General features: G+C 53.3%; 43 protein-coding genes, 2 tRNA genes and 1 pseudogene. 6 read left to right on the top strand and 40 right to left on the bottom strand.

Features of this window, described 5'->3' with window-relative positions:
• Nucleotides 1–78: 78 nt before the first annotated feature.
• From HMPREF0494_RS07885 to recX, 8 genes are read right to left on the bottom strand one after another with little or no spacing between them, the layout of a single operon-like run.
• Complete coding sequence (locus tag HMPREF0494_RS07885; RefSeq protein ID WP_007124425.1) at nt 79–879, bottom strand: glycosyltransferase; 801 nt, start codon at nt 877–879, stop codon at nt 79–81.
• Between the two features lie 17 nt (nt 880–896).
• Nucleotides 897–1826, bottom strand: coding sequence for a glycosyltransferase family 2 protein (locus HMPREF0494_RS07880; RefSeq protein WP_007124424.1), 930 nt, complete (start codon nt 1824–1826; stop codon nt 897–899).
• A 29-nt stretch (nt 1827–1855) separates the two neighbouring features.
• A complete protein-coding gene (locus tag HMPREF0494_RS07875) occupies nt 1856–2467 on the bottom strand; it encodes a YveK family protein (protein ID WP_050759657.1) in 612 nt (203 codons plus the stop codon).
• Nucleotides 2457–3653: a hypothetical protein gene (locus HMPREF0494_RS07870; RefSeq protein WP_007124422.1), complete on the bottom strand. Its 1197-nt coding sequence runs from the start codon at nt 3651–3653 to the stop codon at nt 2457–2459. Before HMPREF0494_RS07870 ends, HMPREF0494_RS07875 begins: the two co-directional genes overlap by 11 nt.
• A gap of 21 nt (nt 3654–3674) precedes the next feature.
• Entirely contained in the window at nt 3675–4604 is a 930-nt protein-coding gene (locus tag HMPREF0494_RS07865) for a glycosyltransferase family 2 protein (RefSeq protein WP_007124421.1), read from the bottom strand.
• Nucleotides 4605–4624: 20 nt separating this feature from the next.
• The gene (locus HMPREF0494_RS07860; protein WP_007124420.1) at nt 4625–5386 is read right to left on the bottom strand and encodes a DUF4422 domain-containing protein; all 762 of its coding nucleotides are present in this window, start codon (nt 5384–5386) and stop codon (nt 4625–4627) included.
• A 19-nt stretch (nt 5387–5405) separates the two neighbouring features.
• Nucleotides 5406–6059, bottom strand: a complete 654-nt coding sequence (locus HMPREF0494_RS07855; protein ID WP_040458955.1) for a sugar transferase — start codon at nt 6057–6059, stop codon at nt 5406–5408.
• 55 nt (nt 6060–6114) lie between these two features.
• Complete coding sequence (gene recX, locus HMPREF0494_RS07850) at nt 6115–6915, bottom strand: recombination regulator RecX (protein ID WP_007124418.1); 801 nt, start codon at nt 6913–6915, stop codon at nt 6115–6117.
• 97 nt (nt 6916–7012) lie between these two features.
• Between recX and HMPREF0494_RS07845 the strand changes: the two genes are divergently transcribed.
• Nucleotides 7013–7228, top strand: coding sequence for a DUF1659 domain-containing protein (locus HMPREF0494_RS07845; RefSeq protein ID WP_040458954.1), 216 nt, complete (start codon nt 7013–7015; stop codon nt 7226–7228).
• A 30-nt stretch (nt 7229–7258) separates the two neighbouring features.
• On the top strand, nt 7259–7495 hold the full coding sequence (locus HMPREF0494_RS07840) for a DUF2922 domain-containing protein (RefSeq protein ID WP_007124416.1): 237 nt from the start codon (nt 7259–7261) through the stop codon (nt 7493–7495).
• A 54-nt stretch (nt 7496–7549) separates the two neighbouring features.
• On the opposite strand, the gene HMPREF0494_RS07835 is transcribed toward HMPREF0494_RS07840, so the two are convergent.
• From HMPREF0494_RS07835 to map, 9 genes are all read right to left on the bottom strand, one after another.
• Nucleotides 7550–8440, bottom strand: coding sequence for a YihY/virulence factor BrkB family protein (locus HMPREF0494_RS07835; protein ID WP_040458953.1), 891 nt, complete (start codon nt 8438–8440; stop codon nt 7550–7552).
• A 205-nt stretch (nt 8441–8645) separates the two neighbouring features.
• Nucleotides 8646–10151, bottom strand: coding sequence for a glutamate/gamma-aminobutyrate family transporter YjeM (gene yjeM / locus HMPREF0494_RS07830; protein ID WP_007124414.1), 1506 nt, complete (start codon nt 10149–10151; stop codon nt 8646–8648).
• Between the two features lie 255 nt (nt 10152–10406).
• Nucleotides 10407–11510 carry a zinc ribbon domain-containing protein gene (locus tag HMPREF0494_RS07825; protein ID WP_040458952.1) on the bottom strand — a complete coding sequence of 368 codons (1104 nt, stop codon included), beginning with the start codon at nt 11508–11510 and terminating at the stop codon, nt 10407–10409.
• A 9-nt stretch (nt 11511–11519) separates the two neighbouring features.
• A complete protein-coding gene (locus tag HMPREF0494_RS07820) occupies nt 11520–12302 on the bottom strand; it encodes a zinc ribbon domain-containing protein (protein ID WP_007124412.1) in 783 nt (260 codons plus the stop codon).
• The gene (locus HMPREF0494_RS07815; protein ID WP_007124411.1) at nt 12299–13366 is read right to left on the bottom strand and encodes a zinc ribbon domain-containing protein; all 1068 of its coding nucleotides are present in this window, start codon (nt 13364–13366) and stop codon (nt 12299–12301) included. Before HMPREF0494_RS07815 ends, HMPREF0494_RS07820 begins: the two co-directional genes overlap by 4 nt.
• A 12-nt stretch (nt 13367–13378) precedes the next feature.
• Nucleotides 13379–14533, bottom strand: a complete 1155-nt coding sequence (locus HMPREF0494_RS07810; RefSeq protein WP_007124410.1) for a zinc ribbon domain-containing protein — start codon at nt 14531–14533, stop codon at nt 13379–13381.
• 25 nt (nt 14534–14558) lie between these two features.
• Entirely contained in the window at nt 14559–15164 is a 606-nt protein-coding gene (locus HMPREF0494_RS07805) for a hypothetical protein (RefSeq protein WP_007124409.1), read from the bottom strand.
• 8 nt (nt 15165–15172) lie between these two features.
• Nucleotides 15173–15934: a zinc-ribbon domain-containing protein gene (locus HMPREF0494_RS07800; RefSeq protein WP_225430216.1), complete on the bottom strand. Its 762-nt coding sequence runs from the start codon at nt 15932–15934 to the stop codon at nt 15173–15175.
• 146 nt (nt 15935–16080) lie between these two features.
• On the bottom strand, nt 16081–16935 hold the full coding sequence (gene map / locus HMPREF0494_RS07795) for a type I methionyl aminopeptidase (protein ID WP_040458951.1): 855 nt from the start codon (nt 16933–16935) through the stop codon (nt 16081–16083).
• 109 nt (nt 16936–17044) lie between these two features.
• Between map and HMPREF0494_RS07790 the strand changes: the two genes are divergently transcribed.
• Together HMPREF0494_RS07790 and HMPREF0494_RS07785 are read left to right on the top strand one after the other, a co-directional pair.
• On the top strand, nt 17045–17500 hold the full coding sequence (locus HMPREF0494_RS07790; protein WP_007124406.1) for a flavodoxin: 456 nt from the start codon (nt 17045–17047) through the stop codon (nt 17498–17500).
• Complete coding sequence (locus HMPREF0494_RS07785) at nt 17493–17930, top strand: GtrA family protein (protein ID WP_007124405.1); 438 nt, start codon at nt 17493–17495, stop codon at nt 17928–17930. The genes HMPREF0494_RS07790 and HMPREF0494_RS07785 overlap by 8 nt, the downstream gene beginning before the upstream one ends.
• A gap of 70 nt (nt 17931–18000) precedes the next feature.
• On the opposite strand, the gene HMPREF0494_RS07780 is transcribed toward HMPREF0494_RS07785, so the two are convergent.
• From HMPREF0494_RS07780 to HMPREF0494_RS07760, 5 genes are all read right to left on the bottom strand, one after another.
• Entirely contained in the window at nt 18001–18753 is a 753-nt protein-coding gene (locus HMPREF0494_RS07780) for a Rib/alpha-like domain-containing protein (protein ID WP_007124404.1), read from the bottom strand.
• Nucleotides 18754–18864: 111 nt separating this feature from the next.
• Nucleotides 18865–19995: a non-hydrolyzing UDP-N-acetylglucosamine 2-epimerase gene (gene wecB / locus HMPREF0494_RS07775; RefSeq protein WP_040458950.1), complete on the bottom strand. Its 1131-nt coding sequence runs from the start codon at nt 19993–19995 to the stop codon at nt 18865–18867.
• Between the two features lie 246 nt (nt 19996–20241).
• A tRNA-Arg gene (locus HMPREF0494_RS07770) sits at nt 20242–20314 on the bottom strand.
• A gap of 56 nt (nt 20315–20370) precedes the next feature.
• A complete protein-coding gene (locus HMPREF0494_RS07765) occupies nt 20371–21675 on the bottom strand; it encodes a DEAD/DEAH box helicase (RefSeq protein ID WP_007124402.1) in 1305 nt (434 codons plus the stop codon).
• Between the two features lie 11 nt (nt 21676–21686).
• Nucleotides 21687–22706 (bottom strand): Gfo/Idh/MocA family protein, encoded by a 1020-nt coding sequence (locus HMPREF0494_RS07760; protein WP_007124401.1) that lies wholly within the window; start codon nt 22704–22706, stop codon nt 21687–21689.
• A gap of 165 nt (nt 22707–22871) precedes the next feature.
• On the opposite strand from HMPREF0494_RS07760, the gene HMPREF0494_RS07755 reads away from it, so the two are divergent.
• Nucleotides 22872–23231 carry a DUF4828 domain-containing protein gene (locus HMPREF0494_RS07755; RefSeq protein ID WP_003713184.1) on the top strand — a complete coding sequence of 120 codons (360 nt, stop codon included), beginning with the start codon at nt 22872–22874 and terminating at the stop codon, nt 23229–23231.
• Nucleotides 23232–23270: 39 nt separating this feature from the next.
• Here the strand turns inward: HMPREF0494_RS07755 and HMPREF0494_RS07750 are convergent, their stop codons facing one another.
• From HMPREF0494_RS07750 to HMPREF0494_RS07725, 6 genes are all read right to left on the bottom strand, one after another.
• Nucleotides 23271–23846: an LOG family protein gene (locus HMPREF0494_RS07750; protein WP_007124400.1), complete on the bottom strand. Its 576-nt coding sequence runs from the start codon at nt 23844–23846 to the stop codon at nt 23271–23273.
• Nucleotides 23836–24777, bottom strand: a complete 942-nt coding sequence (locus tag HMPREF0494_RS07745) for a lactate/malate family dehydrogenase (protein WP_007124399.1) — start codon at nt 24775–24777, stop codon at nt 23836–23838. Before HMPREF0494_RS07745 ends, HMPREF0494_RS07750 begins: the two co-directional genes overlap by 11 nt.
• Nucleotides 24778–24843: 66 nt before the next feature.
• Nucleotides 24844–26370: a glutamate--cysteine ligase gene (locus tag HMPREF0494_RS07740; RefSeq protein WP_007124398.1), complete on the bottom strand. Its 1527-nt coding sequence runs from the start codon at nt 26368–26370 to the stop codon at nt 24844–24846.
• 147 nt (nt 26371–26517) lie between these two features.
• Nucleotides 26518–26826 (bottom strand): MGMT family protein, encoded by a 309-nt coding sequence (locus tag HMPREF0494_RS07735; protein ID WP_040458949.1) that lies wholly within the window; start codon nt 26824–26826, stop codon nt 26518–26520.
• 104 nt (nt 26827–26930) lie between these two features.
• Nucleotides 26931–27662, bottom strand: coding sequence for an LrgB family protein (locus HMPREF0494_RS07730; RefSeq protein ID WP_007124396.1), 732 nt, complete (start codon nt 27660–27662; stop codon nt 26931–26933).
• Entirely contained in the window at nt 27646–28065 is a 420-nt protein-coding gene (locus HMPREF0494_RS07725) for a CidA/LrgA family protein (RefSeq protein WP_007124395.1), read from the bottom strand. The genes HMPREF0494_RS07730 and HMPREF0494_RS07725 overlap by 17 nt, the downstream gene beginning before the upstream one ends.
• 229 nt (nt 28066–28294) lie before the next feature.
• Between HMPREF0494_RS07725 and HMPREF0494_RS07720 the strand changes: the two genes are divergently transcribed.
• Nucleotides 28295–29635: an FAD-dependent oxidoreductase gene (locus HMPREF0494_RS07720; protein WP_007124394.1), complete on the top strand. Its 1341-nt coding sequence runs from the start codon at nt 28295–28297 to the stop codon at nt 29633–29635.
• Nucleotides 29636–29686: 51 nt separating this feature from the next.
• On the opposite strand, the gene HMPREF0494_RS07715 is transcribed toward HMPREF0494_RS07720, so the two are convergent.
• The 12 genes and pseudogenes from HMPREF0494_RS07715 to HMPREF0494_RS07665 form a co-directional block, all read right to left on the bottom strand.
• Nucleotides 29687–30208 carry a GNAT family N-acetyltransferase gene (locus HMPREF0494_RS07715; protein WP_007124393.1) on the bottom strand — a complete coding sequence of 174 codons (522 nt, stop codon included), beginning with the start codon at nt 30206–30208 and terminating at the stop codon, nt 29687–29689.
• A gap of 239 nt (nt 30209–30447) precedes the next feature.
• Nucleotides 30448–31373 (bottom strand): annotated as a pseudogene (locus tag HMPREF0494_RS07710) (beta-galactosidase small subunit).
• The gene (locus HMPREF0494_RS07705) at nt 31357–33306 is read right to left on the bottom strand and encodes a glycoside hydrolase family 2 TIM barrel-domain containing protein (protein ID WP_007124390.1); all 1950 of its coding nucleotides are present in this window, start codon (nt 33304–33306) and stop codon (nt 31357–31359) included. Before HMPREF0494_RS07705 ends, HMPREF0494_RS07710 begins: the two are co-directional and overlap by 17 nt.
• Before the next feature lie 249 nt (nt 33307–33555).
• Nucleotides 33556–34284, bottom strand: a complete 729-nt coding sequence (gene hemG, locus HMPREF0494_RS11735; protein ID WP_263862898.1) for a protoporphyrinogen oxidase — start codon at nt 34282–34284, stop codon at nt 33556–33558.
• 8 nt (nt 34285–34292) lie between these two features.
• Nucleotides 34293–34943: a protoporphyrinogen oxidase gene (hemG, locus tag HMPREF0494_RS11730; RefSeq protein WP_050759655.1), complete on the bottom strand. Its 651-nt coding sequence runs from the start codon at nt 34941–34943 to the stop codon at nt 34293–34295.
• Nucleotides 34944–35116: 173 nt separating this feature from the next.
• On the bottom strand, nt 35117–35290 hold the full coding sequence (locus HMPREF0494_RS11405) for a hypothetical protein (protein ID WP_169304281.1): 174 nt from the start codon (nt 35288–35290) through the stop codon (nt 35117–35119).
• Nucleotides 35291–35509: 219 nt separating this feature from the next.
• Nucleotides 35510–35594 (bottom strand) — tRNA-Leu (locus HMPREF0494_RS07690).
• A 50-nt stretch (nt 35595–35644) separates the two neighbouring features.
• Complete coding sequence (locus HMPREF0494_RS07685) at nt 35645–36094, bottom strand: SprT family protein (RefSeq protein WP_007124386.1); 450 nt, start codon at nt 36092–36094, stop codon at nt 35645–35647.
• On the bottom strand, nt 36087–38261 hold the full coding sequence (locus HMPREF0494_RS07680) for a Tex family protein (protein WP_007124385.1): 2175 nt from the start codon (nt 38259–38261) through the stop codon (nt 36087–36089). The genes HMPREF0494_RS07685 and HMPREF0494_RS07680 overlap by 8 nt, the downstream gene beginning before the upstream one ends.
• 19 nt (nt 38262–38280) lie before the next feature.
• Nucleotides 38281–39108, bottom strand: a complete 828-nt coding sequence (gene nadE, locus HMPREF0494_RS07675; protein WP_007124384.1) for an ammonia-dependent NAD(+) synthetase — start codon at nt 39106–39108, stop codon at nt 38281–38283.
• Between the two features lie 11 nt (nt 39109–39119).
• A complete protein-coding gene (locus HMPREF0494_RS07670) occupies nt 39120–40586 on the bottom strand; it encodes a nicotinate phosphoribosyltransferase (protein ID WP_007124383.1) in 1467 nt (488 codons plus the stop codon).
• A gap of 150 nt (nt 40587–40736) precedes the next feature.
• On the bottom strand, nt 40737–41438 hold the full coding sequence (locus HMPREF0494_RS07665; RefSeq protein ID WP_007124382.1) for a GntR family transcriptional regulator: 702 nt from the start codon (nt 41436–41438) through the stop codon (nt 40737–40739).
• Between the last annotated feature and the right edge of the window lie 103 nt (nt 41439–41541).

The following is a 41541-nucleotide window of genomic DNA, read 5'->3' as shown; positions in this document are numbered from 1 at the left end:
ATCTTTCGATGGGCAGCTAGTCTTGGGGAAGCACCGCAAAGATGACTGCACGTCGACGGTTGGGTCGCAATTCCTTTGTTACCATGGCTTGACGAATAAATGCTTAACCCGCTTGGCAGTATCGTGAAGCCATGGCGAAGTTCGCAGCTTTCGCTCTGCCTGGTGGTCAAGATAGTGGAAATACGGCATATAATACTTCCGTACTCCCCGCGTATTCCACTTATATACCGTCGTGTTAATTACCGGGAACTCCGCGCCGTACCGTGCAACCAGCTGACGGCCCGTCTGGACATAGCTCCAGTTCTCAGATGCCCCGTCAGAAACGTGACAAACCCGAGCCGGAACAACATAGTTTATCCGGCCAGCCAGTTCGGCACGCAGACACTCTTCAACTGCATAGAGGTGCCAGCCCTTAATATCAGAAAAGGGCTGTTGTTCCCAGGTACGCCGGTCCATTAAGAAAAAGCACTCGTCCACCGTCTGAACCGGGGTCGGCCGCTCAATCAAATCTCCTACCGCTTGGGGGACTGTTCCTTGCTTCATCGTGGTCAGGATATGGTAGGCGCCAAGATTGGCTGGAACTCCCGCGATCCCCACAATCCCACGGTTAGGTAGCTGCAAGGCCCGGTTAACAATGTCATCGAGACTCGTTTCGTCTGCAAAGCGGATGTCCGGGTGGAGAAAGATTAAGTATTTCCCAGTGGCCTTCGCCGCTGCTGCATTGTACGCCGCCCGGGCGGACTCGTATTGATGACGGTCGTTTTGAATTTTGATTAATTCATAATCAACGCCTTGTTGCGTTTGTAAATTCTGCTTGAACGCCTCGTAAACTGGTTCCTTGTTCACAATCGTAATCAGGGAAAAATCATGTTCACTCATCCTCGTTCTCCCCCCCTTTAATCAATTTTATTGCCAGGCAAGAAGGGCGCTTGTTTCCCTTCAATCCCCGCCATTCCATCCTTAAAGGCCCGATTATAAACCCTCATTGCGGGCCGGCGTTTCCCCTTAAATACCGGAGAAGATAATAGCTCAACATTTAACTTCAATTGGTGCCAGATAAAGTACAGGTTAAGCCATTTCCAGTCGGAATGCTGCTTTTTCATTAAAATTGCATTCCGGAATCCATAGTACGTTTTCCAATTGATTTCAACTAATCCATTGCTTTTCTTCGGCGTTTGGTGAACAACAACCGCCGAAGAGACATTAATGATGTTAGTCAAACTACGAACGCGCAGTGAATATTCAGTATCATCATAATAAATGAAGTACTCTTTATTGGGTAAACCGATCTTGCTTAAGATATCAACACTGATCACACAACCAACAAACGAGAAGGTATCGAGGACAAAGTTATGCCGGTATTCACTTTCGGGTACTTCTGTTTCTTTTAGCCAGCGCGGGTTGCTGATTCGCCGGCGATGGTCTGTCTGGATCGTTCCATCCTCATAACGGACCGTTCCGCAAAAAGCCCGGCAATCAGGACATTCTTCAGCAGCTTTTTCAATTTGCTCAAAGTAGTCTTGATTAAAAAAGGCATCATCATCCGAAAGCGATAAGTATTCAAATTCCTTGGCAAAACCCATCGCATACTTAATGCCATGGTAAAAGCCACCGGAGCCACCATAATTTTTGTCCATTCGTTGATAATCTACTAACGGATTATCCAGTATTCCTTCCCGCTTCAAGAGTTCGGGGGTTCCATCAGTAGAGCAGTTATCAATTAAAAAGATTTTCTGTGGTTTTCGGGTTTGCCCTAGTAAGCACCGCAAAGCTCCAATCAACTTGTCCTTACGGTTATAAGTCACAATTAACGAAGCATATTTCATAAAAGACTCCTACACTTAACTGACTGACACTAAAGCAACCGGCTCCAAGTTTCTTCAACAAAGCAGATTACTAATCCAACCATCGCACCAAGAGCTAGTCCAACGGCAACATATTTTTTAGCATGTGGCGTAGTCACCTTCTCAGCTTGGTCCTTCGTTGCCGGGGCCAGCAACCGGACTTGTCCTGCTCCTGGCTGAATCGACGGCAACTCCTTTTTCATTGCCTTAGCCATCGCGTTAACCGTTGCCACTGCGGCTGCTTTACTATCAGCTTTGGAATGCATCGTCAATATTAAAGACTGTTGCGAGATTTTACTGTCGACCGTCTCATTTATCTTTTCAGCTGTATACTTCTTCTTTAGGTTTTGCGGCAAATACTTGCGCGCCGCTTTTGCAATCATTATATCCTGAGAAATATTTTTATAAGTTGGCATCATCTGCTGATCATCCGAGTTAAAGTTATTATTTGACGCACTTTCCTCGTGGATACTATGAGAAATGACCATTGACCGTTCAGCGGTATAGTAAGTCGTTTGCCGATGCTTGGCTAAGCCATACATACCAGCACCGCCAATAAGCATTAAGCCCAATACTATCACAACGTATTTCACCATAATTTTTGACTTTCCGTTATTTGTCACCAGAAATACCTCCTAAAACTTTTGCCTTATTACTATTAATTGGTGATACAGCAATCAATGAAATCAAGAACGGATCATAACTGATATCGAAAAGGTGCTGTTCTACAATACAATGAATACTAATTAATAAAATCACCGCTGCTAAGATAAACTCATGCCGCAAGGTGGAACGGTAAGCAATTACCGTCATGAATACTACCAGTAAAACGCCAATTATTAGTCCATAAATAACTGCCAACCGGACATAGGAGGAGTCTAGGTAGAAATACTTAGCCTGCGGGTTATAGAATTGCTTTAAACCAGCAATTCCACCGTACCCATGCTCCACTAGGTGCTGGCCAAAAAGGGTAATCCCATACTTATCGATCGCTTGGTTGGAGAGCAACAGCCGGTTGGAAAGCAGCTTATTTACTGCCCGTAAAAGGCCATTGCTGCTCGTATACAGCCAGGAGAGCAGTAGGGTACCATAAGCAAGCAGCGGTGCCACCATCCAATAATATGAAGCAATCGCTCGTGAAACTTTTTCCCCGCGATAAGCGCGCTGCGCAACCCAAACTACTGGAATCGTGAATAGGATCAAAATAAAAGAATTTCGCGCCTGGGTCTGCCAATACACGGTAATATCTAGCAAGGCAATTATTGTAAACGAGCGCCAAGTTAAGCTATCAAACATTAAATAGTAGTAGGCTAAAATTAAATAAAAAACGTAGGCCGCCATATCGGTTGGGTAAATGATCCCTAGTGAGTGCCTGTGGAAGCCGTCACGGATATAGACTACATCACGAATGATATTAGCCTGTGAGATCAGCACGGTGCCCAGAAGCAAAATTCCGACAGTTCCAAAATACAATTTTACCAACTGACGAAAATCAACCTGCTTTGCCGCTAAAATTAAACTAATATATAGTAGCAAATCAACGTTTTTGGCTAACCGCCAGCTAATCAACGCCAATAAGTAGATGGCAGCCTTAGTTAGCCATTCTTTCCGGTCAACCTGGTCAATCCCAAAAATTTTAACAGCAAGCAATAGCACTGCAAGATAAAGGAACCGGTGTAAAGCCTTACTCGAAAGAATCGGATTAAAGTTACTTGAAATAAGAAATGATAAGACAACCGCATAGACAAATGTACAGTAATAAAGCCGTTTTCCGACAATCACTCGCTGATTAAAAGTTAAAGTTCCCATAGTTTTTTCTTAACCATTTCCCTATTTTTTCTCCTTGACGATATAAATCGGCCGCTTTTTTGTTTGCATATAGATCTTACCGATATAACGCCCTACAATTCCCAGGCAGAAGAGCTGGACGCCGCCGATAAAGAGCATAATACAAACTAGTGATGCCCAGCCGAAGGCACTGCCGTTGGGGGCAACAAAGTGGCGGATAATTACCGCAATGATGCCAATTACCGCCACAAAAGCGGAGAACCCGCCAATCCAGGTGGCAATTGCCAACGGTGCCTCGGAAAAATCGGTAATCCCATCGATTGCGTACTTAAACAGCTTCCACATCGACCAGTCAGTTGTCCCGGCCACCCGTTCGACATTCTTATAAGGCAGATACTTGGTCTTGAAGCCGACCCAGTTGAAGATCCCCTTAGAAAAGCGGTTGTACTCCTTTAGGGAAAGTACCGCGTCAACCATCTGCCGGGTCATCATCCGGTAGTCCCGGGCACCGGAAACAATCTTGGTGTCCGAAATTTTGTTGATAACGTTATAGAACTGGTTGCTAAGGAAGGACTTAAACTTTGCCTCCCCCTTGCGGTCCGTCCGCCGCATCCCCACGCAGTCGTACTCGCCCGACGAGATTTCCTGGTACATCTCCGGCAGGTATTCCGGCGGGTCCTGCAAGTCGGCGTCCATGACGACCACGTAATCCCCGGTCGCGGCTTCAAGGCCGGCATATAAGCCGGCCTCCTTGCCGAAGTTCCGGGAAAATGACACATAGTGAACCCGTGCTGGATCCTGGTCATGCAGCTTCCGCAATTCTGCTAAGGTCTGGTCAGATGAACCATCATTGACAAACCAGTATTCAGTTTCCACCGGCATTTGCCGAACCACTTTTTCGACCGCCGGATAAAATAGCGGAATGGCTTCCTGTTCATTGTAACAAGGAACCACAATCGACAGCTTTGCCACACTAAAACCTCCCTGAAAAATTAAGCGTGTCCAGTGATTTTACGAAGGATAAACTTGCCGCCCTTCTTAAACCAGTTGGTGTGCTCCATAAAGACGTACTTGACCTCAACGGTGGCGTACTGCGGGTGCTGGTCAAGCCAGACGTCAAGCAGGAGCTCGCTCAAGAAACCGTAAACTCGTTTTTCGTAGGTCGAGTAGTCGCTAATGTCCGTTTGTGCTTCCACTTCAGCCAGGACGTCGAACATCCAGGTGCAGTATTCGTCCAGCGGTTGCCGTTTCATCACGAACATATTAAACATGTGCGCCCAGGTCCGCTTCATGACCTTCTCAAAGGACGGCAAGTATTCCGGATACTTATCCGCAATCACCTGCCGCATCACCTCAAATGGTTCGTGGTGGTGGGCGTGCAGATAGTGCGACTCGTTGCTTTCAATAAAATAGCGACGCTTGGGCGGCAAAATAATATCATGGTCGGCCAACAAGCTCTCCGCCTGCTCCTTACTGAGGACACTGTCCAAACTCTTGCGGTGGTTCATACTTAGGTAGCGGCGGTAGTGAACCAGGCCCATCGCATCCAGGTCCAGGTTCTTCCAGCCCCAGTAAATAGCGGTCAGTTCATTATAGGTCGGGTTTTTAGCGGAGATATTATCCCCCGTATTGTCGCCCTTGAAGGTCTGGTTAACGTCCGGGTGGATCTCCTTACCGACAAAAACCGGCAAATAGAGTTCATCTTTCGGCATCGCGTAGTTCTTGTGTGCAGCCACTAATACTTTAACGTCCACTGTCGTACTCCTATCTCAGTTAGTATGCCCCGTTCGGCACAATCATTACTTTCACGGTTTCAAACATAATTTTCAGGTCCAGCCAGATTGACCGTTCCTGGATATAGGTTAAATCTAATTCGACCATCTCCGCAAAGTCAACGTCGTTCCGGCCGCCGACCTGCCACATGCCAGTGGCTCCCGGCTTAACCATCAGTCGTTGCTTATCATAAGCAGTATATTCGGCAACCTCACTGACTAGCGGCGGGCGGGGTCCGACAATACTCATCGAACCGCCAATTACGTTGATTAATTGCGGCAATTCGTCCAGGCTGTACTTGCGAATCACCCGGCCGACCTTCGTAATTCGGGGATCGTTCTTCATTTTAAACATAGCCCCGTCGATCTCGTTTTGGGCCTTGAGTTTGGCTAACAGCTCATCGGCGTTGGTCACCATTGACCGGAACTTAAACATCTTGAACTGTTTACCGTCCTTGCCGACCCGGGTCTGGGAATAAAAGACCGGCCCGTTGGGATCATCGACCTTGATGCAGATTGCAATCAGCAAGAAAACGGGACTCAACAAAACTACCGCAATCGTTGAAGCGACAACGTCAAATAAGCGCTTCACCGTCCGGTAGCCATACTGGTGATTCAATTTTTGTTCATTAATATGAATCTTTTTATTCTTCATTTTCTTTTCTCTTCTTAAGTTAGGTATCCCATTAATAATACCAGTATTCCCGCGCTTAGGAAAGACTTTCCTGGTTATCATCTAACCAGCCTTGAACGGCGTCGAGGTCGAAGCCCTTGCGAAACATCGCCTGTTTGAAGCGACGTTCACGGTCCATCCCCGTGTAGCGACGGTAGCGGCGCCAGACTTTCTCCGCCTGGGCAGCCAGCAGTTCGGCCTCCTGGTCCGGATCGGCTTCTGGAGTGACCGCTGCTTTGATCTGGTCATAGACCGCCCCCGAATAGCCCTTCATCATTAGCCCCTGCCGGACCTTCTGTTCCCGGCGGAACTCCGGCTGGTTGTGGTAGCGTTTGAAGAGCTTCCGGGCCAGTTTGCTGGCGTTCTCCAGTTGGTCGGCCAGCGGAAACTCCTGCAGGGCAGTTTCAATCTCATTTTCGCCGACCTTTTTCAGACGGAGCTGCTGGCGGATCACTCCCGGGCCCTTCAGCGTGGTCATCATCATCGTCCGGACATAGGACCGGGCATACTGCTGGTCATCAACCAGGTGCCGTTCCCGGAGCTTCGCCATGACTGGCGCAACGAATTCCTCCGGCGTCTCCAGCTCGCGCAGCTTTTTTAAAACTTCACTCTCACTGCGCATCTGGTAGGACAGGTAGTCCAAAATCTTTCCGTAAGCCTGCGCCTGCTGGTCCGCTGTCGTGATCTCCGCAATTTGGTCCTTATCCAGCTCCACGCCCCTCATCAGGCGGAACTTGACCAGGACGCTCTCCGCTACCGGGAAGGCATAGTGGCCATCTAGGTACACGTTATAGCGACCCTGCCGCTTCTGCGCCGTGATTTTTGAAATCTTCGCCATTTTAAAATTCCCCCTTCACTTTTGCCGTGCTCAGCCGTTTATGTAAGTGTAAGCAGTGATCACCACTTACCAAAATCAAACTAAAGGAGTGCTCACCATGAGTAACGAACGTCAATTCAAATCAGCTAAACTGCAGGTAACCCTCGCCGGGGCCAAGCATCCCAAGGGCGCTAGCCACATCTTGAATAACGCCAAGCAGGACTTGACCGCCGCCCAGGTTGCTTCCATCACCGCTGCTCTGGAAACCCTGACCGGTGAAAAATGCACGGGCGCCAACATCGTAACAACCGAACAATTCGCAATCGCACAGTAATCTGAATAAGAGAAAGGAAGTCGCCTAACTATGAAGACGCTCAACTTAACTTTCAAGGGTAGCCTCGGTAAGAAGCACCTCTTAAAGCTTAGCTACGCCAGTGAAAACCTCTCTGCCGAAACCGTCCGGCAAGCGATGGACCAGCTGTCCACCCTCAATGCCTTCACCAATAAGGACGGTGAAAACATTTACGCAACACCAGTTTCCGCCAAGTATGTCGACACGGTTTCCACCGTGCTCTTCAATGACGAGAAGCCAGCCGCATAATTCAAATTGAAGGAGTGGGCCCCAACTAGCTTGTCTAGTTCGGTGTCCGCTCCTTTATTTTTTCCGCCAGTGTTCCCGGTCAATCACCTGCCAGAAGTGCTCCCGTTCCTCCAGCACGCCTTCATGGGCTTCCTGGAGGGTGGCGTTCAGCACTGCCCCCAGCATGATTACATAGCCGGAGAGGTCGAGCCAAATCATCATTGCGATAAAGGCCCCAATTGTCTTGTAGGAAACCACGCTGTGGCGGAAGAAGACCGTGTAGTAGGAGAAGAGCCGGGAGAGACCCATCCACAGGAGGGCCGCCAGAAGGGCCCCGGTCGCCGCATAGCGCAAACGGACCTTGGCGTTGGGAACGAAGTAGTAGAGCAGGGTCAGGGCGATAAACAGCACCGCCAGGGCCACGGGCCAGCGCAACGAATTAAAGAGTGAGATGTAGCGCCGGTTAAACTGCAGGAACGGCTGGATGCTGTTAAGCACCTGCTCGCCAAACCCATAGAGCAGGACGATGACGAAGATCAGGATAATTACAACAATCATCCAGATAAAGGAGACCACCCGGTTAATGACCGGGTTTTGGTTGCGGGCCACGTCATAGGTCAGGTTGACCGACCGCTGGAAGGCCGCAATCCCCTGGCTGGTCGACCAGAGGGCAATCAGGGCCCCGGTCGTCAGCAGACCGCCACTCCCCCGCCGCAGGAAGTCGTAAATCAGCGGCTTGATAAAGACGTAGACTGAGGACGGGACGGCCGTCTGGAGGTAGCTGAGCACCGTATTGGCATCCAGACCGACCATCGGCAGTAGGTTTCCAATCACCAGAACTGCTGGGAAAATCGACAGCAGGGTGTAATAAGCGAGCATCGCCGCCGAACTCGAAATCTGGGCCATGGTAAAGTGGCGCATTAACAGCAGGACAAAGTTCTTAAATTTTCCCGGTTCGTTCTTCATGCCGTCCTCCCTTGAATAACATAGGGCTATTATAGCAAAAAGCCGGCCAAAAGAGCAGACCGGGATCTTGTCCAGATTAAAAAGGACCTGTGACAAATGTTTTGCCACAGGCCCTCGTTTTAGTTCCGAATATTTTAAAGATATCACGTGACCCCAGATAGGCTAGCCTTACAGTCCCTGACCGTGGGTTGGGTCACAGCTCCTATTACTTTGCAACCCTACCCTTTTTCACCGCAATCTGGTAGAAGACCAGGGCAACGATAGCGAAGAAGATTGGGCCCGCCAGTGTCCAGAAGGCGGTCTGGTAATCCTTTTCCGTCAACGGTTGGATAAAGGTAAACAGGATCCCGATAATCAAAATCAGTTCCACGAAGACCACCAGGACATTCGTCCAGAAGCGGTTCTTAAAGGCGACAAACGGCCGTACTAAGTTCTGCTTAGCCTTGAAGAAGGGAAAGGCCCCGATCAGGAAGATGTAAGGGAAGGTGGCAGACACGTTGGCCATGTCCGTCAGAATCAGGTAGAACTTCTGCGCGGCAGAACCACCAAAGGCCACCAGGAAGATAATCACACATACCACGATGGCCTGCAGCCACATGGCGTTGGCCGGCATGTTGGCCTTGTTGAGCTTGGTCAGCTTCTTCGGCCACAGGTTCGGGTTGGAGCCGAGGATAAAGGCCTTAATCGGCGAGTACATCAGGATAAACAGTGCCCCTAAGAAGCCGAGTGTCTGGGCCAGGGCCACGATCCGAGTCATCACCAGTCCAGAGGTCAGCGCCGCGGCGTGGGACCAGCCCAATGAATTCCCCAGGGCAATCCCCAAGTAGTTGAAGACGACGTAGGTAACGTTCCCCAGGTTGACGCTGCTCTTGGTCAGGTCCTGCTGGTAGTTGATTGACCAGCCGAGCATGAAAATCATCAGGACGTAGGTACCGATCGTAAAAATGCTGGCAATAATCAGGCCCTTCGGGAAGGTCTTTTCCGGGTTCTTCATGCTATCCGTAACGGAACCCAGTGACTCCATCCCCCCGTAAGCGAAGATGGCGTAAACCACGAAGGAAATGATTGCAATCGGCGTCTGGAACTGCGGGTTCGGTGAGGTGATGAAGGTGCTGGCGCCGTGAATTGGCTGGGCCAGGACCCCCTTCTTGGCAATCAGAACAATCACGCTGACGATCACGAAGATGACGTTAACGATAATCGTAAAGATTCCCCCGATCGAACCAACCTTGGCGATCGACTTGACACCCCGGGAGCTCAGGTAGGTGATGGTTAAAATCATCAGAATCCCCAGCACCCCGATAAACTGGGTGGAATCGAGGCCAAAGGCGTGCCACTGCTGGGTGGTGTCCTTGCCAAAAATCAACGCGGACAGGGTAATCCAAATCCGGGACGCGGTCGATACCATCCAGACAATCCAGGATGCCAGCCACACGAAAGTCCCCACAAAGGCGACCTGTTCGCCAACGGAACCGGCCAGCCAGGAGTAGATTCCCCCCTTGGCTTCCTTGAAGGTGGAACCGTATTCCGCCATCATCAGGCCGCATGGGAAGAAGAAACAGATCCCCGCCAGTGCGTACCAGATAATACTACCGTAGCCCATTTGCAGATAAGCGTTTGAAACGTTACCGAAACCAAAGATCGCGGTAATAATCATCGTTACCAGGCCAAAGGTAGTAATGATTTTTTTATTACTACTTTGCTCTTCCAAGTTCTAATGCCTCCAAATAATAAGTGCAGTGTTAATGAATATTCTTAGTATAATCGTCTTTTTGTATAATAAAACACTTTATTCGATATTCTAACCTAATTTTAATATAAATATTCACATTATGAGGAAACTTTATACATATAATAATGATTTTGGGCCTTTGCAATGGCAATTAATCGCATAAAGATACATTAGCCCTGTGCATAAAAAAGGCCGGTGCGGAAATTTCCTCCCGACCAGCCTTTCAATAGTCGCTTATTGATTCACTTCACCTGCCGCATTGGGCTTTTGCAGCTTGACCCCGGCGACCTTGAGGGTGTCATAGCCAAAGGCCACTGAGCCGTCGATGTCATCACCCGGGAAATAAATCGGTAGACTAGTATCATCATCCCCGGTTTCCGGATTCGTATACTGGGCAACCCACTTGTACTCGGTCTTATAACGGTACTTGCGGTGGTGCTTTTTATGGTGTTTCTTTTTCACCTTTACTTGAACAGCTTCGTAGTCGTAAGCGCGGGTATCGGCCTGATCCCAGTTAATGTGCAGCTTACCATTCTTATTAACGTGCCACATCCCCACGGTTCGGTAGTTCCCGGTCTTGCTATTATTGTAAGCCGTCTCGTTATCATCCCGCCAGTAGGGGTTGACATTAACGCCAAGCGTGCCGTCCGAATTGAATTTCAGGTAAACGTTCGAGTATTCCTGCGGGTAACCCTTATCATGGTCCGGAATTTGGTTGCAGAAGTTATCATCCGTATCACTCGTATCGTCACCCGGGCGGTTCTTAAAGTAGGAATAACAATAAATCTTGCCGTTTAAATGGTCCTTTACAAAGGCTTGACCAAGCTGGCCGCCGGAGAAGGAAAAGCCGTGGGCACTGGCAAAATTAACTCCCCCGATTACTAATAACAGCACTTCTGCGATCCCGACAATCATAATCCGCTGCTGCTTCTTGCCCTTAACCAGCAGCCAAACCAGCCCCGCCAGGGCCACTCCTAAAATAAGGTAGCTAGGAATAACGATACCCGTAATCTGGTTAGTTAAACTGCGCCCCACCTTATTGTAGGCATCAACCAATGATGGTTCCTGCTGGTTTAAAATCGCGTGGTAGTCCTGGTTAACAATCACAATAAAAATTGCACTGGTCAGCGCTACAATCACCGCGAGGACCAGTCCCGCGTACCATTTCCAATCCTGCCTTTTAACCGGGTGCAGGCCCAGCCCCCGCAAGTCAAAATGCTTCGTCATTTCTTGGCGCCGGCGCGGCCGGGTTGCCGGCAACTCCTGTCCACAATGCGGGCAAAAGCGGGCCCCCGGTTTATAATTTCTCCCACAATGGGGACACCTTCCTAATTTCATTGGTCCTCCTTATTGTTGATATAATTTCCCGTATTGAAAGACCGCCTGCTGGTTGGCGCGGCTAGTGATCGTCACTAAGTAGCCCTTGTGAGAGTGACTAGGATCCAAATCATCGTCAGTCTGATTCGTCCGGTAGCCAACCGCATAGTTGCCATTCCCCAACCGCTGGCTAATCTTTGCCTGGATTAAATTCAGTTGCGAGTCGTATTGATACTGTCCTGGGTCGTCATCATCAAGTGCATAGTGCTTAAAGCCTAAGTGGACAGGATCTTCTTTAGTTAGTTTCTGCTTACCTTCAATCACAGAAGGCTCATGATAACTAGGTTTATACGTACCTTCTTTCATCCCCACGTACTTTTCAATACTGCGGTAGGTTAACCGGCCATTGTCTAGCTTCAGGTCACCTAATTCCGTATCGCCTAAGTTATAGATTGTCGCATAAAATTCATTATTCTCGTAGAAGAAGCGGTAGGCATAGGTCACTTTCGTGCTACGGTCAAGCCGGTCAACGGTCTGGTTATCCGGGGTGACTAACCAGACAAGATCACGATCTTCCTTCGTCACGCTTAACCGGTGCTGATTATAGCTGGAACAGGCCAGCCAGCTAATGGCGACGACGATCGTCCCGAGAATAAGGGCAATCCCAATTTGCCGCCAGAATCGTTGCCGGTGTCCCTGATAGCTAACCGGTTTGACAAGTTGGGCCTGCGGGGCAACGTACTTCGTGCCAAACTTGGGACAGAAACTCTGGTCCGCTTTTAGCGGGTGACCACAGTGGAAACATTTTTTCATTTGGCACCAGCCTCCCCTTTCTCAACCACAAACCGCGTCCATAATATGACGTAGAAGTAGGTAAAAAATGACGCAGCCATTAAGATAAAGATTGCAATCACAATTGGCCACGCGTTATTCATCCGGCTCCCCAATGAGAGGTAAATCACTTGGAGCAGAATGGCAACCACTAGCAAACAGCCGGCCATCTCACGGGGCTGCTTTCCCAACCGTTGCGGGTTGCTCCACCATTCCGCAGCCATAATCAGGACCATCGTCAGAATCACTCCCGCCGCCTGGTAGATATTTGCCATGCGCAGGCCGATGCCACCAACCAGGACAAAGAGGGCCAAATAAAACCGCCAGCTCAGCCTGCGGCCATGCTCATGGGTCAAAAGGCGCCAATCACTTCCGCCGCTTAAGCTAAGGTTCCGGCCTAAAAACGGTGCACCAACCAAAACAAGTGCGACGATCAAGAATACGACAATCCCCAGAAGTAGGGCAGCCAGAAGCAGGACGGCGACCACGGTCATCCCGGCCACTGCCCAGCGCAATTGCCGGATCTGCCTTCCTGCCGCCGGTTTGCTAGTGACAAAGATCGCCGTGAAATAGGCTAATACAAAAATTACACTAGCAATGAAATAGCAGAACAGGCTAACAACCATGATCGTGCTACTACTGATACTGTATTCCCCAGCAAACAGTACACTGGCCAGCGAGCCGGCCACCAATAGCAGCGCCATTCCGATAACCGTCTGTCCGATTCCCGTTCGTCGGTGGTTGAAGCCCCGAATAATCCCCGTAATTAACGTGAAAACTCCCGGAATAGCAGCACAGGCAATGATTATCAGCAGCGTCATTACCGGATCAATAATTGTAGACGGAACCAACGTGGTCAAAGTATCAACGTTGACTGCGATTCCGGCTGCCACTCCCCCAACCAAGGTTAGGTAAAAGCCCAGCCAAAACTGCCGGGTAATTTCAAACGCCTTAGCCGGCTTTGCCTGCTCGACCTTAGCTCCGCAGTGCGGACAAAAAGCGGCGCCAGGGTTGAGCTTGGTACCGCAATTACTACAAAACTTCATTTTTCTTCCTTCCTATTTTTGCCGGCTTGAAACGGCATTAACCAAAATCCCGATAACGTATAGTCCAATGGCCAGCCACGGAATAATTTGCACCAGGTGGGCCAGGTTCTCTAGGTCGCTCAGGGAGGTATCGCCGGAAAGGGTTGCGACAGCTGTCCGGCCCGCAACTTCGGCCGCATTTGCAAAAACATATGAATAGGCAAGTCCGTAGCCTGCTGCCAGGAGGACCCCCAAAGTTTTCAGGACTCCGCCGCCAAGATGGTGCGTGGCTCCCTTAATAATCCCACCGATAACCGCGGGAACCCCGACCAGCAGCATAACGAACCCCCAAAGATTCAGGTAGGCTGCGCTGTTTAAGCCCCCGCTTTGCAGGACGGAAAGCCCCTGGCTAAGGAAACTCCCTGCCTCATCCCTAGTCATAAAGTACATGATTGCGCCGAGGACCGTCGCAATGATGCCGAAAATTGCTTCCCCGTTCCATGAAAAGCCGGCAGACTGGGAAAGAGCGGCATTCGCTGCTTGGGCAGTCGTACTTGCTTTCCGCGGCGCTGGATCTGGTGTCCCCTGCGGCTGAGCAGGCGCTTCCTCCTCAGCCGGTTCCTGGGCGGGCTGGCCATTACGAAGTGACCGGTACATCCCCGCCGCAGAGTTGCGAATCTTGTTGAGCTGTTCCTCATCCCGCAGGTAATTATCTACGGCTTCGTCCCACTTAAACCGTTGCTCATTTGAAAGCAGCGGAAAGAGGTAGACCATCAAGACAAAAATAATCAGCAGGTACCAGCGGAGGGCTGGCAGAAGAACAGCCAGGAGGTAAAAGAGGAACATCGTCAGGGCGTTATCCTTCACAAATTGTAAAACCTGGTTAAAATGCGCCCGGGTAAAGGCTAACCGGGCAAAAACGTTCACCTTGCTATTCCGCCGCTCATCCTTTAGACGGCTCTCCAAGGCAGCATACTGCTTTTGCAGGCGCTCATGTTCCACCGAAGATACCGTTGTCGGTTGGGCCGGCGCCTCCTTGGCGGTCTCCTGCTCCTGACGTGCTGGCTGTGGCTCACCTGGCGCCCGTTTTTCATCTGACGCCGGCGCACTGGCGACCAGTGCCCCACACCGTTCACAAAACTTTTGCTCAGACCGTAACTTGGCCCCGCACTTTTCACAAAAATTCATCTAACTCTCTCTTTCTGTCTGTCGCTTACTGGTTATCGATTGTCGCGTGAATATCCTGCGCCTTGGCCTTAATATCGCTAACCGCGTGGTGACTGTTAACGTAGTTGATAATGTCATGCAGGTTAACGGTCAGCAGGGGATCCTTATCCTTGTTCTGGTTAACAGTGGTGACGTGGTAGTAGCTTACCGTCCCATCGGCACCAACGGTATAGGTCGGAGTATCGCCTCCTGCCATATTGGAAGGGTGCAGGCTCCAGCAAACGCCCCGCCCTGGGTCAGATAGGTGCTCGGTATTGTTGCTTTGAAAGAGGTCAATCCCATTGGCATTGTAAATGCTGTGCCAGTCATTCTGGTCGCTGAGTTTGTCCTTGGCATAGTACATAATAGCGGCCGCCGTCTGCATCGGCGTGATCGTGTTATAGTCCAACTGGTCAGCGTCAGCGCTGGTCGACGACGAACTCGTGCTGGCTGCCGACGAGGATGATGCACTGCTCTGTTGCGCCGCCGCTTTTGTACTCGTCTCTTGGCTGCTGTCGACGGCCGGTTTGCTAAGGGTGCGCCCAGCAAAATAGGCCCCAACCAGCACCAATACGACAGCGACAACTGTAATAACAACGTTCTTAGTTTTCATAGCTCCTCCTAGTCAAGTTTGATGTTTCCAGCAAGCTGGTTAACCTGGTCCATAGCGTGGTGGTCAATGACGTACTGTTCAATCTCATTTAACGAAACGGTGTCGTCGGGATCAATGCTGTCGGCACCGGGACCCAGCCGGTAGTAATAGACCGTCTGTCCATCGGTTCCCATGACGTAGCCGGTCGCACCACCGAAAAATGCCCCCGTAGGATAATAAGCGTGCATCGTCCCGTCGCCCTGCTCAGTAGCCTCGTCCGGCAAACTATTAGCGGTCACCTTAGTAGACTTAGCCAACGCATCACGGTAGAGTTCACCCCAGAAGCGGTTGGATTCATTTTCCTTGGCATAGTACAGAATGGCGGCCGCTTTCTGCTGATCGTTAAAGGTCGGCCGGCTCGCCAAGCTGCTAATGCTACGGTTTTTCTTACTAATGGTCCTGGCCGGCTTCTCGCTAGTCGATGCCGAATTGCTGCTACTTCCCTGCATTCCTAGCACAAAGGCAATGGCGGCCAGGAGGATGATAATCACGCCGGCTAAGATTAGCGGGACCTTCTTCCCCGGCTTCTTGCCGTTCCCGTTTGGTAATGATGGTGCCGGCTGGTGGTTAGTGTCCGGTTGGCCCGTCGCTTCGATTTGCTTTTCTGGTGCCACCCGCTCTTCTTCATTCGCAGAATGATCTAGTTTGCTCCCACAGTACGGGCAAAAGTCTGCCGTTGCTGAAACCTTCTTGCCACAGTTCGGGCAAAACATCTTAATTCCCCCAATCAATTTTAATAAACACGCCCCCTAGTTTACTAAAATCCCCGGTCCCCAAGTTGCATTAAACTGCTCCAGCGTGCATTCAGCGTAATTTTTTCACCAAAAAAGCGGCAGCCCACTAAATCAATAGTGAACTGCCGCTTAATTACAGCGAGTTATTTAAATTCTTCCGCAATTTCCCGGGAAATTTTAGCGTAATGTTCCAGGTACTTGGCGTAATTATCATTGTACATGTACTTGGCATCGGCTTCGGGGTCCTGGGAGGTCAAAATCTTCGGCCCATCATCGGTTACCACCAGGGTGTGTTCGTACTGGCAGGACCAGCTGCCATCAGCGGTCTTCGCCAGCCAACCACTCGGGTCGCTGGTGTCCGCTTCCCAGGTCCCGGTGTTGATCATCGGTTCGACGGTGATGGTCATCCCCTTCTTCAAGCGGAGGCCCTGACCATGTTCACCGTAGTGCGGCACCATCGGGTCTTCGTGCATCGTCGGCTGGATTCCGTGACCGACAAACTCGCGGACGTCACCGTAGCCATTTTCGTCTTCCGTGTAGTGCTGGATCACCGCACCGATGTCCCCGATCCGGTTGCCGGGAACACACTGGTCGATTCCCATGAAGAGCGCCTGCTTGGTTACGTCCATCAGCTTTTGAATTTCCGGCTTGACCTCGCCGACTGCGTACGACCAGCAGGAATCACTGAAGAATCCATCAACGCTGACCACCGTGTCGACTTTGACGAGGTCCCCCTTCTTCAGGGTCAGGTTCTTGCGGGGGAAGCCGTGGCAAATCTCATCATTGATGCTGACGCAGGTCGCGTACTTGTAGCCCTCAAAGCCGATCTGTTCGGCTTTGGCTCCCGCAGCCTTAAAGTATTTGCGGGCAAACTCTTCAATCTTCCAGCTTGAGATGCCCGGCTTGATAAATTCCCGAATTCCCAGGTGCATCGCTGCTAAAGCGGCCCCGGCCTTTTCCATCGCGTCAATTTCGCGTGGCGACTTTAATGTAATCATTCTCGGATCTCCTTTTTGACATTCTACCTTTAATAGTATACCACTTGTCCCCACCATTGCCCCAAACCATGCTATACTTGTATGGATTAATAATTTGGAGGCACACGTAATGAAAGCACTCGTAGTTTACGCAACCATCACTGGAAATAACGAAGACGTTGCCGACCTGGTGACCGAATCATTAGAAGACCGGGACGTGGACGTCGAAATGACTGAAATCTCCCTCGCCGACCCCGCGGACTTTGAGGACGTCGACATCTGCGTCGTCTGCCCATACACCTACGACGAGGGCGCCCTGCCGGATGAGGGTATGGACTTTTACGAGGACCTGCAGGAAGAGGAACTGGACGGCAAGGTCTACGGCGTGGCGGGCTCTGGTGATACCTTCTACGGCGATGACTTCTGCAAGGCCGTCGACGAATTCGGCAAGGTCCTGGCGGCTACCGGCGCTACTAAGGGCAGTGAAAACGTCCACGTCAACCTGGCACCCGCTGAAGACGACGTTAAGAAACTGGATCAGTTTGCCGCAGAATTAGTTCAGAAAGCGCAGGCGCTCAATGATTAAGCAGCTCTGGGAAAAGTACAAGCACATCATCGCCTACCTCTTCTGGGGTGTGGTCACCACGGTCGTTAACCTGGCCGTCTTTCAAATTCTGAGTTCCGGGATTCACTGGAATTACGAAGTAGCAACGGTTATCGCCTGGTTCGTATCCGTGCTGGTGGCCTACTTCACCAACAAGGTGTGGGTCTTCGGCTCCCACTACACCACGGTCAGTGACTTCCTGGTCGAATTGCTGCGCTTCTTCTTCTACCGGGCCCTAACCCTGGTGATCGATATTATCATCACCTTTATCGGGATTTCCGTCCTTGGCTTCAAGGATCCAATGGGCCAGTTCATCGTCAAGGTCATTGATAACGTGATCGTAATCGTCGCCAACTACGTCTTCTCGAAGTGGCTGATTTTCAAGGATAACAAGCAGATTGAGGATCAATAAACAATAAGCACGAACCATTCTCCAGTGGAGGCTAAATGGTTCGTGCTTATTGTTGTCTATGGTCGGCGATTTAGCGTTTCCCTGCTCGACGGTTTGTTACCACCAGGCCCAGCATCGCCATTACCGTCATCAAAGCTAAAGAAAGCAAGCTCTTTCCCTGGTCAACGCCAGTTTGCGGAAGCTGGTTGTTGGCTAGTGCCTTATCCGTTACCAGCCGTGAACCAGCCGGATTGGCACCCGACCCCGCTCCGTTTTTAACCGGGGCGGCCAGCGGAGAGGAGTTCTTCGAGGCAGTTGCCAGTTCAGTACCTGGATTTCCAAGGTCAGCGCGATCGCTTGGCGTCAGCTGTGACTGCTTAGTCTGGCCAGTGTACTGCTCATCTCCCAGGACATGCAGTGCCATTCCGAGGGTCTTGGTAGAACCATCGGGGAACGCAACTACCACGCCCTCCTGGTGGTTACCTGGCTGGGCCACATCAGCCATAAGTTGTTGTGGTGCCGCCCAGCTCGTCTTAATCCCTGCAGGAACAACAGCCAGGCTCGTCCCGCCCTGACTGCTTTCCGCCGTGGTCGGATTAGCAATCACCGGCGTTGTTAACTCCTCTGCATGGTTTTGACGAATAGTCTGGTCATTAATCGTCACCAGCTCGCCATATGTCTGGGCCTCAGTGGTCGTCTGAACGACATCCTGACTATTGGCGGTGGTTCCCCCAACGGTTGCCGCTGCGTAGACCGGAGTTGCTGTGACCAGCGTTCCCGCCAATCCTAGTGCGGACACCGCTACAGTTGTAATCAAAGTTGTCTTCAGCTTATTTTTCAGCATCAATTTTCCTCCCCCTAATTTAAAGCGTCCTTATTATAGCACAAGAGTGATTAAGTCCCTGAACAATTCGTTAAACGAAAACAGCAGCATGATGGTTCCATCAGGCCGCTGCTACTTTTGGCTTAGGTACTTTTTAATGATCCGCAGAATCCGCTGGCTGGCCTGTCCATCCCCAAACGGATTTTCTGCCGCAGCCATCTGCCGGTAAACCCGGTGGTTATTCAGGAGTTCAAAGACCGCCTGCTGGATACTCGTCGGGTCCTTGCCGACGATTTTAACGGCACCACCTTCCACCGCCTCCTGCCGCTCCGTCTTTTCCCGCAGCAGGAGGACTGGTTTGTGCAGGGCCGGCGCCTCCTCCTGCACACTGCCCGAGTCGGTAATAATCAGCGCACTGCGCGCCGCCAGGTTGAGAAAGCTGCGGTGATCGAGGGGCTCAATCAGGTGGATCCGGTCGTTATTGCCCAGAATTTTCTCCGCCATCGCCAGGACGTCGGGGTGGGGCATCACCGGGTAGATCAAGTCCACGTCGGGGTTGGTTTCCACAATATCCCTCATCGTGTGGAACACCTGACGCATCGGTTCGCCAACGCTCTCGGGGCGTGCCATCGTCAGGAGGAGTAAGCGCTGGTCCGCCGGGATTTGACTAAGGATGGGGCTGGTAAACTCTTCCTGCAATGAGTCTTTTACCATGTCGATCGCCGTGTTCCCGGTTACGTAAATCTGCTTGGCCGGGTGGTGCTCCGCCAGGAGGTTGTCCCGAGCCCGGGTCGTCGGGGCAAAGTACAAGTCGGCCAGGTCATCGGTCAGCCGGCGGTGCATTTCATCCGGAAATGGTGACGCCTTATCATAAGTCCTGAGGCCCGCCTCCACGTGACCAATCGGCAGGTGGTGGTAAAAACCGACCAGGCTCGCCGCCAAGCTGGTAACCGCGTCCCCCACCACCAGCAGCAAGTCCGGCTGACCGGCGTCGACAACGTTGTTCAAGTTATGCAGCAAGCCGCTGAGTTCCTCCACCGCGGCCCCCTTCTGCCCGTTAGTCTGCGCCAGGTCAAAATCTGGGGTGACCTGGAGATACTTCAGCGTCTGGTTTAAGACCCCCTGCTGGGCCTGCTGCGGAGCCACGACAATTACCGGCTGCCAGGTGTCCGGAGCGGTCCGCATTGCCTTAATCAGCGGCGCTAGTTTCAACGCCTCCGCCCGGGTCCCAAACAACAGCATAATTCGATACGGCGCCTGCACACTTCTCACCCCTTTTAAGCAATAATTGCTATTATTGTACACCAAATCACCCCGCATTTTTAACCCAACCGCCTAATCCAGCCCCGGCGGTCGGCCGAAGATGCGCCAGCAGGCCGCTTACCAAATCGCGCGGTACGCAAATAGCCATCAAAGCTCGGGAAAGCCGAACTCTGATGGCCAACATTTGGACGCCTGAAAGACTAGCGCCGCGTCAACGGGGCATCTAGTTGAAACCCACACTATCAATGATCCCATCCGGGCTTGAACCGGAATCGACCGCTTAGGAGGCGGATGCACTATCCAATTATGCTATGGGACCAGACAAAGAATATTATCGCATTATCCATTTCGGAGGTAAAGCGGTAATATCCTTTTTTATTGCGAATTTTGTCGCCGGTGCTTCAGGCGGATCCCCTTATTTTTCCGGTTCTTCTTGTGCCGGCGCTTCTTCGGCTTTGAAAAGCCGCTCAGGGTTTTGGCAACCGACTTGCGCGTTCCCGCTTCACGATCAAGCTGGGCCCTTTGCAGGTGGCGGTCAGCCTTCTTGACGAACGGCTCGACCTGCTTCCCGGCCACCGGCTTTTGGTCGGTCAGCTGGTCCTGGCTGATGTAAAAGTGCTGAATATCAACGTCCAAGTCCGCGGTTAGCTTGCGCAGATCCCGAATATCGTGGTCGTCGCCGAGGCTAATCACCAGCCCCCGTTCCCCCTGGCGGCCAGTTCGGCCTGCACGGTGAACGTAGGTGTTGGTAGTCGTTGGCAGGTCAAAGTTGACCACGCCGGGCAGCTTCGGAATATCCAGCCCCCGGGCCGCCAAGTCCGTGGTCAGCAGGAGTTTGATCTGCCGCTTGCGGAACATCCGCATCGCCTTTTCCCGTTCCACCTGCCGCTGGCGGCCGCCAAGGGTCCCCACGGCAACGTGTTCGTGGCGCAGCCGGCTCGCTGCGTAGTGCAGGGTCCGGGTACTATTGAAAAAGACCAGGGCCCGGAAGTCCTTGATACTTGCCAGGCGGCGCAGGGTCGCCGTCTTCTGCGCGTTGGTCCGGGCCGCCAGGTAAACGTGCTGGACCGGCCCCCGGGAATGGTCGGTGTCCCGAACATCAAAGGTAACAATGTCCCGGCCGAACATCACGCTGAGCTGGTCCAAAACCGGGGACATTGTTGCGGAGAAAAACGCCAGCTGGGTACTGAGCGGGGTTGCCCGTTCAATATCCTCCACGACCGCCAGGGTATCGTCCTGGAGCAGGTCATCGGCTTCGTCGACCACCATCGTCTGGAGGTGCCCCAGCTTGAGGTGGTGGTTATCCAGCATATGAAGGACCCGCCCCGGCGTGCCAACCACGACATCCGGGTGCTTATGCAACTGCATTACCTGCCGCCGCAGGTTTGCACCCCCGGTCAGGGACTGGACCTTCACGCCGAGAATCGTTCCCCACTCGCGCATCACCCGGGCGGTCTGCAAGGCCAGCTCCTGGGACGGGGCCAGCACCAGGATCTGGGTTCCCGTACCCGGCATCACCTTGGGCAACAGGGGGAGGGTAAAGGCCAGGGTCTTCCCAGACCCCGTCGGCGCAATTCCAAGCACGGACTGGTCCGTCTGGAGGGCCTGGTCGACGGCCGTTTGAATCGCGGTCGGCTGCTGGTAGAGCTTATCAAATTGTTCTTTAAACTGTTCGATCAAATAGCATCATCCTATTCTTGATCATTATCTGCGGGGAACGTTAGGTCGGCGGACTGGCGGAGGGAATACATCACGGAGTTAACCGTCCGCGCCAGCCCCAGCCAGTGCTGGTACTTCTTGACCTGCGCTGGGTCATCGGGGTGGTTGAAGAGGTCGGCGAAGTCGTTCATTTCGTCAGTCATCGAATTCTTGGCAACCGGTGCCTCTAGCGGGTGGGCCTGCTTATCGGCATCGTAGTAGGTTACCTTTTGGGTTTCAAAAATGCTGTCAAAGACCAGGGTGTCCTTGAGCCCGTACACTTCTGACGGCAGGTAGGAGTTGGCGGTCTTGCCAAAGTTCAGGGTCACCGTAAAGTGGTCGTAGTTGAGAATGGCGACCCCCTTCGCGTCGACGCCGGTCTTCGCTAGGGTTGGGTAGTAGACAACCGTGGACGGCTCACCGAACAGGGTTACCGCCCCGTAAACGGCGTAGACCCCTAAGTCCATCAGGGCGCCGCCCGCAAAGTCGAGGGTAAAGATGTTCGGGTAGGGCTGGTCACCGGCCAGGACCTTATCATAGCGTGAGGAATACTTCATCACGGTAATCGTCCCGCCCTGGCAGTGGTGCTCCTTCATCTCGGCAACCTTGGCTACTGCCCGTTCGTAAAGCGGCGTGTGGATGTGCCGGGCCGCTTCCACTAGTCGGGCCTTCGGGTGGGCCGCCAGCAACGATTCAATCGCGCTGAATTCGGCCGGGTTTACGAAGGCCGGCTTTTCCACGATGATAAACTTATCATTTTCGATTGCCAGCCGGACCTGCTGGTAGTGCAGGCTGTTTGGTGAAGCTACGTAAACCACATCAAAGTCGCCCGCGCTGAAGAACTTTTCCAGGTTATCATAGAATTCGGTTGCGCCGTAGGGTTCCCCAAATTCCTTGGCCCGGTCCAGGGTCCGCGAGTAGACAGCCGTCAGTTGGTACTTGCCCGTCGTCTTTGCGGCATCTAACATCTGATCGGTAATGATATGGGTTCCAATAATTCCTAGCTTGAGCATCGCTTTTCTCTCTCCTTTGGTTGACGAATACGTTTGTTACAACTAATTTTACCAATTATTGCTGCTTTTTAACAGAAATGAAATCTTCTCCTAATACAAATGTGTGTATAATTGACCATGAAGTTAATGACTTATCGCATACTTAATTGAGGAGACTGATGGAATATGAAGAAAAAGGGAATGTTACTTTTCGGCGCGGGATTAATGGCTGGGCTCAGCAGCACTTTGGGGTTCAGCCGTAAGAAAAGTAGCACGACAACTGCGTTACCGATTTTTTATACTGGTACTTGGCAATATTATGATAAAGAACGTAATCGGTCCCATCGAATCACCATTTCTCCTGAATTAAAATTAGGGATCGATAACCAGGCAATCCCGGCAACCGTCCAGCAGATTGAAACTGACAAGCTGGTCTTCCTTGATAAGTTCGGCTACCACATTACCATCCGGGCCAACGAACAGCGGCCAGTTTCCCTCACTGACGAAGCGGACGACCAGGTTTACACAATTCAACCAGTTCAATAAATTTTCGAGCGCTGCTAACCAGCGTTTTTTTATTTTAAATTATTTATCGTACGTTCTGTGAGCCGGCGCCTGGTAGTTTTTCATAAAGCGCAGGATTTCATCCAAATCGCTGCTAAAGCGAATTTCCCGCAAGTATTGGTCTTCCAAGAAGCCGGCCTGGTTCATGGTCGCCAGCTGGCGCTTTAAGTCATCGTAATAGCCGCGGTAGTTATAGACGGCGACCGGCTTCGCATTGTCGCCAATCGTTACCCAGGAGGCCGCCTGGCTGATCTCTTCTAGGGTCCCCAAGCCACCCGGAAAGGCGATCATCCCGTCCGCCATGGTCATCATCTTTTCCTTGCGCAGGTCCATGTTGGCAACAATCTGCCGGTCAGTTACCCCGGGAAGGGCCACCCCCCGGTCGTAAAGTTCCTGGGTCAGGATACTGTGAACCACCCCGCCATTGGCGAGCACACCCCGGGCCACGGCCCCCATCAGACCGTGCTGGCCGCCGCCATAAACCAGTTCAATCCGGTGGGCCGCTAGCCATTCGCCGACCTTCTCGGCTTCGACCATGTAGTCCGGGTCCTGGCCCTGAAGAGCCCCACAATAAATTGCTAATCTTTTAATTGTCATCTGCTGTTCCTTCCTTTACTAACTCGTTTAAGGCGGCTAGCTGGCCGCTAATTGCCGCTGCCGCAGTTCGGATTGCCATCTCTTCGACTGGGTATAGTTTCAATAAAATTAGGTTGCCGACTCCCTGCCGGCCCAGTACCGCTGGGAAACTCACGTAACCCGAATATTGGGGCTGGTAAATTGCCACCGGCAGGACCAACTGCTCGTCATTCAGCAGGGCGCTGATTAAGCGGCAGGTCCAGGCAGCCACCGCACTACTATTATAACCGAGGCCCTTGAGGGTATACCAGCTGGAGAGGTCCGCCTGAATTTTAAGCTGGCTCTCGTCTAGGTGATGGCCATTGATGGACTCGTCCACCGCCTGGCCGTTCACCCGGACCGTTGACCAGGCAAAGACCTGCCGGCCAGCGTGCTGCCCGTAAACAAAGCCGCTGACGTTGGCCGGAGCCACATGGGCAGCGTGGGCCACCGCCCGGTGAAGGCGCGCGGTATCAACCACCGTCCCAATCCCCAGCACCTGCTTGGCTGGTAGCCGCAACTGTTCCTGGAGAAAGGCGGTCGCCGCCTCGTTGGGGTCGGCCAGGTTGACCACCAGACCGTTAAAACCGCTGGCCACAATCCGCGGGGCAATTTCCGCGAGGGCCCGGCCCGTTGCTGGCAGCTCCGCCATTGGCCCTTCCTTGCCGCGTGCGCTTTGTCCCACTGCTACCACAAGGAGCTGGGCCGTGGCGAGGGCGGCATAGTCTTGAATGATGATCCGCGGCTGGACCGGCAAGGCCGGCAGGGCATCCGCCAGGTCGCTCTGCACCGCCAGGGCCCGGTCATCGTCACGGTCAATCAAGACCAGTTGATCGACCGCAGCCGTCGCCACCAGCTCGTTTGCCAGGAGCCGGCCCACGTGTCCTAAACCAATAATGCCAATTTTTCGCATCTTTCCGTATCCTTTCTAAAGAAGGGACCGTGACGCGAGCGCCCTAGTCCCTTCCTGGTTATTTGATTATTCTTGAAAAGCGGCTGCTTCGGGAAAGACGTTTAAGACGAAGTCCCGGGCCCCCTTGCCGAAGTCAAAGGATTCCTGGGCCCGGTAGCTTTCCCGGTGGTCGCCAACCGCGAGGATTACCTGGTCCGGAGCCAGCTTGAACTCAACGCCGAGCTCAATGGCCGCTCGAATCAGGCGCTGCACGTCATCGGAGTAGTCCTTGCTAATGGCCTGCAGCGGGTGTTGGTAGCTAATATTGTTCGTGTAGCGGTCGTTGGCGATCTTCAGGCCAAACGACAGTAGGTTACCGTTCTCAATCTGGTCCGCCAGCTGCCCGCTGATCGTCAGTGCGGGGTCCTCCACCCGGCGCTTGGCAAAGGTCAGGGCCAGCCGGTATTCCCGGGGGGCATTGAATTCCTCGACGAATGTTTCCAGCTCCGCAATCAGGGCGCTAGCCGCCTCCTTCATCCAGGCCGTTTCTTCCTTCGGCTTTTGCAGGGCCACCTCATTATTGAGCTGCCGCGCCTGGGCCAGCTTCGCGGTTAAGTCCTCTGGCAATGGTGATACCAGGGCGTCTAGCAGCAGCAGTTCCAGAAAGTTAATCGTGTCGTCACTAATTCCGGTCCTGGACAGCGGATCCAGGTCAAAGTTCCGGAACTCAAGGTAGTCGACCCCCTTAGCGAGGGACCCCTTCAGGTCGGTCACATCCTGGTTATGCCCCCGCAGGCGCACCGGGCCAAAGAACTCCTTCAAACTGTAAAAGGTCCCGTTGTCCATGAACTGCTGTAGCTGGGCAACGTGCTCCTCGAGGGAATTGTAGGTGACCCGCTCACTGGCAATGTTGTCATCCCCAAAGTCGCTCGCCCGAATACTCCGCACCGGCAGCTCCAGTTCGTCAGGAAAACTCTCCGGCATATCTTCGGTGACCGGGCTGGCCCCGTATAAGTACGTAAACAGCCACTGGTAAAGGTAGTAGACCTGGGCCAGCTTAAAGTAGAGCTGGTTGCGGAAAGCAACCTCGCTCGCGTAATCATCCTGGTAGAAACGCTGGTAAAGGGTCGTAATCAGTTGGGGTGCCAGGCCAAAGTTAATGTGGACATCCCCCATGATTTCCTTAACAATTCCGTATTTATTTCCCAGGTAATCATGGTTTTCCTGGTCCCACGGCTTCGTGAAGTCGTCCTTTAAGAAATCCAGGTCGTTCTGGTACAGGGGCGCCGGGGCCATACTTAACGGCCAGAGCCGCTCATCACTGTGGAGGTGCTGAATCATGATCTGCTCCAACATCTTCAGGTGACGGACTGCGGCCGTGCTCCCCACCACGGGCGGCGTCTCAAAGTCAATCATGTCATCGGTAAAGCCGGAATTCAGGTAAATGTTGTGCTGGCGCGACCGCAAGTTCGCTGGGTACGGGTAGCGACTCGCCCGGCCATTGGTCAATACACGATGCTTTTTAGCTTCCAGGCCAAACCGGCAGGCAAACATTTGGGCATTCAATTCGGGCTCCTTCAGTGCCGACTTGATCTGGTCATATCTATCAGCCATCTAGCATCCCCCCATCATATGATCTCGTTCTCCACTCTACCACTTTTAAAAGCGAATGGGCAATCTTTTTTTTGGAGTGGGAAAGCACCTGCCCGTCTAGTTCATCTTCCCGCCCCGTCGACACACAGCAAGCCTATTTAGGATAGGTCAAATCCCCTGCCAGCGGCAGCGGCGAATGTCAACGTGGTTCTCATCTTTAAACGGTACTCCCTCAGCCAGCAGCATCGGCCGTTGGTCAAACCAGCCCGGTACCAGGCGGCCGCTCGCGGTGACCACCCGGTGACAAGGGTGCTTGCCCCGGCCGCCAGCCTTCCCCAGGGCTTTGCCAACCAGGCGGGCGTTGCGGGGCCGGCAAATAATTTGGGCAATCTGCCCGTAGCTGGCGACCCGGCCCAGGGGGATCAGGTCCACCGTGTTCAAAACGTCCTGAATAAACTGCTCATCCATCTTTGCCACGGCTTTCGCCTCCTCGTCCACCGATTATACCCGTTTTACCTGAAAAGAAAAAGCGCCCGAAACTGCCGGGCGTCCATTTCCATTATTGAAGCAACAAGTCGTCTTTACATAAAGAGCCGGGCGAAGGGAATCACCACCAGGTCGACCACGATCCCGCTAATAACAACGCAGACCGAGGCCATTGCGCCTTCCAGGACACCAAACTGGAGGGCCTTGGCGGAACCAATCGTTCCCCCGGTGCCCAGTCCCAGTCCTAACCCGATTTGGGAATGCTGGAGCCGGAACGCCTTGATAAACACATCGGCCAGGGCGTAAATAATCACGGCCTTGACAATGCAGGCAATCGCGGTCACCGCCGAGTTACCGCCAATTGCCTCGGCCACCGGCATCGCGATCGCGGTCGTGGCCGCCTGGGGAAGCATGGCCGCCGCCGAAGAGTGCGACAGGCCCACCAGCTTGCTGGCCCCGAGGATAATAAAGAGGCAGATCACGCTGGAAATCACCAGGGAGATTATAATATCGAGCCAGTATTTTTTCAGGACGTCGTTACGTTTAAACAGGGGAATCGCGAAGGCAATCGTCGCCGGGTTCAGGAACCAGAAGATAATGTCTCCGCCCGGCTTATAGAAGTGCCGGTAGACATAGGCGGTCGACGTCCCCTGGACCTTGCCCCAGATAATTAAAATGATTATCCCGGCCACCATCCCGAAGAATAACGGCTGGAAGAGGAAGAAACCCTTGCTCTTCTTAAATAGCCACTGCCCGGCCAGGAAAACGGCCAGGGAGATGAAGATCCCGGTAAAGGGTAGTGCGAGGTTATTAGTTAATGCTGTCATGCTGCTGCCCTCCCATGATTCGTTTGTGAATTGCAATCACCAGCCGGGTAACGTAGGCGGTTACCACCAGCAGGACGACGGTCGCCACCAGGATGACCAGCAGGATTTGCAGGCCCTCCCGCTTTAAAATCCCCAGGTCATTGGCGATCTGAATGCCGGATGGTACAAAGAGGAAGCCAATCAGGCTGATTAGAAACATTCCCAGGCCCTCGACCCACTCCAGCTTGACAATCCGCAGGGTCAGCAGCAGGTAAAGCAAGACCAAGCCGATTACCGGGGTCGGCACGACAAATGACGGTGGGCAGAGGGCAGAAAGAATGCTCGCCACCCACAGGATACCGGCAAAAATGGCACACTGCACGAGGATTGGTGCCGTTTTGTGATGTTTGTCTTTTCTTGGCATAATCGCGTCCTCCTTAGCTTGAACGGTCTAATTTCACAAACTATTATACAGGAGAATTGCTGGTAATGTAACCGCCTTCAGATAATATTAACATTGGCGATCAACATTTTTCCGGTTGATCGGTGGCGCCTGTTCTCGCTTAGTGTTATCTGCACCAAGCAAATTGCGTGACATTCGCCGCTTTCCCGGTATAATTCATGCTAAAACGCACCCCAAGGAGGAAGCAGCAATGAAGACAGTGCAAAATATCGTTATCGGCTTTGGCAAGGGTGGTAAAACGCTCGCCAAGTTTCTCGCTCAGCAAGGCCAAGAGGTCCTCGTGGTCGAAAAGTCGCGGGAGATGTACGGGGGGACCTGCATTAACATTGCCTGCCTCCCCTCCAAGCGTCTGATCACTGAGGCCGCCCGGGGAACCGACTTTGCGACCGCCATCCAGGGCAAGCGGGAGATGGTTGCCCAGCTGCGGGCCAAGAACTACCATATGCTCGCCGACGAGGACACCATCACCGTTCTGGACGGGACCGCCCGCTTTACCGGCGACCATACGATCAGCGTAACGACGGCCAGCGGCCAGCAGGAATTTACCGGTGAGCGGATTTTCATCAACACCGGTGCCCAGCCGGTGATCCCCGCCATCCCCGGCTTGCGGGAAAGCCCGGCTCTGCTGACGTCCACCAGCGCGATGGAACTCGACAGTTTGCCGCAAAAACTGGTGATCATCGGCGCCGGCTACATCGGCCTGGAATTTGCCGGGATGTTCGCCGAGTTTGGCGCCCAGGTGACCGTGGTTGACCACCACCAGGAATTCCTGCCCCGCGAAGACCTGGATGTCGCAGCGATGGTAAAGGCCAACTTAGAACAACGCGGCGTCACCTTCCGTCTGGGGGTCAGCATTGACCAGGTTGCCACGGCCAATGGTCAGGCCCAGGTGACAATCAGCCAGGATGGGCACCCAGACCGGATCCCTGCCGATAAAATCCTTGCCGCAACCGGGCGCCGGCCTGCGACTGCGGACCTGGGCCTGGAAAATACCGGGATCGCCGTCGATGACCGGGGCGCAGTCAAGGTTGACGACCAGCTCCACACCACGGTGCCAAATGTTTGGGCCATCGGTGACGTCAAGGGCGGCACCCAGTTCACCTACATTTCGCTGGACGACTTCCGGATCATCAAGGACGAGCTCTTTGGCGACGGCAGCCGCCGCGTTAGCAACCGCGGCGCCGTCCCGACCAGCGTCTTTATTGAACCGCCGCTGGCCCAGGTTGGCCTGACGGAAAAGCAGGCCCATGCCCAAAAGCAGGACTACCTGCTCTTCAAGCTTCCCGTTGCCGCGATTCCGAAGGCCAAGGTCCTAAAAGACCAGCGTGGGGTACTCAAGATGCTGGTTGACCCGCAAACCAAGCTGATCCTGGGCGCGACCCTCTACGCCCCGGAAGCTCACGAAATCATTAACATGGTCGCACTGGCAATGCGGGCTAAGCTCCCTTACACCATGCTCCGCGACCAGATTTACACCCACCCGACCATCAGCGAGGCCTTCAACGACCTCCTCAAAAAGCCGCAAGAATAACTAAAACGCCCACGCTGCTGACTATCAAAGTCGCTCGCGTGGGCGTTTGCTTTACAACTTGCGTTCGTACATGTGGACAGGGGTGTCACCAATATCCGCGTAATGGAGGACCAGCTCGCCAGCAAAGCGAAAGCCGCTGTTGAGGTAGGCCCGCTCGGCCGGAACATTGCCCTTCATCACGTCGAGGTGCATTACCGCATATCCCTTGTCTTTCGCAAATTTGGCCAACTCCCGGAGCATTTGCTGTGCCAGTCCCCGGCCCCGGAAGTCCTTGTTGACAGCAAAGAGGTGCAGAACAGCGATTTGCCGGTCCGGCACCAGCTCGGCCCACTCAGCCCGGCGGTAGTTGGGGTCCTCGCCGGCCGTTAAAACTCCGACACTGGCAACTTGGCCGTTCACCAGCCCCTCGACTACCATCCCGTTCTCAATCCGGGCGGCCAAGAGCTCCTGGCTGGGGTAAACACCCCAGTGCCAGTCCGCCCCGTATTCGTCGTTCTGTTGTTGGGCACAGACGTCCTGGTAAAAACGGCAAACCACATCCAAGTCGGCCGCCGTCGCTTGCTTAATCTGCATTCACACCGTGCTCCTTTCCAGATCATTCGTTTTACCAATGATATAAAAAAGGGGCGGGAAAAGCAAAAATGAGCGTGGACGGAATTAGCCGAGCTAGTTTTGTCCACGCTCATTTTTCTTATCATTGGAGAAACGGGCAAGCACCGCCACATCAGCAGTTACCGCTCCTCAAGCAGTCTGCTCTGCGACAACTTGGGGTGGTTGTCCAGCCAGGCCGATTTCTCCCCTCTTTTAGCCTATTACTTAGCGTTCAGGACAAAGCTAAAGTCAATGTCCTGGTCGGCCGGAATGTGGTACTTTGGCTCAACATCGGCACCCCAACTGTCGATTCCGCCGACACCGCGGACCGCACCGGCAATTACCATCACCGTCCGTCGTTCCAGGGGCAGTTCTCCAATGTGGGTGGCATTTTCCAGCTCTTCCGCCGTGTACGGCAGGCAGCTAAAGGCAAACGGCTGCCCCGCTTTTGCCACCTTCAAGCTGAACGGTTCGCCGTCCGGGTCACCTCGACCCAGTCGGTCGCCATGTGCATCCCGTTTTCCTGGGGAACCAGGTACTTGGCGACCGGCAGGCCCTGAATTTGGTAAGTGCCGCGCTTAGCTCCAGCCATCCGGTCCGGGTAGGTTTCACCCGACAGGCCCTGGTATTCAAAACCGGTCGCCGCGGTCGGCATTATCAGCCGGACCCCCATCACGGGCAGCTCTGGCAAGCCGGCTTTACCCGTGTAGTGGACGTGGACCGTAATGGCCCCGCCGACTTCGACGGTATAGGTCATCGTGACCGTGGTAGCGGGGACCGTCAGCGTCTCAAAGGTGTAGACAACCGTCACCCGTTCAGCCGTCTCTTCATTGGAGTAGTGGTCGTTGTCCAGCGGCAGGCCGCCGAAGTCGTGATTGTCTACCGTGACGTTAATCGCGGTGCACTTCTGGAAGCAGTCCGCACCCAGCCACTGGGCTGACTTGACGTTGAAGCCGCTCCCCCGGTCATTATCCGTCGTGGCCCGCCAAAAGGTTGGCACCGGCGTCCGGTAAAGCCATTCCTTGCCGTTAACTTTTAATGATTCCAGGCCGCCCCGTTCGTAGGAAAAGATATAGTGGAAACCGGCACCGCCAACGCCGAGCGAACCGTCACCATAAACAAGGTGTAATTTATTTGTGTAATCCATAGTAGTACCGCACCTCCTGCATTGCCGGCTTCGGTGTCCGATCCGCAAACATCAAGCCATCGCCAGAAAATTCATAGTCGGAGTGGCGGTCGTCAAAGTCGCCACCGTAGCGCATTACCAGCTTACCGCTAACCGGGTCCTTGACCTGGAGAGCCTGGTCGATAAAGTCCCAGATGAAGCCGCCGAAGTATTGCGGGTACTTGTCGAGCAACTCAATGTAGGAGCCCATCCCCCCACAGGAGTTCCCCATGTCGTGCATGTATTCGCACTCCATGAATGGCTTATCCGGGTTATTTTGCAGGTATTCCTCCACCTGCTGTGGCGGCAGGTACATCCAGCTCTCCACGTCAGAAACCTGATCCCGGTAGTCCTTGGTCCCGCCAGCCGGCAGGTAGCTAGCCTTATCCAGGCTCGGGATCTGCTCGCTGTAATCGTGGGTGTGGCAAACCCCTTCGTAGTGGACCAGGCGGCTATCGTCGTGCGCCTTGTAAAATTCCTGCATAGCGACCATGTCGTCGCCGACGAAGGACTCGTTGCCCAGTGACCAGAAGAGGATCGCCGGGTGGTTCTTAAAGGTCTCGTAGTTGGTCCGCGCCCGATCTACCACCGCTTCCTTCCATTGGGGAACGGAACCCGGGACGTTGTAAGACGGGGCGACCCTGCCCATCTTCTGCCAGGTCGCGTGCGACTCCAGGTTGTTTTCGGCCATCATGTAGATCCCGTTGTCATCACACAGACTGTACCAGGGCAGCTGGTCCGGGTAGTGGCAGGTCCGGACAGCATTGATGTTGTTTTCCTTGAAGGTCTGAATATCCTTTTCCATGTCGGCCATCGTGACGGAACGACCCCGCTGAGCGTCCCACTCATGGCGGTTGACCCCGTTGATAATCAGCCGTTGGCCATTGAGCAGCACCACATGGTCCGGGCTGATTTCGATCCGCCGGAAGCCAAAGCGGTACGGGACCAGCTCCAGCAGGTGGCCTGTTTCGTCCTTGACCTCAACCAGCAACTGGTAGAGGTAGGGATGGTGGTTATCCCAAAGGTGGACATCCGCAACCGCCGTTTCGTCCAGTTGGACCTTGGCGGCAACTGGTTTGGTCTGGTCAACAATTACCCGACCGTCAGCGTCCTTAGCGATGACGTGTACCGTCCCCGCCTGCTCACCCGCCAGCTGGAGTTCCAGGTTAAAACGGCCGGTGTGGTAGTCATCGTCGACGGTCGGCCGGATGGTCAGGTCCTCCACGTGGGTCACCGGCTGGGCTAAGAGGTCAACCGAACGGAAAATCCCGGAAAAGCGGAACATATCCTGGTCTTCCAGCCAGGAAGCGGTGCTGTGCTTGAAGACTTCGACCGCCATGACGTTGCCCTCGTCTTGAATATACGGCGTCAGGTCGAATTCGGACGGGGTGAAACTATCCTCGGCATAGCCGATAAAGTGGCCGTTGAGCCAGAGGTACACCGCCCGCTCGACCCCTGCAAAGCGGACCCGGATCTGCTGGCCACGCAATGCCGGGTCGAGGTCAAACTCTTTCCGGTAGAGTCCAACGGTGTTATCAGCGCCGGTGCTAAAGGAGCCTTCCTCCTTGTTCTGACCGTCAACGGCATAGGCCGGGCGCCGATAAATCTTTCCCTCCCACGGAATCAGGGTGTTGATGTAGTTGTTCTGGGCGTAGTCACTCAGTTCAATTTCACTCGGTACCGCAATCGTGCCAAAGTCTGCACAATCGTGGTCCACGGCGTAAAAGTCCGCCGGCCGCTCCTGCGGGTTCTGGGCAAACCGAAATTGCCACTGCCCGTCAAGGGACTGGACAAAGCGGCTACGGTGGTGCGCCCATTCCGCGTAGTTGCCATAGTAATGATGGTCACTATGGGCGGGCAACTGGTTGACCCGGAAAACTTCCGGATCGTCCAACCATTTAATATCTGCATCCATGAATGAAAGACCTCCTCACTAAAACTATCCGCCACTAGTATAGCGCTTTCATTTCAGTGAAGATAGTAAAGATTACTAAACTTTACTAAAAAAGCGGTCGGTGACCAATAAAAACCTAAAAGGGCGAACCACAAAAATCACCGTGATCCGTCCTTAATTATAAAAAGAGTACCTTTTCAGGTACCCCGCCGGCTCGGAACAAGTAACCGGCTGATTCTAATTTACACACCAGCAATCTTATTATCGTAATTATTGACCATACTCTTGTGTCAGTCTCTCCACAGCAGTTTTAGCCTGCCGAATGCAGTCTGGCATTCCAACACCGCCATAAGGTGTCCCAATTAAGAATAAGCCGGGATAGGTCGTTGCTACGTGTTGCTTTAGTTTGGCAACCCGATCCAGATGGCCAACCGTGTACTGAGGTATACTCTGCACTAGCCGGTTAGTTTCAACCCATTGAGGCTTAGCAGAGAAGTGGAGAATCCGTTGTAGTTCATGCAGTGCGATTTCTCCCAGTTCGGCATTAGAATGATTGGCGATTGTTGAGTCACCAGGCTTGCCGATAAAGGCCCGTAGAACAACCCGGTCCTTCGGTACAGTCGCAGTCCACTTATTTGAGATGAAGGTGCAGGCAGTTAGCGGCGTTTGAGTTGCCCTGGTAATGACAAAGCCGTTACCTTTAAGTTCTGCATTAAAACTAGCTCTGTCAAAACTCATCATGGTAATCGCACAGGAGCCAAGGCTCATCTGCCGCACAGTATCAAACGCGTTATCGTCCATAAACCAGTGCTTGTAACAGTCTGGTGGAGTCGTAATAATTACATTATTTGCGGTAATAGCTGTATTATCGTTAATCATTAGATGGAAAGAGCCATCCTGGTGCCCCTGCTGGTACTCAATCGCAGAAACACTACTGTTTTTATGAAGGGTCACATTATCCGGCATTTGGCTAATCAAGGCATCGAGTACTGAAGCCAGCCCGTGCTTTAACTGACGGAATATTCCCTTACGTTGCGGTACGCGACGTTTTTCAAGTCTAAGACACCACGGATCAGGTTTCCAGACCGCCGCTCCATCTGATGAAACTGTGGAAACGCTGAATCGAGGCTCAGTTTATAGATGTCGCCACCATATATACCAGCCATTAATGGTTCAATTAGCTGGGCTACCATTTCTTCCCCTAAATGATACTTAAAGAAATCGCCAATTGAAACGTCGCCTTGATTAGAATACGGCCGTTTAAAGTAGTCACTGAGAACTCTGAATTTTGCTGCTGTTGATAGCAATCTTGTTTCCGCAAAGGGAATTAGCTTGGTTGGAATACCAACAATTGAGCCCCCTGGGATAGGATAAAGCTTTCGACGACTATAAATATAAGCCTGGTCGGTCTTGTTAATAACAACATCCTTACTAAGGCCGAGCTCAGTTACTAGCTTAGTCATGGCTGGCTTCCTGGCCAGGTAAGAGTCTGGCCCCATTTCAACGGTATATCTCTGAATATGCTTAGTTTGCACTTTACCGCCGAACCGGTCAGCACTTTCATATAGCTGGATGTCCCACATAGGCTTTGCTTTCCCAAGATAGTACGCTGCTGAGAGTCCAGACAGACCACCGCCGACAATAACGACTTTTTTCATAATGCGGTCCCTCCTCATACATCTAGTCAAACAATACGCAATTAACTTACATTTTAATGAATAAAATCAACAATTACCAGGATCATATTCTTAGCCGCTTCTTATATACTTCATTATTGCAAATGCGCTTTTAAAAAGTCCCCAAAATGAAAAATCTAGCATTGATCGGCATATTAGAGGACAAACTTTCCTTCAATAATTGGCTTTTGAACTTCCCGCAGTCTCGAATTTAATAGATCATAGAGAAACAATCTTTTACTTTCGTCCAGTTCATTATCAGCCATTCGCTTAATCCCTGCAGGTGTTAAGCTATGGAACCAGTCATAAAATTCCGTTGCCTTATCCATAATAATCATCTCCTCTGCTCAATCTAAAGATATGTCCTCGTTATAATTTTGCGGGATTCTTTCCTCGTTGTATACGCCCATCGTTTTCTTAAATTCTCTGTAAATAATCAGACAGCAGACGCAGGCTATCTTACATACCTGCTTTAGTTCACTTACTCCTTTAATTCAACGCAAAAAAACACCCGACCGATAATTAAATCAGTCGGGCATTTTTAGTAGTGCGGCCAAGAGGACTTGAACCTCCACGGTCTAAACGACCATAAGATCCTTAATCTTACGCGTCTGCCAATTCCGCCATGGCCGCGTCAACAAATAGTATTATAGCAAGCTGACTACTTGTTGACAAGCCCTTTTTTAATTTTTTAGGTAAAAGTGGTGACCACACCGCCGGCAGACGTAGCGCCGGGTATTAAAGCGCCGCTGGCGGCCAATCGTAATCCCGCAGCCCGAACACTGGTAGACCCACTTGACCTTCCGCGGCCGCGCCTTGCTGGTCACCGGCGCGTAGCGGGAACCACCGACCTGGGCTAGCAGGGTCCGAAAGGCGGTACTGCGGTGGTGGTAGTCCTGGCCGGTCTGGTGGAGGTGGTAGTGACACAGCTCGTGGAGGACCACCCGCTTGAGGTTGGCCAGGTCAAACTCGGTGTACATCAGCGGGTTAATATCAATGTGGCCATCCTCCAGGTGGTAACGGCCCCCGGTCGTCTTGAGCCGGGAATTGAAAAAGATCCGGTGGGCAAAGGGCCGGTGGAAGGCCGCCAGTGACCACTGTTCCGTCAACCGCTGCAGGTCTGCGTTATTCATTCACGGTCGCCGGATTCAGCATGGTCAGCTGAATCCGCTGCCGCTTCAGGTCAACGCTGTCAATCCACACGTCCACAATGTCGCCCACGGAAACAACCGACCGCGGATCGCGGGTAAACTTCTTGGTCATCTTGGAAATGTGAACTAAACCGTCGTGCTTGACCCCGATGTCAACAAAGGCCCCGAAGTCGACCACGTTGCGGACCGTGCCCTGCAGCTGCATTCCCGGTTTCAGGTCCTCAATCGTCATCACGTCATGGCGCAGCAACGGCGCCGGCATCGAGTCCCGCAGGTCGCGGCCCGGCTTTTGCAGGGAGGCCATGATATCGTTAACGGTCGCCTCCCCGGCCTTGGCCGTCGTAAATTCCGCCGGGTCCAGTTGCCGAATCCGCTTTGTTGCCCCGGGGGTGCCCAGGTCGGCTACTGCCACGCCCGCCTTGTCCATCATTGCCGCCGCAATTGGGTAGCTCTCGGGGTGGACGTCGGTGTTATCGAGCGGGTTCTCGCCGTTGACGATCCGCAAGAAGCCCACCGACTGCTGGAAGGCTTTCGGTCCCAGCCGCGGCACGTCTTTGAGCTGCTGCCGGTTGGTGTAGCGGCCGTTGTCATCCCGGTACTTGACAATGTTCTTGGCAATCGTCTTGTTCAGGCCAGAAATCTGGCTGAGCAGCTGGTAACTGGCCGTGTTCAGGTTAACCCCGACCCGGTTGACCGCCCGCTCCACGATGGCGTCCAGTTCCCCGCTCAGCTCCTTCTTCGGCAAGTCGTGCTGGTACTGGCCGACCCCGATCGATTGCGGGTCAATCTTGACCAGTTCGGCCAGTGGATCCTGGAGCCGCCGCCCAATCGAGATGGCACTCCGCTGTTCAACGTGCAGGTCGGGGAATTCGTCCCGGGCTTCCTGGCTCGCAGAGTAAACAGAGGCCCCCGCTTCGTTGACGATCACGTAGTAAACTGGGCGATCAATCTTCTTAAGCGCCGCCGCGACGAACTGTTCCGACTCCCGGCTGGCGGTTCCGTTCCCAATCGCAATCATCTCGACATGGTACTTCTCCAAGAGCTCGATGAATTCGCCTTCCGCCGCGGCCCGTTGCTTTTCCGGCGCCGGCTTGTGGGGGTAAATCACCGCCTTAGTCAGGAACTTGCCGTTCTCATCCAGGACGGCCAGCTTGCAACCGGTCCGGTAGGCGGGGTCAAAGCCGAGCACGACCTTGCCCTTAATTGGCGCCTGCATCAGCAGGTGGTAGAGGTTTTCGCCAAAGACCTTAATCGCCTGCTGGTCAGCAGCATCCGTCAGCTGCCGCCGCAGCTCTCGTTCAATTGCCGGGCCTAAGAAACGCTTATAGGCGTCGGCCGCGGCTTCTTCGATAAAGGTCGTGGCCTGGTTCTCCTTCTTCGTCCGGAGCAGGCGGAACTTGAGGTAGTTCAGGACAGCCGTTTCATCAACCGCTAGTTTAACGGACAAAACGTCCTCCTTTTCACCCCGGTTGATCGCCAGCACCTGGTAAGAGTTCAGGCCCTTTACGGCACTAGCAAAGTCGTAATACTGCTTGTAGGTCTTTAGCTCATCCTTTTCCTCGCCACCCTTCTTCAGGCTGGTGACCAGCTGGCCGTGGTTATTGGTAAAGTTCCGTAACCAGGCCCGGACCGTTACCATCTCAGAGATGGCCTCGGCCAGGATTTCATGGGCCCCCTCAAGAGCTGCTTCCGGGCTCTCAACGTCAGCGTTGACGAATTCGGCCGCCTTAGCCGCCAGGTCGCCGTCAGGGTAGGTTAACAGCCAGTTGGCCAGCGGCGCCAGTCCGGCGGCCTTGGCCTTCTGGGCCTTGGTCTGCCGCTTCTGCTTGTATGGCAGGTAGAGGTCCTCCACCGTTTGCAGGTCGGTGGCGGCGCGAATCTGCTTTTCCAGGGCAGGAGTCAGCTTGCCCTGCTCCTTGATCTTGTTGACCACCGTTTCCTGCCGTTCACGCAGGCTGGCAACGTGGTGGTACTGATCGCGAATTTCCTGCAACTGAACTTCATCCAGGGTCCCGGTCATTTCCTTCCGGTACCGCGCGATGAAGGGAATCGTGTTCCCCTCATCCATCAGCTGCAGGGCGGCACTAACCTGCTTGTGCCGCAGCTTCGGCAGCTGCTGACTTACTAGTTGAACAATTTGTTGATCCATTCGGTCCTCCGTCTAAAAACTACTTCCACCAGGAATCGAGCGGACTAATCGGCTGGTGACGCTTGTGCCGCGTCTTCTTGTACCAGTCCTCAATCTTTTCGGCAACCTTGTCGGCAATCTGGTGGCCCTCAAGGTAATTATCAATATCTTCATAGCAAACGCCCAGCGCCTCTTCGTCCGGCCGCATCGGCTGGTCATCTTCCAGGTCCGCGGTCGGCACCTTTTCATAGAGGGACTTAGGGGCCTGGAGGTACTCCAGCAGAGCCTTCCCCTGCCGCTTATCCAGCCCAGACAGGGGCGTGATGTCGGCCCCGCCGTCACCAAACTTGGTGTAAAAGCCGGTGACCGCTTCGGCAGCGTGGTCGGTTCCCACAACGGCGCCGTGGTTAGCGCCAGCAATCGCATATTGGACAATCATCCGTTCCCGGGCCTTGATGTTCCCCTTGTTGAAATCGCTGATCTGGGCTCCCGCCGCTTCGACAGCCGCGACCATGGCGTCGGTCGCCGGCTTAATGTTGACCCGCAGTGTCTGGTCAGGCTTGATGAAATCATTAATTGCTTTCATGGCGTCAGACTCATCCGCCTGTTCGCCGTATGGCAGCCGGACCGCGATGAATTGGTAGTGCTTATCCGGTGCTTTTTGCCGCAGCTTTTCCACGGCCAATTGACACAGCCGCCCTGTCAGGGACGAGTCCTGACCACCAGAAATCCCCAGGACCAGGGTCGTCATCCCCGTCTTTTGCAAAAAGTCACTGATAAACTGAACCCGCTTGTCCACTTCCTCTTGCGGGTCAATTTGGGGTTTCACCTTCAACGTATTAATAATTGATTTTTGTAACTGCCGCATTTTCCTTCTCCTTAATTCTCAAGGCCCTTAACGTACTCGTTAACCTGGTGAATCAGCTTCATCTTGTTGTCGTAGCACCGTTGCGAAAGGTCAACCGGGTAGACCTCCGGGTTCAAATCCCGTTTGTACTCGTCCCAGAGCGCTGCCAGGCTCGCAATCCGGTGATCGCGGATTTCCTCCAGGGTCGGTTCGGTGTAGACAAACTCGCCATCCCGCCAAATCTCCTTGAGCATCGGCCGGGCAGTAAAGTCACTGACGTCCTTTTGCTGGAGCGGGAAGCGCGGGTTGAACATGTTGATCTGGCTGAGCTTGCGCGGGTCTTCGTCGGCCAGGGTAATATAGTCGCCCTCGCTCTTGCCGTCCAGCCGGTCGTTGATCCGCCAGACCTGCTTTTTGCCCGGCGTCGACATCTTGCTGACGTTGTTGGAAATCTTAATGGTGTCGACCATCTCGCCATACTCGTTTTCAAAGGCAACCAGCTTGTAGACCGCCCCCAGGGTTGGCTGGTCATAGGCGGTAATCAGCTTGGTCCCGATTCCCCAGACGTCGATCTTGGCGCCCTGCATTTTCAGGTTTTGGATCGTCTTTTCGTCCAGACCGTTCGAGGCAAAAATCTTGGCGTCCGGGAAGCCGGCTTCGTCCAGCATCGTCCGCACCCGCTTGGACAGGTAGGCCATGTCGCCACTGTCAATCCGGACCCCCTGGAAGTTGATCTTGTCGCCGAATTCTTTAGCGACCTTGATCGCGTTCGGTACCCCGCTCTTGAGGGTATCAAAGGTATCCACCAGGAAGACGCAATCGTGGTGGGTCTGCGCGTAGGCCTTAAAGGCGTCGTAGTCATTCATGTACGCCTGAACGAGGGCGTGGGCGTGGGTCCCAGAAATCGGGATCCCGAAGAGCTTGCCGGCCCGGACATTGCTGGTGGCGTTAAAGCCGCCGATGTAGGCCGCCCGGGTTCCCCAAATCGACGCGTCAAGTTCCTGGGCACGCCGGGTTCCGAATTCCATCACACTCTGGTCCCCAACCACGGAGCGGATCCGTGACGCCTTGGTTGCAACCATAATCTGGTAGTTAAGGATGTTTAAGAGCGCCGTTTCGACCAGCTGGGCCTCAATCATCGGTGCGTCCACCTGCAGGATCGGTTCGTGGTTAAAGACAAAGTCCCCCTCTTCAAAGCTCCGCAATGAGCCGGTGAAGCGGAAGTCGCGGAGGTATTCCAGGAAGTCATCGTCAAACTGGCCGGTTGACTTGAGGTAGTCAATGTCGCTGGCCGTAAAATGGAGGTTCTTAATGTAACGGATGATGTGGTCGAGGCCGACGAATACGGCGTAGCCATTGTTGAACGGCATTTTCCGGAAGAAAGACTCAAACACCGCCCGCCGGTTGCCCATCCCCTGCTTCCAGTAGGTCTGCATCATGCTCAGCTCATAGGCATCGGTGTGTAAAGCAAGGCTATCATCTGGATAATCAAATTTCATTGTTCTTTATTCCCTTTCAGTCTAGTTAATAACACGGTAACAAAAATTATTCTTAATATAGCAGAACGGGAGCTTAATTCCAACGGTTTTCCCATTTGCCGCTAAAGACAGGCGGCGGTTGGTAACGAACCAGTCAGTCCCGTCCTACCCTCATTTTTCGAGGACAAATTCAAAGCGGGAGCCGACGTACTGGGTGTGGACGTACTCAAACGGCCGGCCGTCCTGCAAATAGGACAGCTGGGTCATCCGCAAGAGCGGGTCGCCGCGTTTAACGTCCAGGTAGGTGGCAATCCGTTCCGTAGCCTTAGTTGCGGAAATGTGCTGGGTCGCGTGGCCCGGGTAAAGGTGGGCCTTCTGCTCTAAGGTCCGGTAAAAGGAGCTGGTAATTTCTTCCCGGCTAAAGTCCTTGACCAGGGTCGCCGGGACCGTGGCAATTTCGTAGCAGATCGGAATCTCATTGCCAGAGCGGACCCGCTCCATCCGCAGCACCTGTTCTCCCGCCGGCAGCTTCAGCTTTTCGATTTCGGTTTGGGAGGGCACCGTTAAGTGGTAAGAAATGGTCTTGCTAGACGGCGTCTTCCCGGCCGCCAGCATTAACTCGGTAAAACTGGTGACCCCAGCCATTTTTTCCTGCACCTTGCGGTTAGCCACGAAGGTCCCCGAGCCGACCCGGCGTTCGAGGATTCCCTCATCAACCAGGGCCTGGATTGCCTGACGCAGGGTCATCCGACTGACGTTAAACTGGTTGGCCAGCTCCCGTTCCGCCGGAATCTTTTGGCCGACCCGCCACTTATCATTTTCGATATTCTCCCGCAGTTGATTATGAATTTGAATGTAGACCGGTGAGCCCATGACGTATTCCTCCTTATGCCAATACAATTCTCTGTCATACTTCGTCTTATTCTACCACTTTTTTAGTCATCTAGACCAATTTTGTTTACTCCTGGGAGCACGC

This window comes from Limosilactobacillus antri DSM 16041, assembly GCF_000160835.1.
Classification (GTDB): domain Bacteria; phylum Bacillota; class Bacilli; order Lactobacillales; family Lactobacillaceae; genus Limosilactobacillus; species Limosilactobacillus antri.
This window is presented reverse-complemented; position numbering and strand designations above follow the sequence as displayed.

What these genes read in the sequence shown, in the direction of transcription:
- HMPREF0494_RS07885 (WP_007124425.1), bottom strand. Translation starts at nt 879, where the DNA reads ATGAGTGAACATGATTTTTCCCTGATTACGATTGTGAACAAGGAACCA.
- HMPREF0494_RS07880 (WP_007124424.1), bottom strand. Translation starts at nt 1,826, where the DNA reads ATGAAATATGCTTCGTTAATTGTGACTTATAACCGTAAGGACAAGTTG.
- HMPREF0494_RS07870 (WP_007124422.1), bottom strand. Translation starts at nt 3,653, where the DNA reads ATGGGAACTTTAACTTTTAATCAGCGAGTGATTGTCGGAAAACGGCTT.
- HMPREF0494_RS07855 (WP_040458955.1), bottom strand. Translation starts at nt 6,059, where the DNA reads ATGAAGAATAAAAAGATTCATATTAATGAACAAAAATTGAATCACCAG.
- recX (WP_007124418.1), bottom strand. Translation starts at nt 6,915, where the DNA reads ATGGCGAAGATTTCAAAAATCACGGCGCAGAAGCGGCAGGGTCGCTAT.
- HMPREF0494_RS07845 (WP_040458954.1), top strand. Translation starts at nt 7,013, where the DNA reads ATGAGTAACGAACGTCAATTCAAATCAGCTAAACTGCAGGTAACCCTC.
- HMPREF0494_RS07840 (WP_007124416.1), top strand. Translation starts at nt 7,259, where the DNA reads ATGAAGACGCTCAACTTAACTTTCAAGGGTAGCCTCGGTAAGAAGCAC.
- HMPREF0494_RS07835 (WP_040458953.1), bottom strand. Translation starts at nt 8,440, where the DNA reads ATGAAGAACGAACCGGGAAAATTTAAGAACTTTGTCCTGCTGTTAATG.
- HMPREF0494_RS07825 (WP_040458952.1), bottom strand. Translation starts at nt 11,510, where the DNA reads ATGAAATTAGGAAGGTGTCCCCATTGTGGGAGAAATTATAAACCGGGG.
- HMPREF0494_RS07820 (WP_007124412.1), bottom strand. Translation starts at nt 12,302, where the DNA reads ATGAAAAAATGTTTCCACTGTGGTCACCCGCTAAAAGCGGACCAGAGT.
- HMPREF0494_RS07815 (WP_007124411.1), bottom strand. Translation starts at nt 13,366, where the DNA reads ATGAAGTTTTGTAGTAATTGCGGTACCAAGCTCAACCCTGGCGCCGCT.
- HMPREF0494_RS07810 (WP_007124410.1), bottom strand. Translation starts at nt 14,533, where the DNA reads ATGAATTTTTGTGAAAAGTGCGGGGCCAAGTTACGGTCTGAGCAAAAG.
- HMPREF0494_RS07805 (WP_007124409.1), bottom strand. Translation starts at nt 15,164, where the DNA reads ATGAAAACTAAGAACGTTGTTATTACAGTTGTCGCTGTCGTATTGGTG.
- map (WP_040458951.1), bottom strand. Translation starts at nt 16,935, where the DNA reads ATGATTACATTAAAGTCGCCACGCGAAATTGACGCGATGGAAAAGGCC.
- HMPREF0494_RS07790 (WP_007124406.1), top strand. Translation starts at nt 17,045, where the DNA reads ATGAAAGCACTCGTAGTTTACGCAACCATCACTGGAAATAACGAAGAC.
- HMPREF0494_RS07785 (WP_007124405.1), top strand. Translation starts at nt 17,493, where the DNA reads ATGATTAAGCAGCTCTGGGAAAAGTACAAGCACATCATCGCCTACCTC.
- HMPREF0494_RS07780 (WP_007124404.1), bottom strand. Translation starts at nt 18,753, where the DNA reads ATGCTGAAAAATAAGCTGAAGACAACTTTGATTACAACTGTAGCGGTG.
- HMPREF0494_RS07760 (WP_007124401.1), bottom strand. Translation starts at nt 22,706, where the DNA reads ATGCTCAAGCTAGGAATTATTGGAACCCATATCATTACCGATCAGATG.
- HMPREF0494_RS07755 (WP_003713184.1), top strand. Translation starts at nt 22,872, where the DNA reads ATGAAGAAAAAGGGAATGTTACTTTTCGGCGCGGGATTAATGGCTGGG.
- HMPREF0494_RS07750 (WP_007124400.1), bottom strand. Translation starts at nt 23,846, where the DNA reads ATGACAATTAAAAGATTAGCAATTTATTGTGGGGCTCTTCAGGGCCAG.
- HMPREF0494_RS07745 (WP_007124399.1), bottom strand. Translation starts at nt 24,777, where the DNA reads ATGCGAAAAATTGGCATTATTGGTTTAGGACACGTGGGCCGGCTCCTG.
- HMPREF0494_RS07740 (WP_007124398.1), bottom strand. Translation starts at nt 26,370, where the DNA reads ATGGCTGATAGATATGACCAGATCAAGTCGGCACTGAAGGAGCCCGAA.
- HMPREF0494_RS07730 (WP_007124396.1), bottom strand. Translation starts at nt 27,662, where the DNA reads ATGACAGCATTAACTAATAACCTCGCACTACCCTTTACCGGGATCTTC.
- HMPREF0494_RS07725 (WP_007124395.1), bottom strand. Translation starts at nt 28,065, where the DNA reads ATGCCAAGAAAAGACAAACATCACAAAACGGCACCAATCCTCGTGCAG.
- HMPREF0494_RS07720 (WP_007124394.1), top strand. Translation starts at nt 28,295, where the DNA reads ATGAAGACAGTGCAAAATATCGTTATCGGCTTTGGCAAGGGTGGTAAA.
- HMPREF0494_RS07715 (WP_007124393.1), bottom strand. Translation starts at nt 30,208, where the DNA reads ATGCAGATTAAGCAAGCGACGGCGGCCGACTTGGATGTGGTTTGCCGT.
- HMPREF0494_RS07705 (WP_007124390.1), bottom strand. Translation starts at nt 33,306, where the DNA reads ATGGATGCAGATATTAAATGGTTGGACGATCCGGAAGTTTTCCGGGTC.
- hemG (WP_050759655.1), bottom strand. Translation starts at nt 34,943, where the DNA reads ATGAAAAAAGTCGTTATTGTCGGCGGTGGTCTGTCTGGACTCTCAGCA.
- HMPREF0494_RS11405 (WP_169304281.1), bottom strand. Translation starts at nt 35,290, where the DNA reads ATGGATAAGGCAACGGAATTTTATGACTGGTTCCATAGCTTAACACCT.
- HMPREF0494_RS07685 (WP_007124386.1), bottom strand. Translation starts at nt 36,094, where the DNA reads ATGAATAACGCAGACCTGCAGCGGTTGACGGAACAGTGGTCACTGGCG.
- HMPREF0494_RS07680 (WP_007124385.1), bottom strand. Translation starts at nt 38,261, where the DNA reads ATGGATCAACAAATTGTTCAACTAGTAAGTCAGCAGCTGCCGAAGCTG.
- nadE (WP_007124384.1), bottom strand. Translation starts at nt 39,108, where the DNA reads ATGCGGCAGTTACAAAAATCAATTATTAATACGTTGAAGGTGAAACCC.
- HMPREF0494_RS07670 (WP_007124383.1), bottom strand. Translation starts at nt 40,586, where the DNA reads ATGAAATTTGATTATCCAGATGATAGCCTTGCTTTACACACCGATGCC.
- HMPREF0494_RS07665 (WP_007124382.1), bottom strand. Translation starts at nt 41,438, where the DNA reads ATGGGCTCACCGGTCTACATTCAAATTCATAATCAACTGCGGGAGAAT.